Below are 55,570 nucleotides of genomic sequence, written 5' to 3'. Positions count from 1 at the left end.
TATTTGCAAGTGTCTCTAGGACAAGACGTTATCCTCCATTTGTCAGAGCATCATGGGGACGCGTCTCCAGGTGCTGCAATTAGAATCAGGGTAGATGATGTGAGTAGCTACCATGCCAGTTTAGCGAAAAAGAAATACGTTTTTGCAAATCCAAGCTTAGAAGTTGTACCATGGGGGACTCCAGAAAAAAAGGAACTGACGGTCATTGATCCATTTAGTAATCGACTTGTGTTTTATTCTGCATGATTTGAATCGAGTTGGGAAGATGAGGATGTCATGTGTCTAAGGAGGATCACGTGAACAATCGTAAGGAAATCGATAAGTTATGGAGTCGAGAAAAATACAAAGTGATGTTTTACAGCCAAAAGCATTACAATGAGATTCGTTCTGTCCTTAAAAGTGGGGTAGATGTCGAGCGAGTGAAAACACTCATAGATGAAGCTTTTACGCTACGCCCTTCTATCGGTTCAGTGTTGAATGCCTATCAGCACATGTGGGGCTATTTTAAAAAGTACGCGTCTGCTCAAGAAAGACAAACATATGTATTAAAGGCAAATGCATTCAGTACAGGTGAAGTGGAAGCGAGAGAACTGCTGATGCTTATTCGAGAGCTCGCTTTGAAATATGAAGTAGATTATTTGCTACAAAGTACAATTTTGCAATTAAATGAAACGGAAAACGGGCCTCTACCATAAGGCCCGTTTTTGTTTATTGATATTGTACAGATTGCACAAGTTCATTTTCCACTAATACATATGGATGCGTTTCAAGTAGAATTTGCAGAAGGTGATCGGGCATTTTATCTGAAGCATATGCACAAATCAACGGAAAAGCGTAGTCGTTTACCGCTCCATCCACAATCTTCTCGAAATCCTTGATAAGATAGTGTGGCTCCGTCATAGTTGCCCACTCAACATGAGCCCATGAGCGAAACTTTACACCGTTCGTGACGTAAGGTTCGACCGTCTTCGTAAAGTATTCTGCAATGGCTGGGGGATGGTAGCTCCCGCTCGAACGGTAAAAATGCAAGCTGTTAATGAGATGGACAAACTCCAATTGTTCTGCAGAAAATCGTTTGCGTAATTCGTTCATGATGCTTAGTGAAAGACGTTCGTTTTCTACAAGTAATACATATTCTTCTTGAACAATTCCCTCTTCAATAAAGCTTAGCACTTGTTTCAAATAACTTGACATAGTTCGATAAGAATAAAGAACGTGGACCTTTCGATGTTCGATGAATAATTCATTCATGTCTTGAGTCATCTGTTAAATCCCCCTTTGCATTATTCGTACGCTTGAAAGGCAAGTCTAAATGCTATATCCGTTGTTAAGAGCGATTATGCACTTTTTCACCTTGTACCCATACTTGACGGATGTTTTCTGGACGTGTCAAATAAATGATTTTCTCAAACGTATCCATTAAACTACCTTCATCTCCGTAAATCGGTAAGTGTGCAGTGGCAATTGTCGTATCAATCATTTGTGCATCCCATGCATATCCTTCTTCAATTCGACCAATTGGAAGACTTAAACTTTCTCCACCTCCTGCTGTTACAAGATAGAATGCTTCATTTATCGTAATCCGGGAATTTGGTACACCGCGCTGATCTGCTGGAAGACTTGTGTCTACGCCGTCTTCCAACATTCTTGAAGAGATGACGGCTTGTCTCGTATTGTCGTACAAGCTAGGAGAGAAGCCCCCGGAAATGTCCGAACCTAAGCCGATTTCCACGCCCATCGCCATGAAACGGGCAATCGGTATGACGCTATTGGCAAAATAAGCGTTTGAAACGGGACAGTGAGCAATTGCGCTGCCTGTTTCCGCAAATAATTGTGCATCTTCATCATTCAAGAAATTCGAATGAGCCATGACCGATTTCTCTTGCAATAAACCGAAGTCATGTAGCGCTTGAGCATCGTTTTTACTGAACCGTTCTTGTACATAACCATGCGCCCAATCGCTTTCACTACAATGTGATTGAATATGTGTATCATATTTAGCAGCCAATTCACCGAGTCCTTGTAACGCTTCATCTGTACAACTAGGGATAAAGCGAGGCGTGACAACAGGATAGACGCCTTGTTTTGTCTTCTTCGCTAATTCTTTTACGGCAACAATAAATTCCTCTGTTTCCGCAAGTGCAGTCGACGTGTCTACATCTCTGTAAAATTCAGGAGTTTGTTCAGGGTCATCCATGACGACTTTCCCGACTAATCCACGTTGCCCTTTCTCGGCACATAATTCGGCCAAGATGATACTCGCTTCTTTATGGATAGTCGCAAAGTATAAAGCTGTTGTTGTGCCGTTTGCTAGTAGTGTATCGACGACATCACTATAGACCGTCTTTGCGAACGTTGGATCAGCAAATTTCGCTTCGGTTGGGAAAGTGTACGTGTTTAGCCAATCATTTAAAGGGATATCGAGTGCAGTTCCTGCTTGAATCCATTGCGGGGCATGTACATGCAAGTCGACGAAGCCGGGAAGAATGTATGTGCCTTTCTCGAAACGGTGGAAAGCGTCTGTGTTTTTGTATTCCTGTAGGATTTCGTTATAAGCGTCGTCTTCTGGATGAACGATTTTCGCAATCATGCCCGCTTCATCAATGCAGAAGAGGCAGTCTTGTAAAACGGCCACTTCTTTAGGGGAAGCACTTGTAAATGCTGTGCCTTGAAAAACTTTTGTAAATGAATTCATCGTATGTTCTCCTCTATGGAATATTGTTATCATTGTTAGAAATCGATTTAATTTCTACAAATAAGTATGTACGGATCCTTGTATTAATAGTAACAATAAATGGACGACGGGTAAATCTTACACGGTAAAAAAATCAGTTGAACAACAAAAGGAGGTGGTGGCAGTGAAGAAGGAATGGACGATAGCGGGGATTGTTGATAAATTGAGAAATTCTTGTAATTTACTACCAATAAATGGTTGAGTGGTGATAAATCCTTGTCAAGCGGTGATAAACTACCGATAAGCGGTGATAACTTCCACTTAAGCGGTGATAAATCTCCGACAACAGGTGATAACTTTGAAGTGAGCGGTGATAAAGGATTGAATCAGTCATAAGCGACACCTATCTTGGTGGCAAACACCTCGCATTAGGGGGGATCTCTTATAGTTCCAAAGTTGAGTCTTCAGGAAACGTTAAAAGCTATCATAAAGATTGATAGGTAGGGGGGACGGTCTCAAAGGCGCTAAAAGTTATAAGGGAGAGAATATTCTAAACCCTCGTCTTGCTTTCTCTAAGTAGCTACCTCTTCGACAAAAATTGCAGTGTCGGAAGGGAAAAGCCTCGTTTTTGACGAATATAGCTAGAGAACTGGGCGTTGGGTTGGCGGAAAGGAAAATTTTCGACTTGCAAAGGGGATGGGTACATGAGTGAGACAATAGCAGTGAAAGCTTTTGAGCAATATGCAGCTGATTTTATGGAACAACAGATGATTCCAGGCGCAATGGTCGGCATCTCTGAAAATGGAAATAGGGTGTATGAGAAGGTTTTTGGTTATCGACAAGTGGCACAACAGCTGCCCATTGACGGGGATACGGTGTTTGGCATTGCATCGATGACAAAGTCCTTTACATGTGTGGGGATTATGAAACTACAAGAGGCAGGAAAGTTGTCCGTCAGTGATCCAATCGTACAGTATTTGCCGGAGTTACGGACAAATGCGCATGTCGAGAACATTACGATTCATCATTTGATGACCCATACGGCTGGGTATCCGCCGTTAGCGACGCATGTCTATGCACGGAAAAATAGTATTGAACAAGATCCTTCTGCGAAAGATTATGGATTGGATTTATTGAACAACCCTGGTCCGCATATTGAAACGTATGATGAGATGCTCGCATTTATGGCGAACGAGGACGTGGCTTGGTTAGGGGCACCGGGCGAGTATTACAGTTACTCCAATGACTCCTATGGTTTGCTTGGTGTCATTATTAGTCGAGTGAGCGGGGAGCCTTACGAGTCGTTTATGGAAGCGAATGTCTTAAAACCCGCAAGGTTGACGAGAAGCTTCTTTGAAATGGATGTCTTGGAACAGTTTGAAAATGTTACGACGTTATATATGAAAGCGAAAGATGGAACGCAAGTGTATGAAGCACCGCTTTGGTGGGATGCCCCATCCATGCGTGCAGTCGGCTATTTGAAGTCAACTGTGAATGATATCGTCCGTTATTTGGAACTTTATTGGAATGAAGGGGTCATTGAGGGGACGAGGATTTTATCCAAAGAAAGTGTCGAGCAGATGATGACGCCTCATATTGAGTATGAACCAGGGAAATGTTATGGTTATGGCTTGCGCATCATTCCGGACTACTTTGGCTCCAAGCTAATCAGCCACGGAGGCGGGCTAAAAGGGGTTTCATCCTTTATGTGTGCCATCCCTGAAAAGAAACTTGCGGGTGTCATTTTGACGAATGTAGCGGATGTCTCAGCAGGGGACGTACTCATGGCGGCAATGAATGTTGTGGAAGGACGACCATATGACGCTTCTGCTGGAACCTATGAAATCATGGAGGTAGACAGTACTGCTGTTGAACAGTTGCTTGGTGTCTATACGTCAAGTGAAGGAATGCATGTTACCGTAGAGCTCCAGGATGGTTTGTTTGGGATTGTTTCGAACGGTCAATTCAAGCAGCTTTGGTCGATTGGAGACAATCACTATGTGGACAATCAAGACAACGGGGATGTATTGCAGTTTATTGGAAATGAGAATGGAGCTATCGACCGGATTGTGTATGGTGGTCGACACATTCTAAAAAATAAATCATAATCCTTTTCAGCAACATTGGCTATATGCATTGGCCGATGTTGCTTATTTTTTGTCTCCTGAATGAACAAGGATTTGTACAAAATGAGTAGAAACGGGGTCTAGGTGTGCTGAAAATGTTGTATTGAAAATAGCGAGACAGTACACTGTGAGTAGATTCAGAATGTTGGAATGAGCACGCGATGGAGGGGTATGCACGAAACGCGCCACGATGAAGACGTGCGGAAAGTTCAAGAGGGAGGAATGCAACATGGAAGCAAACGGTAAGAACACGTTATTGATAAATGGCATGCATGTTCATATTATGCCGAGTAAAAAGTTTAAGACAAATACAGTAGAAGTGAAGTTTCAAACAAAAGTAGATCGGGAGACGATCACTCGATTAGCACTTCTGCCTACTGTGCTAAGAAGAGGATGTTCGGCTTACCCAACAAAAGCGGCTATCCAAGAACGTCTTGATGACTTGTATGGTGCGGCAATCGGTATTGGTGGATGGAAGTCCGGAACGAGTCATATTTTAAACTTCCAAATGGATATGGCGAATGAGAAATTCATTCCAAATGAAAATACATTAGCGGCAGATGTGTTCGCATTTTTAAATGAAATGATCTTCCATCCGAATGTACATAATGGAGCTTTTGATGAAGCTGTTGTAAAACAAGAAAAAGAAACGCTCCGTCGTCATTTGGAAGCGATGAAAGATAATAAGATGTCCTATGCTAATGTCCGTTTAATCGATGAGATGGCGAAAGGTGAAGTATACGCAATCCATGGACAAGGCTATGCTGAAGATTTACAAGCGATCAATGGACAGAATTTGTATGAAGCATACGAGCAGGTGGTAAATTCAGCAAGGGTTGACGTTTTCATCACAGGAGATTTCAATCCTACTGTAATGGAGGAGACAATTCGTACATCACTCGTTGGTTTATCGGAAAGAAATGCGGTAGAACTGCACGATGAAATGACGATATTTGAGGACTTTAAAAGTGTATCCGCTGTAAAGGAAGTCATTGAACACGAAGACATTCAACAAGCAAAACTACATATCGGCTACCGCACGCATACAAACCTTAGCAAAGCTGATTGTGTGCCAATGTTAGTCGGTTCGATGCTGTTAGGCGGCTATATGGGTTCTTTGTTGTTCATGAATGTGCGTGAAAAACATAGTTTAGCATATTATGTAAGTGCGAGTTTGGATGCGTTTAGTGATAAATTATTCATCTACAGTGGAATTGCTGGAGAGAATTATGAAAAGACGATGCAAATTGTTGATGAGCAAATCATTGCCTTACAAACTGGCGAATTTAGCGACAATGCATTGGAAGAGGCGAAGTCCTTGCTGATCAATGACTTGAAAGGTTCTCAAGATAGTGCAATCGGTCTGATTGATGACGTGTACAAGCAGATCTTAACAGGTACGTCGAAGTCTTCGATCGATTACATTGAAGAAGTAGCAGCAGTCGATAAGGCTGCCGTCATGCAAGCGGCAAGTAAATTGGAGAAAGATACGATCTTCTTCTTGACGAACAAGGAGGCAAACTGATGAAGGCCATTCAATTTGAGAATATAGATGAAACTGTTTACAAAGAGACGTTAGCCAATGGGTTAGAAGTGATCCTCATCCCAAAACCAGCGATGAACAATGTGTTTGCGACATTTACAACTGATTTTGGCGCTGCAGATCTCCATTTTGTGCCATTAGGTGAAAAGGATCCGATTGAAGCTCCTGACGGCGTTGCGCATTTCCTTGAACACAAGTTGTTCGACAAAGGGGAAGGACGGGACATCGTTGCAGAATTTAGCAGGCTTGGTGCGCAGTCGAATGCTTATACGAATGCAACAGAGACCGCTTATTATTTCTCAGCAACAGACCATGCGTATGACAACGTGAAGCTTTTAATCGATTTCGTACAAGATTCATTTTTTACTGATGAAACAGTGGAAAGTGAAAAAGGAATCATTGTTCAAGAGTCACAGATGTATGCCGACGAGCCCGCACAACGGATGTATTTCCTTATGTTAAAATCATTGTTTAGTCAGCACCCGGTGAAAAATGAAGTGCTTGGTTCCATCGAATCGGTTAATAGTATGACGAAAGAAGATTTGTATACGTCTTTCCGCACATTCTATCATCCCTCCAATATGAAACTATGCGTGACAGGGAACTTCGATTTGGAAAAGATGTTGGACGTGATTAAAACGGATCAAGAAAATCGTACATTCGCACAACCTGAACCAATTGTCCGTATTCATACGGAGGAGCCAGGGGAAGTTGCAAGCAAAGAAACGACAATTACCATGCCGATTGGAACACCGAAATGCAGCATCGGAATTAAAGAATATGAATCTGCAATCGCCCCAGAAGTCTTGTCCAAGCGAACGCGATTAACTGAAATGACACTCGAATACTTCTTCGGTTTGAGCGGAGAGTTTTACAAAGAATTGTATGATGCGGAACTGATTGATAGTACGTACAACTACTCTTATACACTTGATAAGGACTTCGGCTTTACAATGATTACGAGCAATACAGACAACCCTGAAGCATTTGCAAACAAGGTAAAAGCACAGCTAAATTCCTTACAAGCATACGAAGCAGATGAGGAACAGTTTGAACGATTGAAGAAACGGACAATTGGACGTACTTTGCGGAAGATGAATTCGATCGAAGCGAACGCAGAAGAATATGTATGGCATGCCAATAGAGGCATCGAATACTTCGACATCATCCCGACAATCCAATCATTAACGGTCAATGACTGGTCAACATTCCTTCAATCGTGGATCAAAGAAGAACGCATTGCAGTATGCAACATACTACCTGAAGGATAAAAAGACAGTGCCAGGCACCGACACAATTCAAAATTGTTCGGGTGCCTGGCACCTTTTTGCGTAAAAATAGCCAATAATGGCGGCGATGAACGAGGGAACTAACCAACCAATCCCTTCTTCATATAATGGTAAGTAATTTAGCACACTTGTAATGGGTCCAATTATAATGCCGAATGCCTTTAACATATCAAAAAATCCAATAACGCCTGCTGCGACGAGTGCAAATAGGTAGACTGCCCGATAACCTTTAAAGAGACGATGAAAAAAGCTAATCGTTATTAACACAATTGCCAAAGGGTAAATTCCAATAAGGATAGGCAAAGTGATCGCTATTAGTTGAGTGAGTCCAATATTTCCAATCCCAATACTGAATATGCAGATGACGAGCACAACTGCTTGATAGGAAAATCGTTTAAACGTATTGGAAAAGAAGGTGGCACATGCAGAAACGAGGCCGACAGACGTTGTAAGACATGCTAACAAAACCGCAATGCCAAGCAATAGTTGCCCCCATGTTCCCATAAGCTTGTAAGCCAGTGCAGTTAGTATGATTCCGCCATTTTCGGCATTTGGCGCAACTGTGCGGCTAGTCGTTCCGAGGTATGCAAGACCGACATAAACGAGACAAAGCCCGATGACAGCAATCATCCCTGATTTGATTGTAACTTTCGTAAGAATCTTCTGATCGGTAATGCCTTTTGCTTTAATGGCGTTAATGACGATGATGCCAAATACGAGTGCTGCGATTGCATCTAATGTCAAATACCCTTCAATAAAACCGCTCGTAAATGGATGCTGTGCGTAAGCTTCCTGTGGTTGGCCATTCTCTCCGGAAGGGTTAACGTATCCGACAATAACGATTGTCGCGACAATCAACAATAGAATCGGTGTTAACACATTGCCAAATCGATCCATAATTTTGTTAGGCTTTAACGCGAGCCAAGCAGTCACAGCGAAAAAAAGTAGTGTGAAAAGCAACAAGGCTAGTCCGTTGCTAGAAGTTGGCACAAATGGGGATGCTCCAATTTCAAATGCAACTGTTGCCGTACGCGGTACACCAAAAAACGGACCTATCGCTAAATAGACAAGTATCGTAAACACGATACCAAACACAGGATGGGCTTTTCCTGCTAAATCCCTCAACTGGTTGCCGCTCCTCGCTACAGCTACTACCCCAAGAAACGGAAGTCCGACACCTGTAATGAGAAAACCCGCTATCGTTAACCAAGTATTCGTCCCAGCTTGTTGACCAACTAACGGAGGGAAAATCATATTACCAGCACCGAAAAACAATGCAAACATTAACAAACCGAGTTTAACGGTATCTCTCCGTGAGAAATCATTCATATAGGAACCTCCAATATTTCTAAACAATTCGTGTGCGAGTCTTACCTTTTCATAGTAACAAGAGCTCGGAACGTTGTGAGTATGCGAAACTGTAAGAATTAACAGGCAGTATGCACTCTATCAACTATAACATGTTCTGTCCACCACTGTGGAGTAAGAGGGTAGATCAGGAAGGCTTTCTAATCATTATAGTTTGCTACAACCTATGAAGAGATTGTCTACTCACGCTCTTCTCTAGGGATTTGTCATGTGTGAAGCTGCGAATGGAACATAGAATAGCATCATAAAGTTCAATGGAGGTGTTAAGTGATGTCAGGAAATGTGGGGGGCAAATGTGGCCACTACGGTAACGGATTTACGTTAATCGTAGTATTATTCATTTTATTAATTATCGTTGGCGCATCTTATTTAGGTGACGGCTACTGTTAATGTTTATTAAAGTCCTGGATTAGGGGATAGCTTTAGTGATGACCACATGCAAACAAGGAAGGTCCTTGTTGTATGTGGTTTTTTATTGGTTTGATAAGCAGACTTCTTATGAACTGACTTTACATATACTGCAGACCTTTATTTACTGCTGAAATATTGTTAGAATTATTATGAAAATACTAAAGGGGTGAAGTTATTGTGGGAGCTGAACAGGAACAATTGACTGAGGTAACGGACGAGAGAACGTATATTGAAACACCAATCAAAACAATTTTTACAAAGTTTGCAAGAAATAGAGATGTGTCGCTTGCTTATGGCGAGCCCATTGAAATGGGTTTAAAGAAAGTCTTACCGGTTGCCAAAGTGAAATATGCAGTCGGAGGAGGCGGAGATGGATCTGGAGGAGAAGGAGGGGGTGGAGCGATTTCGATTGATCCAATTGGTGTCTTTGAAATAACGCCAGATGATGTCCGGTATAAATCGACGAAGCGTCCGACTATAATTCTCTTAAGTACCATTGTAGCAATGGGCTTTTTCTATTTGTTGAAAAGAAATAACAGCTAGTAAGATACGTGTTTTTATGTTTTATTTCTGAAAATTATACTTTTTTATCTTAGTTATCTATGATAAGATTCAGAATAGAAGTGCTTTTTGAAGCATGCTATTTTATACGGAAGGGGAATGGGAATGTTAAATGTCACGGAGAACAGATTTGCGAATTATCCGCAACAACCGCATGGGGGGAAATTGGTAGACAAGGTTGTAACGGGTACAGAACGCGATGAAGAAATGGTGCGGGCTAAGCAGTTACCAACAATTATGGTGGACATGGAGGCGGTCATTACACTTGAGATGATTGCGACTGGGGTATTGTCACCAAATGAAGGGTTTATGAATGAAGAGGATTATAAGTCCGTGTTGGAAAAAGGCCGTTTGGCGAACGGGACAGTTTGGCCAGTGCCGTTAAGTTTTGCACCAACAGGATCTAGAAACAGTGAAATCATTGCAACACTTTCAGTTGGGGATGAAGTGACACTTGCAAATGAAAACAACGAACCTGTCGCGATTTTGTCAATTAGCGATATTTTTGAATACGATAAAGCATACCGCGCATCACATCTATTCGGAACGACAGATCGCAATCATCCTGGGGTAGATGCGATTTATAGAAGAATGGGGAACACGGCTTTAGGGGGGCCGATTCGGTTATTGCAACGTGTCGATTGGGGACCTTTTGAGAAATTGAGGCTAGAACCGAAAGATACGTGGCATGAGTTTTACGAAGAAAAGAAGTTCCGTTCGGCTGCTGGATTCATTACGGGGGCTAATCCATTGCATCGTGGCCATGAATATATTCATAAAAATGCCTTGGAAGAAATTGATGGTTTGCTCTTACAGCCATTAGTCGAAATGGCAAAGCGGGAGTATACGCGACATGAATTTCGGATGTTGTCCTACCGCAGTGTTTTGGAAACATATTATCCAAAGGGAAGGTCAATCCTTGCACCATTGCGCGTAACGTATATTTTTGCAGGACCGCGGGAAACGGTGCTCCATGCATTGATCATGAAAAACTATGGGTGTACACATGCGCTAATTGGTCGTGATCATGCGGGCATTGGGGATTATTACGATAAATATGCGAGCCATAGCATTTTTGATCAGTTCAAGCCGGAAGAACTCGGTATTGATATTCGATTGTTCCATGAAGTGTTTTATTGTACAAGGTGTGATGCACAGGCAACTGAACAGTCCTGTCCTCATGATGCAAAATACCGCATTAACATTTCGGGGACAGGTATTCGTGAGATGTTGCGTCATGGAATTATGCCCCCGAAAGAGATTGTCCGCCCTGAATCGGCACGAATTGCAATGCAAGGTGTGCAACCAAAGGGGCTGGATGAAAGTGAAGTTGCCATTTCGCCAGTAGGTAAAACGATAAAAAGCATGTTCCCGTTCTATTTAGAAAGGACAAGACTCGGTGGTCCGAAACGACTAGAACCGCTAACGGTCGAAGAACTGACGAATCGTGATTTGGAAGCGGTTAATCTCGATGTACGAGCGAATGCAAATCGGATTTATCAAGACATTTTTAACGAGTATACAAGTGTAGGGGACACAAACCGCAACTTGCAACCTGAATGGGTCATGGATGCACGTGAATCGCTACACAACCAACAACAAATGGTCGTCCAGGACTTGAAAGAGAAAGTACAGCAAGCGCCGACAGTTGCATCGGACGAATTCATGTACCAAGACAAGGAAGAAGCTGAAAAGGAATTGAACGTCGCGACGAAAATCATTGAAGACATTCCAAAAGTGTTACGTCCTCATGATTTTGACTATCGTACTTGGAACGTCCTACCTTATAAACGCTACCGAGGCAGCGACGAAGAGTAAGGGATTGGTGTGCCGGGGGACTCGGTGCAGGAGATATATATGAAAAAAGCCGTCATTAAACTTTATTCAGTTTAATGGCGGCGTTTGTCATTCATTCAAAAAAGCATCAATTCGGTCCTGCAACTTTTTCTCGAATTGCTTCCCAGGAATTAATTCATAAATAACTACAGAATTAGCCCCTGCGGATAAATAATAAATCTTTTTATCTTCCATTCGCAGTGTATGAGATGAATAGTAAGCCGCTTGCTCATGAGGCTCTCTCACTGCACCTAATACTGTCCCATCCTTATTAATAACATACACATGAAATTCTGCCATGATTTTATGTGTATCGGCCACTTCTGTTTTTTCAAAGATAAGTTGATTAGATCGAATATCGAGCATCTTGATGCCGCCAGTAGTGTGATCGAAGGATACAGTTATTTTTTTCACACTACCGTCTTCTTGTATAGAGATTTCTTCTGTTTCCATGTTTTTATGGAGTACATCGACGATGATATCATCTTGTTCAAATGAATGAGGGAATTTTATAGTTTCTCTAGTCATGAGATTCTCCATAAGCGGTCTTGCATCCTGTACAATTATCTCTTTTTGCTCATTTACGAACAATGAAGTGGGATTTAGCATATCCGTTAAAATTGGATATTGTTCTTTTAGCTCACCATCTTTATTGTACATAATGACTTTTCTATTTGTTGAATCAAGTACATAAACATTGTTATCATCATCCACAAAAATATCTCTATACCATTCGGTTTTTTCCGTATCATTTAATTGGATGGTATAGAGGTAACCATTCACTTGTGTAACCACTATCTTACGTGCCGCGTTGTCTAATACATAAAACACGTTATCTTTAACAAAGAAACTCTCGGTTGTACGATCGCTGCCCCCTGGTCTTTTTTCTGGCATCCCAATTTCAGACCTTGCTTCTCCATACGGAATCTCCAATAGAATCCTTGCCTCTTCTTGGTCAGCAATGGGTATCTCGTCTTCGGAAAGATTCTCTTTAGATTTTGTTTTGTCCATTGTTTCAGTGTTATCGAAGACAAGGGGATTCTCACTTGAAGGTTGATTGAAAAAAAGGAAAGTCACTGCAAGAAAAGTTATCAGCGTAAAGGAAGTGATTGTAATCGGGACAAGAGCAAACCTTTTTTTACGCGTCGGTTGAATGAGTCGCCTTTGTAGTTGAGCGACGAACTCTTTGTTTGGATCCTTATCCGGTCGATTGCGAAGACTTTCTAGAAATTCCATGTCTTTTTCACTAGGATCGATCATAGCTCTCCCACCCCTCTTTGAGACGTATATCCTTTTTCAATTCTAGAAGTGCTCGGTGGAAACTCACTCGCACCTTTCCTTCACTGCATTGTAATACTTCTGCCGTTTCTTTTATACTCAATTCGTTCAATCCACGTAAAATGATGACACTACGGAAATGAGGTTTAAGTTTTATAAGCGCTCGTTGAAGGTCTTCCCAGTTTTCTTTGCCAATTACACTACGGCTATTCATATCAGCTTCATAAGATTTATTCGATAAAGCTTTTGTAAACACTCTTCTTAGGTGTTGCTTTCGTATCCAATCAACTGCTGTAAATCGTGTTATGGATAGAATCCATGTTTTCACCTTTTGAGAATCCTTCAATTGATGTAGATTCTTCATTACCTTCAAAAATGTTTCTTGCGTAATATCTTCTGCATCTTGTTGGTTATTTGTAAAATACAAAGCAAAATGATACACATCTTTATGGAACTGGTTAAACAGTTCAGAGATATGTACTGATTTCTCATTCAAGAAGTCTGGCCTCCTTTCAGAAGTATCAATAAGTCGATTGAAAACATAGTTTGTTACAAGAATTCAAGAGATTTGTATGGGGAAATTCGCACAGAACTTTCAAGTGAAGATGCGTACCAAAATGTTAAAAAAAGTTAGCAACCCGACTTTTTAAGCATACTTTTCTAATAATTATACCAGGCGGCTTGGTTAACTAATTTATAGGTTGCCCATTTCATAACAAGTTTTCTTCTACGAACCCATTGGCTTACGCTCCAACGCACGCTTTCCGCGGGGCACAGGTGAGCCGATCGAACAAACAAGTGATATACTGCAGGAATGGTAAGGATTGAAGCTAGCATCAAACACTACACTATAAAATATTAAAGATAACATCCAAATAAGAGATTTGTTTAGGTGTCTTTATACATATAGGCTGTTAATCGGACATATGCTGAAATGGTGAATGAATAATGAGGAGTGAGATAGCCATTTCAGCTTTCGTGATGCGTTCATTAGAGGAAATTCGTTTTTGGTCAAGAATAATGAAAGAGCATGCTTTCTTTTTGAGTCTCGGATTTACTGCTGATCAGACACAGCTTATTCAAGAGGCAAAACACTTCATTGCGGTTTTTGAACGAATTGAGGAGCAGATTGCTGATTATAATGAAAAAACAGATCCAGCAGTGATTAGAGAACTTAATCGCCAAGTGTATCAGGCCGCGGCGTCAATATGGGCATACAAACGAAAAGTGTTAGGTTTACAATTGCGATGTGAAATTGTAACGAACAACTTACCCTTACTTGTTGATCATACGAGTCGTGAAGCTGCATACTTTGCTAAGCGATTAAAGGAACTAAATGAAGGAAAGTTAAGACCTTTACCTGAGGCAATTATAAAAGAAAATGTTTTTTTCCTAAAAATCATGGCAGATCACTCGAAATTTATTGGGCACTTAATGGACCCATCAGAAAGAAAACTTGTTGACCAAGCGAGAGAATTTAGTCATGATTTTGATCAATTGCTATTTCAAGCACAAGATCTTGATCATATGCGACCGCAATCAGAAACGGTTCCTTTGCTAGACCAATTCCTTGATCAAAATCGCGTTTCGGTCGTTTCTTTAAGGGACTTTAAAAAGACAGCAAGAGATTTGATTGAAGCCTGTAGGATTAAAAGTAATATTCCAGCCCTCCTAGCTGATCATGTTTACCGAGAAGCGGATCATTTTTTGGAAATCATCGATGCATTTGACGAGCACCTAATGGCTGTTAAGCATGAAGAGTATAAATAAAACGTAAAAAACGGCTACTGGATAGTCGTTTTTTTATGTTGTTTCTGTTATTTTCGATACAGTAGGTGCAAGGCAGCAGAGAATTATGGAGGTGGTAACGTGTATGATCCGACGGTTTTTGATAATTTGAAAGTGGCGATTGAAAATCGAGTGTATGATTTGGATAATTTGGATCGGAAAATAAGGATTGTTAACCGAAAAGATCAGATGGATTTTGCCGTGTTGGCAAGACATTTTGCAATTCAATTTAGTCTCGTGCAGGAGTCGGAGTTGATGGCAGAAGTTGTATTGGAGGCTTCATTAGCTGAATTGGCCACTGAAATCTTGGAAACACCGGGTGGAAATCCGGGTTGTGTACTCAAGGTGCGCTTTTTAAAAACGATTGAACAGGTGGATCGACAGTGCCGAGCGATTGAAGAGACGATTCAAGCGATTTGGGAAGAGGATGTCCTGCTACATCAAACGCTAAGTTTTTCATATAAGGATGAGGCAACGACTTATGCAAATCAAATAGAATTGACGTTCAAAACGAAAATTACTGAAGAACATATGAATGCACTAGATGATTTTCTCGATCATGTATTAGGTACAATGCAAGTGCTATTGGATTAATAAAAGTATTTTCTATGATGATTGGGCTTAACACTATATAATATAGAAAAAACATGTATAGGTTTGACCTGTACTGAAGGTAAAGGTGTACCACTATGGGTTTATTAACAGTGAAAAATTTAAGTCACGGTTTTGGTGATCGTGCAATATTTGACGATGTGTCTTTTCGGTTGTTACAAGGCGAACACATTGGGTTAATTGGTGCGAACGGGGAAGGGAAGTCCACGTTCATGAATATCATTACACGGAAACTAGAGCCAGATGCCGGGACTGTTACTTGGGCAAAACGTGTGCGTGTCGGCTATTTGGACCAGCATGTCATGTTGAAGCAAGGATTGAGTATCCGTGATGTATTACGGACAGCATTCCAGTACTTGTACGATGTTGAAGCGGAAATGAACAACCTTTTTGCAAAAATGGCCGAAGTAGACGCGGACGAATTGGAAAAACTGCTTGAAGAAACAGGTCAAATGCAAGATGAGCTGACAAACAATGATTTTTATATTATCGATTCCAAAGTGGATGAAGTAGCGAACGGGCTAGGTCTAGATGAATTCGGTCTAAATCGTGACGTAAACGATTTAAGCGGTGGACAACGTACGAAAGTGTTGCTCGGTAAATTGTTACTAGAAAAGCCGGACATCCTTTTACTGGACGAGCCTACAAACTACTTGGATGTCGAGCATATCGAGTGGCTTCGTAATTATTTATTGAACTATGATAATGCGTTCATTCTGATCTCGCATGATATTCCGTTTTTAAATAGTGTCATTAACTTAATCTATCATATGGAAAATCAGCAAATTACACGTTATCCGGGTGATTATGACGAATTTTTACGTGTGCATGAGATGAAAAAGCAACAAGTGGAAGCGGCATTTAAAAAGCAACAAAAGGAAATCGCCAATTTAAAAGACTTTGTTGCGCGTAACAAGGCAAACGCTGCAACGAGTCGGATGGCGATGTCCCGTCAGAAGAAGCTTGATAAGATGGAGATTATTGAACTCGATGCGGAAAAGCCGAAACCACAATTCGATTTTAAGCAAGCGCGGACGCCAGGCAGATATTTATTCCAAACGAAAGGGCTTGTTATTGGCTACGATGAACCATTGTCCAAAGAATTGGATCTCACGATGGAACGCGGACAAAAGATTGCGTTATCTGGTGCGAATGGAATCGGAAAAACGACACTACTCAAAAGTATACTTGGCGAAATTCCATCACTGGCGGGTTCTGTCGAGCTCGGTGAGCACTTGGAAATCGGGTATTTTGAACAGGAAAGCAATGCGGACAATAACCATACATGTCTAGAGGAAGTGTGGGAGGAATTTCCGCATTACACGCAATATGAAGTACGTGCAGCGTTGGCTCGATGCGGGCTGACGACGAAACATATTGAGAGTAAAGTGAAGGTATTAAGTGGTGGAGAACGAGCGAAAGTCCGGTTATGTAAGTTAATGAACCGCGAAACAAACTTGCTCGTGTTGGACGAACCGACTAATCACCTTGACGTTGATGCGAAAACAGAATTAAAACGTGCACTAAAAGAATACAAAGGTAGTATTTTATTGATCTCACACGAACCGGATTTCTATGACGGAGTCGTCACCGACATTTGGAACGGTGAGCAGTGGACAACGAAAATGTTTTAATAATGGATCCCCTTCCTAAAACAATAAAGCTATTGTTTTAGGAAGGGATTTTTTTATTGTCGCTATTCTAGCCATCCTCTAGTATAATACCCGTATAGGTATATGGAGGTGAGGAAAATGAAGGAACAATCTTATGCGAAACATACGAAATACCAGCCTCTTCAACATTTTGTCTGGTTACCGCTAAGTGTGATGCTGTTGCTTGGGACGCTTACATACTTCATTTATAGCATGATGAAAAGTCGCTTTATGATCGAAAATTTGCTGTTGCTCGGGATTGTCGTTCTTGCGATCATTCCAGGCATGCTTGCTCGCATGTACGCAATTCGCTTACAAGACCGACTCATACGAACAGAAGAGCAATTGAGGTATTTCATGTTGACGAATAAGCGACTTGACTCGCGCATAACGATGCAACAACTCATTGCTCTTCGTTTTGCACAAGATGATCAGTTTGTAGAATTGGCGGAAAGAACAATTGCAGAAAACCTTTCACCTGCAACGATAAAAAGGGAAGTACAAACTTGGCGCGCCGACCATTTTCGTGTGTAAGTGTGCTATATTCAACATAAAGGGGGGGAATGGCGTTGAGAAAAAGAAGTTCAGTTGACCTATCCTATTATGTGAACTCTGCAGAAGCACAACGCAAGCTGTATAAGCAATCATTGTTTGTAGTTGTAATGTCGCAAATATTTGGCGGCGCAGGACTCGCAGCAGGGATTACGGTAGGGGCTCTCATTGCGAAAGACATGCTCGGATCTGCAGGTTTTGCGGGTGTTCCGTCTGCATTGTTCACGTTAGGTTCTGCTCTAGCCGCATTACTCGTCGGCCGCATATCTCAACGGTTTGGTAGAAGATACGGATTGTCACTCGGGTTTATTGCCGGAGGAGTTGGTGCAATCGGTGTCATTGTTGCCACGACAATGAATAGCATTGTGTTATTATTTCTTTCATTATTTATCTATGGAGCAGGTACAGCGACCAATCTACAAGCACGTTACGCAGGTACTGATTTGGCTAGTGAGAAACAACGCGCGACAGCAATCAGCATCGCCATGGTTTCCACTACTCTTGGTGCGGTAGCTGGTCCAAACTTAGTAACGCCACTTGGTGAGTTTGCACAAATTTTTGGGATTCCTCCATTAGCGGGACCGTTCATGCTTGCTGCAACAGCCTATTTGTTAGCAGGCTTAACATTCTTGCTTTATTTACGACCTGATCCTTTTTTAGTTGCTAAAGCAATCGCCGCAGAGCAAGAGAAACAGGCAGCACGTGTCGCGAATGAAGGGCTCAAAGCAATGCAAAACAACGTAAATCGACTCGGCGTTGTTGTAGGGGCTATCATTCTCGTTCTATCACATATGATTATGGTAGCGATTATGACAATGACGCCTATCCATATGCAGGATCATGGAAGTGGATTATCGGCAGTTGGTATGATCATTGGCATGCACATTGCAGCAATGTATTTGCCGTCACTAGGGACTGGAATGCTTGTCGATAAAGTCGGCCGAACATTCATGGCCGTTGCTTCAGCGATTACGTTATCCATTGCAGGACTTACAGCAGCATATGCCCCAGGCGATTCGTTTGTTTGGTTAGCCATTGCCCTCATTTTGCTTGGGTTAGGATGGAACTTTGGTTTGATTAGTGGAACTGCCATCATCATCGACTCAACTAATCTAAAAACACGCGCCAAGACACAAGGCTCCGTCGATGTATACGTTGCTTTAGGCGGTTCAGCGGGAAGTGTATTATCGGGTATCGTTGTCGCCTACTCCAGCTACGCAATGTTAGGATTAATCGGTATGTATCTATCAATATTACTTATTCCGCTCGTGTTATGGGCACGCTATAAGAGCCAGGTCCGGAAAAAGGTACTTGCTTCGTAAAGCATACAGTCTTAGTGAAGTTTGCAGTTTTCAACACTTGGTTTGGCAATGAATTGAATTGCTAATTCAATTATAAGAAAGAGATAAGGAAAGCTGGATTGATGGTGTTCAATTCAGCTTTCCTCTATTTTGTCGACCTAACTAATAACCTCCAAGACTTCCTCATCAACTGAAAAACGCGTAAAAACAAGTTCAACAGCGAACTCGTTTCACGCGATTTCAACAAGCATATACAATTCAGTTTAATCCCATACTCAATCTTCAAGAATTGCAGCAACCGTAGATTCAACTTCTGTCCGGTTCATCTTTTCCCGACCGCTCTGTAATGCGGTTAACGTGCTCTTTGCAAGCGCTAACGGAATCTTACAGAACACTAAAATATTCTTCGTGTTAATCGACTTAATATATTCGTCAGCTTTAGCCAAATTTGTCTCTGCGTAAGCAAACATATCATCTCGCGTCCATCCGTCAGGGATAAAACGCACACCTCGATCCGCATCTTCCTCCTGATTGCGCAACATATTGACGGCTTGTAGACCGCGCCCGTAGCCAATTGCCAACTCACGATCCGTTTTTGTTCCGTCAAACGCTTCCCATATGTCAGAAAGCATAACACCGACTAGACCTGCAACATAATATGTATAGTCGTCCAAGTCCTCTTTTGTTTTAATGTCAAATCCTTTACCGACCCACTGCGCCATGCCATCTGCCATAATTCGTGTAGACTCTTTCACTTTTTCAAGCACTTCTGCTGGACAGACTGTTAACCAATCACCGAGTCGTACTGTTACTTCAGGCAAGAGGGAACGGTAGGGTTGTAACAGTTTTTGGTAAGCTTCTTCGTTAAAAGGTCCCTCTAGCAGTTTACTCGTCGATTCAAGCAAATGTTGTTTCGCGTCAGGGTGCAGTTCCTCATGATCTTCAATTTCATCAATTGCTCGCATACAAAGATAGGCTGATCCGACGGACTTCCGTAACGTAGGATTCAATAATTTTATGGGAATGTAAAAGGTACGACTCGTTAATTTCAAAACATGCATGGCTTCTTTTTGTAATTTAGCTTCGTTCGTCAATGGAGATCCTCCTTCACTTTCTCGAAGTGCAAGTAATAAAGTACAGAACCGAGTGTTATTAGTATAATCATACACTAAACACAGAATGACGTGCCATTTTTTCGTTACAGAACAATGAAAATGCCGTTTTGTTCGCTAAACTCAAATTTGAGTGGTGGCAACTCAAGCAACGATTGATGGTAAAGTACATTTACTCATCCATCGCTAGATCCTCTAGTCTAAAAGTGTTTGCCTATGACATACAATTTGAATAACATTATATGTTGAGTTGATTTAGAAAAATAGTGAAAAAACCATTGACATGTACGATATGGTAATGGTATCCTCTAGAAGATAGATATTCTAATTGAGGAAGAGGAGGTACGGAACATGTTGAACTTCATTACAAGCAAACAAAACATCATAGATAATCCGTGCCGCAAAGCATCCTCTTTATAATATAAAGACTGCATAGAATGGCATGGTATGCCGTTCTTTTATATGAGCACACGCTTATGCAAAAGGCGTGTGCTTTTTTGTGTCTTTATTTTAATGAATATTTGATGTTCTCACGCAAATTGCGTGTAACATAAATACGATTTGAAAGGAGCGTTCAATTATGATTGAACAACAAAGGAAGATTTTGACGAAGGAGTCTCTAGAAGGCGGATAGGTGAAGGAGTTCCCTAACAATGTACGAAAAATTAATGATAAGGAGGAAGCGAAAAATGATTTTTACAATTTTGCAAGCAGTAGAGAACAGGACCACAAAAACTAATAACCAGTGGGAATCGATAACAATGATGAGGTTTGAGAGACATGCACGACAGGTGGTATTCAGGCTGTAATCACGTTCTTTGATTTCTCACAATTGAGGAGAAATTGAATATGCATACAATAGATAGAGAAGTCATTCATAGACATATTGAAGAGATGAAAACTGAAATCGAACAATATCGTTTAGAAAAACGTTCAGTTGAAAAGAAAAAGAAGGAACGAAGAAAAGTTCCTTTCTGGACACTATTTTTTAGTTTTATGAATTGAATAAAGAGCTAGAACACAACTAGCGGCAATGTTGGAAAAAGTGAAATTGAGCATGCTCAATTCACTTTTTTCTGTTTTACGCTATTCAATGTCCAAAGCAAACCAGCCAACGCCCTAATCGGAAGTCTATTTCCTTAAGCAATCACTTCCGCTAGCGAACCGTTTATGAGAATATAGAAAGACAAGGAAGTAGACAGAAAGAGGTGTACTGGATGGGGCAAACTACATTGTATTGGACGCTTTTACAACATAAGCAATGGGCGTTATATATGGCTGCCACCGATCAAGGACTTTGTTACATCGGTTCTCAAGGGGCTACGTTTGATGAATTGGCCAATTGGTCAAAACGACATTTTGAGGGCGTGAAGTGGGTTGAGGATGAAGCTGCATGTCATACGAGTGAAGTGATGGAGTATTTAGATGGTCAAAGAACAACGTTTGACCTACCGATTGACTTAAAAGGAACTTCATTTCAACAGCAAGTTTGGAAAGTTGTACAAGATGTACCGTTTGGAGAGATTGTTTCGTACTCCGACATTGCACAGCGATTAGGTCGACCGTCTGCTGTTCGAGCTGTCGGGAGAGCAATTGGAGCAAATCCTGTCCTTTTCATCGTACCTTGTCATCGAATTCTCGCGAAGAACGGAAGTTTAACAGGGTTTCGTGGCGGTTTACCAATGAAAGAGCAGTTACTTCGTCTAGAAGGAATTGTACAATACTCTTCTTACATGTGATAGTATCTTTTTGTATACTATGGCACTTTAAAGTGCGTACTTCAAAATCTAATCGACATACTCCATAATAAGAGTATACCTCTAGAGGAAGCGGAGATGCTAAGGAGAGGTACACTTAAAATTAGAGGAGAGTGTCATCATGACAATTACAGTTAAAGCAATTATCGGGAGCACAAGCTCGACATCATACAACTTGAAGTTAGTTGAATACTTACGTAAGAAATACGCGGGGGAAATGGATATCATTCCGGTTTTCATTAACGATGTGGAAATGTTTTCAGTGGATCGTGAACAAAATCCTCCATCAAATGTTAAGCAATTCATGGAGAACGTGAGAGACGCAGACGCATTATTATTTGCCGTACCTGAATACAACTTCTCTATTCCAGGTGCATTAAAAAATGCAGTAGATTGGCTTTCTCGCAGTAATTTTGCGATTAAAGACAAACCGACATTCATCATTGGTTCTTCAATGGGGGTATTAGGCAGTGTCCGCGCACAAATCCATTTGCGTGAAATTCTTTCTAATCCAATGCTTTCTCCAAATATTTTACCGAATAATGAAGTATATATTGGATCGGTTCACGAGAAAATGAACGCAGAAGGTGAATTGACAGACCAACCGACGATTGATTTCCTTGATCTTGTCGTTAACAATTTCTTGGCTTTTTATAATAAAACAACTGTTTCTGCATAATGCTATGAAACAAAAGGAAAGGCTACCTCATCGATTAAGAGGTAGCCTTTTGTTGGCTTTTCGCTAATTGTTCTTTTCGAAGTGCATGGGCAGTACCCCATTCATTCATTGTCAACAATACGGACTGTAAGCTTTTTCCGTATTCGGAAATGGAATATTCCACTTTAGGTGGTACTTGTGGATAGACGACACGTTCAATGATATCTTCCTCTTCCAGTTCCCTCAGTTGCTTCGTTAACATTTTTTGTGTAATGCCAGGCATTAATCGCTTCAGTTCACTAAAACGTAAAGTGCCTTCAGAAAACAAATGTAGAAGAATAACCGGTTTCCACTTTCCAACGAGGATGCCTAATGCTTCTTCCACTTTGCACTGTTCTGCAGACATCGTATCCCCTCCTATGTTGTAGTATCTTTTTAATCTGTACTCCTATTATAATGCGCTATATACATTTTTGCTATGGATGGAAATGGGTGAAACCGCGATTGGAGCGGATTTTTCCATCTTGAAAAATAACTGTACCAAATTAGACGATGTGTGGGACAATGTGAAAAAGGAGGCATTCAGATGATCAATTTATTAAACGCAAGATACGATGAATTATATGATGAGTTGGTTCAAATCCGCAGACATTTCCACATGCATCCGGAGTTGTCAAATGAGGAAGTGGAGACACCTAAAAAAGTGGCAGAGTTTTTACGGAACCTCGGTATGGAAGTTCGAACAGAAGTAGGTGGAAGGGGCGTCGTCGGAATCCTAAAAGGTGCAAAACCGGGAAAGACTGTAGCGCTAAGGGCAGACTTTGACGCATTGCCGATTCAAGATGAAAAAAACGTCAGCTATAAATCAACAGTACCTGGGGTCATGCATGCGTGCGGACACGATTTACATACAGCAGCGTTACTAGGAGTTGCAAAAGTGTTGTCGGAGGTAAGAGAACAACTACGAGGAACAATTGTTTTCCTACACCAATTCGCAGAAGAAACGACACCTGGTGGCGCTCAATTTATGATTGAAGATGGGTGTCTTGACGGAGTGGATGTGATTTACGGAGCGCATGTCATGTCCACAATCCCGGTTGGTAAAGTAGAAGTAATGGAAGGCTATGCTTCATCAGCACAAGATGATTTTACAATTGAGATTTTTGGTAAAGGAGGACATGGCTCTTCGCCACATGAAACAATTGATCCATTAGTAACGGGCAGTCAATTAGTCGTTAACCTTCAGCAAATTGTCAGTCGAAGGGTGAATCCTCAAAGGGCGGCAGCTGTTACAGTCGGTTCATTCCAAAGTGGACATGCAAACAATGTCATTCCTGATCGAGCGGTAATAAAAGGGACAGTTCGGACGTATGACGAGCGAGTGCGTGAAATGATTGAAGAGGCAATGAAACTTATTACGAAAACAACTTGTGAAGCTGCTGGTGCCACGTATTCCATTCACTATGAAAAAGATTGCCCTTCCATTTGGAACGATCCATCTGAAACGAAGCGTGTCGCACAAGTAGCTAAGGAATTGTTTGGTGAAGACCATGTCAGCTATGGAGAACCGATGATGGGGAGCGAAGATTTTGCTTACTACCAAAAGGTTGTAAAAGGAAGTTATTTTTTAGTTGGCGGACGGAACGCAGAGCTACACGCAACCTATCCTCACCACCATCCAATGTTTGACGTGGATGAGCGGTCAATGGCGTATATCGGAAAAGTATTCATCGGAACGGTTCTAAATTTTATGAATGACGACCTCAATGGTTGAACGATAGATTCGTGTAAATTGCGTTTTTATCCAACGTGCGGTTTTGTTTGAAGAGCATTCAGAACATATTTTGTGATTCTAAAGTCCTGAAATGTTCATTAGAATTGTGAAAGTGATTGATAGAACTCTCGAAGTGATGAATAAAAGAAACAGAATCATGAGGCTTGGAACACATCAAGTGGACATCGAATAGTATTCTTTCTCCTATATAACTAGACACATTCCAAAAAAACACAAAAAACCGCATGGATCAAGTTAGATCACTTAATCCATGCGGCTTTTTCTGTTCGATCTTTCAACCATGAAGACGAATTCGTTTACCGTCGATCGCTCTTCGGGTCGAATGCATCCCTTAATCCATCCCCGATAAAGTTAATGCTAAGAACGGTAAGAAGAATGGCTAGACCTGGAGGAATCCAAGCTTCAGGATGATAACGTAAAATTCGTAAGCCTTGTGCTTCTGAGATCATATTCCCCCATGTTGGTGTTGGTTGAGGGATTCCCATTCCGATAAAGCTTAAACCGGATTCGACGATAATCATGGCTGCCATTAACAAGGTGGCGTTTACGATGATTGGGCCGATTGCGTTTGGTAAGAAGTGACGGAAGATAATCCTAAAATCACTTGCACCAATCGCCCTCGCTCCAAGAACAAATTCCTGTTCACGTAACGAGAGGAATGTTCCTCGAATGATTCTGGATAACGTCGGCCAACTTGTAACGGCGATAATGACAACAAACAGGCCAATCGTCACTTTCTTTAGAAGGGCTATGATTGTCAAAGCCAAAACAAGAAACGGTAGTGCAAGAAACAAATCGGTAATCCGCATGATAATATTATCGATTTTGCCTCCATAGTAACCACTTAATGTACCAAAAATCATGCCAAGTAATACGGTGAACACCATTGTGCTAATGCCGATTGTCAGTGACACCCGTGCGCCGTACAATAATCTAGCGAAATTATCTCGCCCAGAGCTATCTGTCCCGAGAATATGTTCTTTACTTGGCTTTTGCTCCACCTTTAGCAAATTATGCTCTTTCGGATCATGGTCGGTTAACAGCGGCGCGAAAACAGCAGATCCAATAATAATGGTTAACACAATCATCCCGGCAATCGCCAATTTATTTTTCAAAAATCGTTGTAAGGATAATTGGAATGGACTTCGATGTTTTCGTGTATTTCCAATCGAGACATCCTGTTCATTTACTGATTGCATATTCTCTCACCACCTTAGTCATAGCGAATCCTCGGATCTACGATGCTATAAAAGATATCTGCTAACAAATTCCCGACTAATATGGCAACACCAAGCAACAATGTAATTGCCATGACGACAGGATAGTCCCGGTTAATGACAGAGCCAATGAAAAGCGTGCCAATGCCAGGGAAGTTGAAAACTTGTTCCGTTATAATGGCGCCACCAAGCAACGGACCTAGTTCCATACCAAGTAATGTAATGACCGGAATGAGTGCATTGCGAAGTGTGTGCTTATACAAAACGTTATTAGGCGACATCCCTTTCGCTTTTGCTGTCCGGATAAAATCGCTACCAAGAACGTCCATCACTTCAGAACGCATATAACGCATATAGCTCGCTGTACTTGCTAACCCAAGTGTCAATCCGGGTAAAATCATATGATGGATGCGGTCTTTGAATTCAGCAAATCCTGTTAACTTATTGGAAGAGAGTGTTCCTTGAGCAGGAAACCATCCGAGTTTAATCGAAAATAAATAAATGACGACGAGACCGAAAAAGAAGTTCGGTACAGCAAGACCAAAAAATCCAAACGTCGTCGATCCATAATCCAACAAGGAGTATGGATGGCGTGCAGAGTAAATCCCTATTGGAATTGCAACGAGTAGAGTGATGAACAGTGCGAAAAGCCCTAAGTAAACGGTATTTAAAAAGCGTTCCTGTATGAGGCTTTCCACAGAACGTCCTTTATACGCGATTGACTCACCAAAACTACCTTGCAAGATTTTACCCGCCCACATCGCATATTGTACGGGTATAGGTTTGTCCAAACCAAGCTCAGCACGTTGTTTTTCATATACTTCCATACCGACTTCAGGGTCTAAAATCTTACCAGAGAAAGGATCCCCAGGAGCAGCTTTTGCCAAGCCGAAAACGATGATGGACAATGCAAGTAACATCGGGATGAATTGTAAGAAACGTCTAATGATATATTGATACATTCGATTTCCCCCTAGGAAGGAAGAGAGTATACAATTTGCGTATACTCTCCAATTCCATTCATGTTATTCCGCGTCGTTTACCCACCATTCATGAGAATCTTGATACATGGATTGTGGAAGAACTTTAATTCCTTGAATGCGGTCATTGTAAGCCCATAGGCTGTTTTGTGCATAGAGGAGTAACGCAGGCAATTCTTCAGAGAAATGTTTTTGCCATTCAGCATATACTTCTTTTCTGAAATCTTGATCGAAAGCTTCAGGTGCTTTAACAGCTTTTTGCATAAGTTCCTCTGATGTAGGGCTGTTCCAACGAGAGAAGTTATAGCCAGCTCTTGTAGCCCATAGACCTGATGGATCTGGATCGGTACTGCTCAAGCTCCAACCAATTAGATAAAGATCCCAATCCGTATTGTCGTTTGTTAAGCCAGGAACGTATACGGACATTTCTGCTGGTTGACGCAAGTTCACTTTAATACCAGCTTTCTCTAAATCAGATTGGATAATTGGTGCAGAACGCTCACGCAATTCATTACCTGTTGGGTAGTCAAGATTTAACACCCACTCGTTGCCATCCGGATCCTCACGGAAACCGTCTCCGTTTGCATCTACATAACCTAGCTCATCCAAGATGGATTTTGCTTTTTCTACATCGTAATCATAAGACGTAGCTGCGGATTCATCGTACGCCCACATTTGTTGAGCGATTGGCGAATTGATCGGTTGACCGCGTCCGTGTAGTAAACCTTCACCATGCCCGCTTCCGACAAGACCTTGACGGTTGACAGCATGAGCGATCGCTTGACGCACTTTCGGGTCAGACAATTTTTTGTTCGGCACCCAATTGTCTGGATTAATTGTTCCAGAGTCAACGTCTGCAGTCGTTCTGTGATTCAACTTGAAGCCCATCAGTTGGTAACCAAAATCGGCTTGTTCAATGATTTTGATATTCCCGAAATCAGCAACGATATCATGGTCAGCTGGAGCGATTCCTCCTGGGCTTGCAACGAAATCGATTTCACCTTTCTCGAGCAATCCAATCATGACGGACTGTGCAATAACTTTCCAGACAATGCTATCAAGAAGAGGTGCACCTTGCCAGTAGTCATCGTTGCGATCAAGGATATATTGTTCGCGCTCTACCATATCCGTGAATTTAAATGGTCCAGTACCAATTACTTTACCAGGCTCTTTAGACTCAGCAGCTTCAGGGATATCTTTTACAGCCATTGAGCCGAAAATATGCTCAGGGATGATTGGGAAACTTGCATAGTAAAGTGGAGATACGTTTGGCTCTGCAAACTTAAATGTTACTTTATAGTCTCCATCTGCAACTACACCTTCAAAAGTATCTGTTTCCCCAGATTGGTAGGCTTCGTAGCCGAGTAATGGAGCGACATAATTGACACGTACTCCACCTGCGTTTTCGTATTCAGGATCGGACATCGCTTTGTATGTGTAGACGACATCATCAGCTGTGAAAGCCTCACCATCGTGCCATTTAACGCCTTCTTTTAAGAAGAACGTAACTTCTGTTTGGTCATCATTTAATTCCCATTTCTCTGCAAGACTTGGAATGAACTCAAGTTTATCGTTTTGTGTTACTAATCCTTCGTGTGTGAAATCTAGAATGTTTGCTTCATAAGCTTCTTCATAGAAAATTGGATTGAACATGCCCGTAGGTGCCGAGTACATAGCCCCGGTAATTGTTCCACCTTTTTTAGGACCGTCATCCGTTGCTTCATCTCCATCCTTATTCTCATCCACTTCCGTTGAATCGGGCTCATTATTATCAGTTGGTTTGGCATCACCGTCTTTGTTACATGCAGCAAGAATCATTCCTACCATCAACACTAAAATGAGTAGCGCAAATCGGTGTTTAAAATGTTTCAACAAATTAGTATCCCCCTTTGTTTTCAATAGTTGTAAAACGAATGAAACCTTGCAACTTTGTCGCGGCCATCACCCCCCTAAATTTTCAAGATGTTAATGAAATATTGCTTCTCCACAAAGACACAGATGCTTCAGTATATTTATTGCTCACTATATAAATGACAAGCGACAAAATGGTCCTTTTCCACTTCCATTAGTTCTGGCCTGTCAATGGCACATCGGTCATGCGCTTTTGGGCATCTTGTTCTGAACGTGCAGCCCGAAGGCGGGTTTGCTGGACTCGGTAAATCCCCGGATAGTTTTATTTTCTCCCGTACGGATGATGGATCTGCATGCAAGTCGATAACCGGAATGGAAGATAGTAGAGCTTGTGTGTAAGGATGCAATGCGTTTTCGTATAGTTGCTTTTTGGGCGCAATTTCAGTGAAACGCCCTAAATACATGACAGCGACCCGATCACTAATATGCTTGACTACACTCAAGTCATGGGCAATAAACAAATACGTGAGACCTAAGTCGTCTTGTAAATCTTTCATCAAGTTCAGTACTTGGGCTTGAATGGATACATCCAATGCGGATACCGGTTCGTCACAAATGACAAACTTCGGATTTAACACAAGCGCTCGAGCAATACTGATTCGTTGACGTTGTCCACCAGAAAATTCATGCGGATACTTTTGTAAATCATCTTTCCGCAATCCTACCTTCTGGATGACCTCAACAACTTTTTGTTTCCTTGCAGACTTGGCTAACTTTCCTTGTACAATCAAAGGTTCTTCAATGAGTTGTTCTACACTCATTTTGGAATTCAATGACGCAAAAGGATCTTGAAACACCATTTGCATATCTTCCCGAAACGGTCGTATTTGTCGTTGACTTAACGTAGTAATATCAGTTTGATTAAAAATAATTTGTCCCTCTGTTGGATCCAGCAACCTGATAAGAACACGACCAAGCGTAGACTTACCTGAACCAGATTCGCCAACGATCCCGAGTGTTTCACCTTTACGAATTGTGAAGGATACATCATCCACTGCCTTCAACTGACCAATGGTCTTCTTTATTACACCACCCTTGATCGGAAAATATTTTTTCACATTGTGTACTTCCACCAAATTGTCTTCAGAAAGTAATTGCTGTCCATCTCCAACCGAATGCTGTTTTGTCACCATTGTCATTTGCTGTTCACCTCTTCTTTGTACAGATGGCATCGGACATAATGATCTTTCGCATATTCCAGCAACTCTGGGTTTGTCTGCCTGCATTTATCCATTACAAATGGACATCGGGTAGAAAAACGACAGCCGACAGGAAAGTTATAGGCTGCAGGAACGGTGCCTTTTATTGTTCCTAATCGTTCAACATCTTCATCAAGCTTCGGCAAACTACTTAATAGCCCTTGTGTATATGGGTGTTTCGTCAATGACAACAATTGCTTCGTTGGTGCTTGTTCCACAATTTGTCCACCATACATGACGATGACCCGATCAGAATACTCATATACGACGCCTAAATCATGTGTGATTAAGAGAAGTGCCATATTGTACTTTTTTTGCATTTCAAACAGTAGATCTAGTATTTGCGCTTGAATGGTGACATCTAAAGCGGTCGTCGGTTCGTCTGCGATAATTAGCTCCGGTTCACATGAAATGGCCATCGCAATCATGACACGCTGTCGCATTCCACCTGACAGTTGATGTGGATATTCTTTGATGATTTCCTCGGGGCGGGGGATACCGACGATTCGTAACAACTCAATCGCCTTTTGTTGCGCGATTTGCTTAGACACTTTCTTGTGCTTTCGGATCATCTCAGTGATTTGATTGCCAATTGTAAAAACAGGATTCAACGCAGTCATCGGTTCCTGAAAAATCATGCCGATATGATTTCCACGAATTGACGTCATCTGCTTCTGTTTCAACGTGAGGAGATTCCGATCTTTTACGTGAATACTCCCGTCTACTATACGACCAGGTTTGTTAATGAGCTGCATAATGGAAAGTGCAGTAATACTCTTCCCACTGCCTGACTCACCAACAATCGCAACGGTTTCTCCAGGAAATACAGAAAAACTGACATCATCGACGGCTTTTGCAACCAAATCTTGATCTAAATAAAAATACGTTTTTAACTTCTGGACATCCAATACCGGCTCACTACTCATACAGACACTCCATTCCGTTCCTTTTAGTAATGCTCTTCAGTCTAGGAAACAAGAGATTTACAAATCTATCAATAAATTAATCAGATAATTATATACAATGCTAATGATAAGAAACAGAATTGTCAATGTTTTATTTAGTAAAATATTGTAAGGTGTAGTAAAAAGCTGTCGATTTTTGTAGTTTTAGGAATTTGTTTCGCGAGAGGTAATTTACGAGTGGCGAAATAGATTGAGTAGTTCATGGAGTTTTTTTAAAACCACATTTTTTTGAATCGCGACAGAAGGAGTGCTGCAAGCAAAAATAGTAAGCCCGCAAAATAATTAAGCGGCGACAGGCTCCTATATAGCAGGGGATATAGGAAAGGGGGAAATTATAAAACCGCATACCTCAGAAATGGTACATCTCTGATGCATGCGGTATTAATAGTGACGGAGCTTTGTTAAATTATAAGGAGTAGCCTAATTTATACAGGTTGGCTTATGTTCCGACCGCTTATACTATTGACTAACTGTATTAAGGCAAAATCGCAAAAGAGCGGACAGGGAATCCAGATGCTTTTTCTGGTTTTGGAACAATATTAAAAATGACTGCACCTTTCGCTGGTACTTTATCCAAGTTCGTCAATAATTCAATTTGGTACGTGTCTTGTTCTAATACATAATATTCACCTTCAAGACTACCTTTTTCACGGAAATCTGCTGCCGAATCCGTATCAAATGTTTCGTGTCCAATCGCTTTTACGTTCCGTTCTTCAAAAAGGAACTTCAGAGCATCGAGTCCCCAACCCGGGATGCGATTATTGCCATTAGCGTCTTTGTTGTTAAAGGCTACATGATCCGGCCAACGTTTACTCCAATCCGTACGTAACGCTACAAATGTTCCTTCTTCAATTCTTCCATATGTTGCTTCAAAATCAAGGATATCTTGAACACTGCAGGTGAAATCATGATCCGCCTCAGCGTTATTTGATTGATCGATGACGACTAGCGGCAAGACGAGTTCTTTCAATCCAAGTTCATCTAAATAGCGAGTATCGCGTACGAAGTGTATGGGTGCATCGATATGAGTCCCGTACTGCCCAGGAAATGAGAATTTTTGCGCGAAAAAGCCGTCATCATGCGTAAAGAGAGTTTCAAATTTTGCATCCTCAAACATGAAAAAATGAGGGGAGTCAGGACCGAAGGAGTGGGTTAGATCCACCCATTCTTTGCTCTTAAGAAGTTGAAGTGCAGCTTGGAGTTCATTTGTCGTTTGTACAGTCATTTCAATCACTCTCTCTCATTAGGTAGTCGAAATAGGTACTAATCGGGAAGCGGTCTTCAGTGCTTGTTTAAAATCGGCAATCAAGTCCTCTGCCTCTTCCAGTCCAACAGAAAAACGCAACAATCTCTTGTCAACGCCCCGTTTCTCCCGCTCTTCCTCAGGAATATCAGCGTGCGTCTGGGTTGTCGGATAGGTAATGAAACTCTCTACACCTCCTAAACTTTCAGCAAACGTAATTAGACGTAAGTTTTCCAAAAACGGTCCTACCCAACTACTTTCTCGTAGACGGAATGATAGCATGCCACCTTTACCTGCATACAAGACGTCAGTTACCAATGGCTCGTTTTGCAAATACGTTACAAGTGCTTTTGCATTCGCATCATGTTGCTTCATCCGGACATGTAACGTTTTTAGACCACGGACGACGAGCCAAGAATCGAATGGAGAAAGCGTTGCACCGATAGCATTATGATTCTCCCCTAACCGTTGGCAAAGAGATTCTCCTTTAGCGACAACAAGACCAGCAAGAACATCATTATGTCCACCGATATATTTTGTTGCGCTATGAATGACGATATCGGCACCCAGGTCAATCGGTTTTTGATAATAAGGCGTTAAGAATGTATTATCCACAATTAGCAATAAGTTGTGTTTTCGAGCGAGTTTTGCATAATGTTCAATGTTAATTTCTACCATCAGTGGATTTGTCGGTGTTTCAATGAACAACGCTTTTGTTTGACTGGTTACTAGTTTCTCCGTTTCTTCAACTGAGGCAAATGCCGTGTACGTCGTTTGGATTCCGTACAATTTTTCATACTGGTCAAATAGACGGTATGTGCCTCCGTATAGATCATCTGGAGCAATAATCGCATCTCCAGATTTGAATAACGAGAGGACGAGTTGAATAGCAGCCATCCCTGAACTGCATGCAAAACCTGCATCCCCGTTTTCCAGGTCAGCAATTCCTTCCTCCAGTATAGTCCGTGTAGGATTCTTTGTGCGGGTGTAGTCATAACCGGTCGACTGTCCAAGACCATCATGTTTGTAAGCAGTCGATAAATAGATCGGAGGGTTAATCGCGCCAGTCTTCTTATCACTTCCATTCCCTAATTGCACAAGTTTTGTATGTATACTTTGTTCAGTCAACATGCCCATCTCCTCTGTTTTTTTGTCTAAGTTTTGTTTTACGAGTTGAATGAAATACACTAGACTGCTAGCAATACATTGCGTACCAGCACAAGCTCGTTCATTAAAAAAAGACCTCATCCGGAATAAGAAGAGGCCTTCAACAAAGTTGAAATCAATCTTCTTATCTTTAAGACGTATACGCCTTTTGGAATTAGCACCATACCAAAATCGGGCTGGTTGCTGAGACGTCAACGGGCCAATCCCTCGGTCTCTCTTGATAAGAATAAAAAATATGGAATTGTTTTAAAAATTACATAACTAAAGTTATCATGATTTTAACGAGATTGCAAGCAGGAATATCAAAACCATAGCGACTGTTTGCTATAATGGATGGACTTAATAGAATGAAGAGGAGGCCATCCAATGGCTTGGCTATATGTATTGCTCGCTGCTGTTGTGGAGATTTTTTGGGTAATCGGACTACGCTATTCTGATTCTACACTCGAATGGATTGGAACTGTCGTTGCAATTATCATCAGCTTTTATGCGATTATTAAAGCGTGTGAGAAATTGCCTGCCGGTACAGTATATGCAGTTTTTACGGGATCAGGTGCAGCTGCAATTGTCATCATTGATTTCGTAATGTTTCATGCGGAGTTTACGATGATGAAGGTGCTTTTTATCGCGATTATCATCACCGGGGTTATTGGTATTAAAATGACGACCGGTGAAAAAGAGACGGCTGAAGGAGGCGAATGATGTGGCATGGCTTTATTTAGTTGTAGCAAGTTTGGGAGAAATACTAGGCGTATTCAGCATTAACTTGTTTCTCAAAAAAAAGAGTTGGCAACGCTTATTGCTCATTATTGTCAGCTTTTCCTTAGGTTTTCTATTCCTGTCCTTAGCAATGCGGGATATTCCGATGGGGACGGCGTATGCGATTTGGACGGGCTTGGGCGCTGCGGGAGCTGTTCTGATGGGCATCGTATTTTTCAAAGAGGCGGCAGGGTGGAAACGAATTTTTTTCCTTAGTTTAATTATTGGCGGTGCAGTCGGGTTAAAGCTGTTTAGTTGAATACATGAACGGAAGACGTGTGGTACCAAGTAGCATGATTGGTTCCACACGTCTATTTGTTGTTCGTATAATCTTACTGTTCCGGTTGATGTGTAAGATGGCCTTCTCTCATAGAACCGAGGCCTTTTCCAAGCTTAACAGTTATGAAGATTGTTAAAAGTGTACTAACTACAAGCATTATACTAATCGGGAATGCTTTGCCGGTAATATCTTCTTTTGACAAGATTAAAACACTCTCTAGCCAGTCGGTAGGTACAAAACTTAGAATGACCGCGATCGTATTGTTCAGGATGTGCATCATGATTGGGAGCAGTAAATTTCCTGTCCGTAAATAGAGTAAGCATGCAATGACGCCGAAGAAAAATGCGCCGATAATGTCACTATGCAAGATGCCGAACAGTAGACTGGAAATGAGAATTCCACCCCACATCGATGTTTTTAACATGATGCGATGTAAAATGACCCCTCTAAAAAAGAACTCCTCTACAATCGGAGCAAGAACGGAAATGACAAGAATTTCAAAAAAGAGATAGAAAGGATTTGTTGGAAAAGGCACTTCTTCCATTAATAAATCGACTAAAATGGGAAGAATCGGTTCGATTGTAAAGAGCGTCAACCAAAAAGTGCTTAAAGAAAAGCTGATTGCTACCACAACGATTGCACATATTGGGAGAACCCATTGTGCACTTCTGCTAAAAAATACTACTTGTTTAAGAGAAAATGGTTCTTTTCGATAGTAATGATAAAAGAAAATGAAAGGCACAACAATGTACATGATGATGGATAAACAAGTTGTTATGAAGCCTTCATCTGCACCATAGAAAGTGGAAAAGATAGCGATCACAACAAACCCAATGAATCCGATAATACTGAGGCCAAGTAATAGCCGAATTTTCATATGATTAAACAAAATTACACCTCCTATCGTTAATCGTATTGTAAAATGCATCCAAAATACAAGAATGTACCTTTTTAATCTAGTTGTGCGAATTGTGATACGATAGTGTGAATGACGAACGGCAAGTGTTGGAGGTGTTTCGTAGCAATGAATTTGCCTGTTAAAGAGATTTTAGCATTTCCGATACTTCGGAGCGCTACTGTCAAAACTGGTCAGCGTGCGTTAACGGATCGAGTTGTCGAATGGGTTTCGGTCATTGAAAACCCGGTTGAGAATTTTGTGCGGGAAAATGAGTTCGTTTTGACGACAGGTATTGGTTGTAACCAGGATGAAGAGCAGCTGTTACGGTTTGTTGAAGATGTCTATGAATCTGGTGCATCAGCGTTAGCAATCGCGACGGGCAGACACGTTTTTGACATACCGCCAATTGTGTCTAGGTTTGCTGAGGAACGCAATTTCATTCTCATTGAAATCCCGTGGGAAATACGATTTGCTGATATTGTGCATGAGATTATGCGGCATTTAATGGATGACCGAATTGAGCAAGACGAGCGCCCGAAAGATATACAGCAGCAATTGATTCAAATGATATTGGAAGGGCGTACGATACAAGTGATTGCAGCGTTCATAGAAGCTGAAATCGACAAACAGGTGTTAATTGTGAATGACAAAGGTGAAATGGTAGCCGGTTCAGCAAACGTGACAGCTGTCCAATCATTATGGAATGAGATGAAACAAAACGCCGTACACGTGCAAGAATCCCATCATCCACGGTATTCAGAGTTGCGTAAAGTAGGAAGAAGCGGGCAACAACTCTATCAGTTTGCCATTAAGTCAAATGGTCAGTTCAAAGGGGATTTCTTCATCTTATCGACAGATGAAAATCCGTTGAAGCGTCATGAATTGACGATTGCTGAACAGGCTGTCGTCGCTACTTCTTTATGGTTTTCAAGAAATAGTGCGGTTATGGAAGCGGAAGGGCGCATGCAAAATGAGTTTCTGTTAAGTTTGGCCATCGGAAAAAATATGACGACCGAACATATTCAAGCGCACGCGGATTTGTTTAAATATGATCTCGAACTCCCATACGTGTGCATCGTTGGGCTTCCCGAAAACTTAGGTAGCTTAATCTTCCAACAATCGACTCAATCCGTATCTCGAAAGACCGACTTGGAGTATATGAATTCGTATATTAAAGATGGGATATTCTATGCCGCTGATAGTATAAACAGAAGAGTATTATATGCATTTAAAGACGATATCATTCTCATTTTTCTAGAGACAGCCGTTGCCACAACGGCCGATACGGTCAATCAATTTTTAGACTTGGTAGAGAGACGATTCCTTCATCTATTACCTGGTGTTCAGTTTTCATGGGGCATCGGCAAACGAGTAGAAGGGACTGCAAACTTTAAAAATAGCTACCAAAAAGCAAAAGCGGCTTTAGATATGGGAAGGGGACAAGTAGGGATTGGCAAGCGAACTCATTTTGATGATACGCAGTTAAGTAGTCTCTTTGTCCATTTAATAGCAAATGAAGAAGTGAAACAAATTTTACTGTCGGTCATTTCACCATTGCTAGCATATGATGAAGGGAAAGGGATGGACTTAATTCAAACGTTTTCAGTCTATCGCAAGACGAGCGGAAATGTTAGTAAAACAGCACGTGAACTTAATTTGCATAGGCAATCACTGTTATATCGCCTACGCAAAATTGAGTCACTTACAGGCAAATCTTTAGTCAACCCTGATGACTTATTTTTACTAGAGTTCGCTGTGAAACTATGGTCAACCGGCTTGGTGGATAAAACCGAGTGACGTATCAGCTAGAGGGGGACGTGAAAGTGTTCAATCTTCCAAACTACAAAATTTTACTTGTCTCTAAGGATCAACTTGGTCATTATTTGAAAGTGCGTATTGAATTGCAAGATGGTCCAATTGATATCCGTTGGGATGTTGATGAATTGACGTACGGAGAAATCCGTTCCATTACGCGGAACAATTACTTTGATTCGTTGGCGAAAGATTATTACTTTGAGTTGTTGCCCTTTGCCTCTGCCTACAAGGATGAATTGAACAAACCTACGTACGAAGGAACGATCCGTTGTGTGCAAGGAGATCGAGCAAAGCGAATCGACTTTATCTGTTCGGAGCAGTTTGCTGGGAATTTGGAGTGGTTGCGCCAACAAGAGCGTACTGTAAATGATTTGGCGATTGTCAGATGGAATGAAGATAAATGTGTATGAGAAATTATAGACGTCAAAGGACTACATTACGATGTAAAAAATGTACCGTGAGGGCTAAGTTTACTAAACTTGGCTTCTTACGGTTTTTTTATTTAATGAAGAGGGCTGTTGCACAGTGACGCCAACTGTTATCGTTCCATCACATCAGTTTTGCAGTTTGTTTTTGGTGACTTGTACAAATCGTTCGTCGCGGGCCAAAAGTGGAGCATCCTCACTTCTTCCAAAGTTCTATCAATCACTTTCAGGTTCCTATCAATCATTTTTTCACTACTATCAATCACTTTTTCGATTCTATCGTTCACTTTCGAGCTTCTATTATTCACTTTCACAATTCTAACGACCATTTCAGGCCTTTCCACCTACTAAATCCTTATCCTAATACCGTGTATACGCAAGCCTAAAAAAGTTGTATGAAAGGAACGATCAAAACTTCATACAAAATAGCGGGTGAATTTAAAGTATTCAGTCTATATGATAGAGATATGAGGTGGATTAGCTAAACAAATAAAGTTGCTTGGATGTTGGCGATAACAAAAGGAGGTTATTATGACATGATGATTCCATTTACTGTGGAGGAATACCATGGTCGATTGACGCAGACAAAGTTACGAATGCAGCAAAAAGGATTGGATGTATTGCTCATTACAGATCCAGCAAATATGAATTATCTTTCAGGCTATGATGGTTGGTCGTTTTATGTAGATCAAATGCTGATTGTCAGTTTGGATCGGGTCCAGCCGATTTGGATAGGACGGAAGATGGATGCGAATGCAGCTAAAGTGACGACATGGTTGTATGAAGACAATATTCTTTTCTATCCTGAGGACCATATTCACTCACAGGAAAGACATCCGATGGAATTCATTGCAGGCGTCCTACAACAATTGGGATTGGCTCCATGCAGGATTGGACTTGAAATGGCTTCTTATTACTTCTCGGCTCTGGCGTATGAAAAGCTGAAGAAGAGTTTGCCGGACGCACGCTTCCAAGATGCAAGTTTACTCGTGAACCATGTCAGACTCATTAAATCCAATCAAGAAATTGACTATATCCGTCGAGCGGCAAAAATTGCAGCAATTGGCATGCAATCCGCAATTACTTCCATACAGGAAGGAGTACGTGAATGTGATGCAGCTGCTACGATCTTTAAGCATCTCATAAGTGGTACAGATGAATTCGGAGGCGATTATCCATCAATTGTGCCGTTATTGCCTGCGGGTAAAAACACGTCGACTCCGCACTTAACTTGGACAGACCGGTATTATACAGAAAATGAAATCGTCATTATTGAACTGGCAGGTTGTCATCGACGCTACCATGCTCCGATGGCTCGGACGCTATCTCTCGGAAGGCCATCAGAAGAAGTGACGGAAACATCGAAAATTCTTGTTGAAGGATTGAACACAACAATTGAGGCGGTTAAACCAGGTGCGACTTGTGAAGACGTGGAGATGGCTTGGCGAAAGGTCATCTCAAAATACGGGATTGAGAAAGATTCACGAATGGGTTATTCCGTAGGGGTCGGTTACCCTCCAGATTGGGGCGAACATACAGCGAGCATCCGAAAGGGCGATCAAACTATTCTTCAACCGAATATGACATTTCATATGATCCCAGGGCTGTGGTTTGACGATTATGGAGTTGAAATAAGCGAAACAATCCGTGTTACCGAAACTGGATGTGAAGTGTTAACTGAATTTCAGCGGGAGCTTATCATAAAAGATCAAATAGACATTGCGATATAGAAGAGAGGAGGTAGAAGGAATGCGTGTGGAAGAGCATGCTGGGCGATGCAGAATTGAACTGCAACGACAGTTGATTGAATGGCGGAGACATTTCCATCGCAATCCAGAGCTTAGTTTCCAAGAAATCGAAACCGCCCGATTTGTGGCAACTACATTAAGTGGGTTTGAAGGGATGACCGTTAAAACCGGTGTTGGAAAAACTGGTGTAGTGGCGACATTATCAAACGGACCAGGCAAGACGGTTGCAATTCGGGCGGATATGGATGCACTTCCTATTACAGAAAAGAGCAATCATGATTACGTATCGAAGAACCAAGGTGTCATGCATGCATGTGGGCACGACGTCCATACAGCAATCTTGCTTGGTGTAGCGAAAGTTTTGGCGGAAAAAGCGAAGGTTCACGCATTCACCGGGACACTCAAACTTCTATTCCAGCCGGCAGAAGAAGCAACAGATCATGAGGGTCTGTCAGGTGCACCACGTATGATGCAAGAGGGTGCTCTAGATGATGTAGACAACATCATTGCGTTGCATGTTTGTCCATGGCATGAAGTTGGTGTAATTCAAGTGAATGCAGGTTACAGTATGGCGAGTGTCGATGTGTTCCATGCGACAATTCGAGGAACTGGTGGACATGGGGGGTATCCGCATGTAGGAACAGATCCAGTGTGGATGCTAGGTTCCGTGTTGCAAGCGTTTTACAGTTTGCCGACGAGAAGACTATCTCCATTAGATACTGCTGTTGCAAGTATCGGTGAAATCAACGCAGGTTCTGCGAGTAACGTTATCCCGGCAGACGTTTCAGTGACAGGTACCCTTCGCGCCTATTGCCCCAAAGTGAGAGAGCAATTGATTGCTGAAGTGGAAAAGGCATTTAAAATTGTCGAGCCGTTAGGTGGTGCCTATACATTCTCAGTTGTCCGTGGAGAACCTGCATTATCAAATGATTCAACAGTGACGCAGGTCATTAAAGAGGTAGTTGCGGCGCACAAACAAACTTACAAAATCGTTGAGGAGCCGTTCGGTCTAGGTGGAGAAGATTTTGGCTATATGACGCAAGTGGTACCGGGAGCAATGTTCTTTCTTGGTTGTATGCTACCAGACGGTATAAGAAGGGATTTGCATACAAATCAATTTGATATTGACGAGCGATGTCTTGAAATTGGTGTCGACCTATTAGTTGACACAGCGATTGCTTTATTGCATCGCTCAGACAACTAAAGAGGGGGAGACAACGATGGAGACGAAAGTTTACGGAAAACCGATGTACGTGGCTGGAAGATGGGTAGAAAAGGAAGCGGTCATTGAAGTGAAGAATCCACAAGATGGATCCTTTATCGCGCATGTACCCGCAGCGACTGAAAATGATGTACTGATGACCATAAAAGAAGCGGAAAGCGGAGCTAAAACAGCCGCGAGTATGCCTGTTCATGTACGGATGGCCGTGTTGCACAAAGCTGCCGACTATATTGAAAAACATCGAGATACGTTCGCAACGACGATCGCTTTGGAAGGAAGTAAAACCATCCGGGAGGCAAACGGAGAAGTGACAAGGTGCATCCAGACGTTACGATTAAGTGCAGAAGAAGCAAGAAGAATTAAAGGAGAAACCATCCCTTTCGATCAGACAGAAAGTGGAGAAAATCGAATCGGCTATTATACGAAATTTCCTATTGGTCTAATTGCGGCGATTACGCCGTTCAATGATCCGCTAAATTTAGTGGCCCATAAAGTCGGACCGGCAATCGCTTCTGGCAATGCAATCATTGTAAAACCAGCAACTGCAACGCCGTTGAGTGCACTCCTGCTTGCCGAAGCGTTTGACAATGCCGGCTTGCCACCAAAAGTGTTATCGGTTATTACTGGAAATGGCCGGATCATCGGTGACCTGTTAGTTTCGCATCCTGCAATTAGAATGGTGTCTTTCACAGGAGGATTGGAAACCGGCGAGGAAATTGCGAAAAAAGCGGGGCTGAAGAAACTGAGCATGGAGCTCGGTTCGAATTCACCGGTCATTGTAATGAAAGATGCGGATATGAATGAGGCTGTAGAGTGCACTGTGGCAGGTGCGTTTAGTGCGGCTGGCCAAAACTGTCTTGGTGTCCAACGGATTTATATCGAGCAAGAAGTTTTTGAACAATTCACCACACAGTTTGTCCAACGTACTCGTCAATACAATGTAGGGGATAAATTGTCCGCATCGACGGATATGGGTCCTTTAATTAGTGAAAAGGAAGCAATAAGGGTGGAAAGTTGGGTACAGGAAGCGGTATTGGAAGGGGCTGAGCTGTTAGTAGGCGGCGTTCGAACAGGTGCGTTTTATTCACCGACCGTCTTAGTGAATGTTCCTATGCATTGTACCATTGCCCAACAGGAGATATTTGGACCGGTTGTTTTGTTATATCCAGTAAATCGTTTAGAGATGGCCATTGAGCTAGCTAATAACGTCAATTATGGCCTGCAAGCAGGTATTTTCACTGCAAACATTGAAAACGCTTTCAAAGCAATTCAAGGGTTGGAAGTCGGCGGTATCCTTATTAATGATAGTAGCGATTTTCGAATTGACGGCATGCCGTTCGGAGGAGTGAAAGGTTCTGGACTTGGCAGAGAGGGAGTGAAATTCGCCATCGAAGAAATGACCGAGACAAAAGTAGTTAGCTTCAAGTTAGGGAGCTTGAAAGGATGATATTAAAGCTCTGTGAACTTAAGTAAGCATGTCATTCACAACTAAAAAGGAGAAGCATATATGGAAAGAAATACAACACCATTGAACAGTGTATTTTGGATTTCTGCCACTGCAGTCACTTTTCTAGTCATCTGGGGAGTTGTGGATGCTGTTGGATTGTCGCAGCTGGCAAACAGAGCATACGACAAAGTGGCTGACGCTTTTGGCTGGTTCTATCTCATTTCCGTTCTCGTCATCGTGTTGTTTTGTGCGGGACTGGCAATTAGTAAATACGGGCGCATTAAGCTTGGGCGGGACGATGAAAAGCCGAAGTACTCCTACTTTGCATGGATAGGTATGCTATTCAGCTGTGGTTTTGGGGCTGGTCTGGTTTTTTGGGGCATTGCAGAGCCGATGAACCATTTTGCACAGTCTCCAATTGGAGCAGAAGGACTTACGCCCGAAGCAGGCAGACTCGCCATGCAATATTCCTTCTTCAACTGGGGCGTTCACCAATGGTCGGTCTTCACAATTGTGGGCTTATCGTTAGCGTATATGCAGTTTCGAAAAAAGGAAAAAGGGATGATCAGTGACACGCTCGATCCACTAATAGGTAAGCAGAAAAAAATGTCATTACGCAAGACAATTAATACGCTAGCCGTCATCACAACCGTGTTAGGCGTCGCGACCTCTTTAGGGATGGGCATTTTACAAATAAACGGCGGTTTAAATTATGTATTTCAAGTGCCGCAAAATACAACGATTTTACTTGTAATTGTTTTAGGATTGCTTGCGTTGTATTTACTATCGACGCTAACGGGATTAGATAAAGGTATTAAGTTTCTCAGCATATTGAACATGTGCTTGGCAATTGGCATGATTGCTGTCGTCCTCTTTTTAGGACCAACAACGTTTATTTTTGAAGCTTTTGCGCTCGGTGTCGGTGATTACGTCCAGAACTTCTTCAGTATGAGTTTAGGCATGTCACCGTATGACGGCAACAGTTGGTCGAAAGCGTGGACGGTCGGCTATTGGGCTTGGGTAATTGCATGGTCGCCGTTCGTCGGGGCATTTATCGCGAGGATTTCAAGAGGGCGGACGATAAGGGAATTTGTATTCGGAGTCCTCGTTGTTCCTCCATTCATTGCAGTCGTGTGGATAGCCGTCTTTGGAGGCACTGCCATTCATATGGATCTGTTCCAAGGTACGAATATTGCAGGTGCAGTTCAACAAGACGTGACGAGTGCGCTTTTTGCTACTTTCGGTAACTTCCCGATGAGTACAGCCCTTTCCGTCATCTTCCTCTTGTTAATTGTCACATTTTTAGTGACCTCAGCTGATTCAGCAGCATTCGTATTAGCGATGATGACTTCTGACGGCAATCAGAATCCAAGTAATTTATTAAAAGCGGTATGGGGTGTGTTAATGGCTGCGATCGTTGCTGTGCTTATTAACAGCAGTGGTTTACAAGGTCTACAAACCGCCTCACTCATTGCTGCACTGCCGTTTTCCATCATTTTACTCCTGATGGGCGTATCGTTGTTAAAAACAATAAAGGCGGACGAACGAATGGGATTCGCAGTGGAAGAAGATGGAGCGGTTTATGAAACCGAGACGATGCCGCGAAAAGAACAAAAAGAAAAAGCGTATCAACTCGTTGAGGCGCGGTCGGTCGTTGAGGCTAGACCGGTTTTACCGAAAAAATAAATTTGGAGGGATTTTCATGACGTTACAAACAACCGAAACGACAGAGACAGTAAACAAGGCATATGCACAGTTAGCGGAATTGGATAAAAAACATTTCATGCACCCGACGACTTCGTTTAAACAACAACACGAACAAGGACCCAAATTCATTTTTACAGAAGGAAAAGGGATCTACTTAAAAGATATCAGAGGAAATACAGTCATTGACGGTCTATCCTCACTTTGGAATGTCAATATCGGTCATGGTCGTGAAGAGCTTGGCAAGGCTGCGATGGAACAGATGAAAAAACTCGCTTTCAGTTCAACTTTTGCGACGAATAGCCATGAGCGAGTTATTGAGTTGGCAGAAAAAGTTGCAAACATGACGCCTGGCGACTTGAATATGACCTTCTTCACGTCGGGTGGTTCTGAAGCGAACGATACGGCATTTAAAACAGTGCGTTATTATTGGCAATTAAAAGGGCAGACTCAAAAGAAGAAAATCATTACACGAAAAAAATCATATCACGGTGTGTCGATGGGGGCTTCCAGTGCAACAGGCTTACCAGCTTTTAGAACGTTTCCATCTTTAGCGCCTGATTTCCTGTATGTCGAATCTTCAATTGAAGCACTGGAGGCATTAATCCAACAAGAAGGTGCAGAGACAATCGCGGCATTCGTGTCGGAACCAGTGCAAGGGTCAGGAGGCGTCAACCCGCCACCGGAAGGCTATTTCAAAAAGGTGCGGGCACTTTGTGATCAGCACGATATTTTGTTCATTGCAGACGAAGTCATTACAGGTTTCGGAAGAACGGGAGCCACATTTGGAATGGAGCATTATGATGCGGTTCCGGATATCCTTGTTATTGCAAAAGGGATTACGAGTGGATATGCACCGTTAGGCGGGATGGTTATTTCGGAAAAGCTGAAAAATGAATTGATTGACCTGTCAGACGGTGTTTATATGCATGGCTATACGTATAGCGGGCACCCGATGTGTTGTGCTGTTGCACTTGAAAACTTGCGAATTATTGAAGAAGAGAATTTGATTGAAAACGTACGTAAGATGGGGGCAGAGTTCCAAAAAGGGTTCCAATGGCTGGCCGATCGGCATGATGTGATTGGCGATACAAGAGGGATCGGTTTGCTTGGGGCGGTGGAAATTATGAAAGATCCAGAGACAAAGACCCGTTTCGATGAGCCTGTGTCTGTGAAAGTAATTGAAGAGGCACTGAAGCATGGATTACTAGGCAGAAGTATTATTTATGAAGGGCAAGATACGTTAGCCTTTGCACCTCCGTTTTGTATAAATAAAGAAGAGGTTGCGACGATTATATCAATCATCGACCAATCATTAACGACCGTCTTAAAGAGGGATTGTTAACAGGTATGTTGATAAAATGATTTGCACCATAGATGACTTACTAGAAGTTGTCTATGGTTTTTTACGTATTCTTTTAGCATTTAAACAAACTGAACGTAAAATAAAAACACAAGCATGATAACTAGGGATTTTTTTCAATGTTATTTCGCATTGAAGTTCGGGTAAATAGTGTATACTGGAAGCATTAATGTGGAAGAAGGGATTTAGAATGAGCTCGATTTACACAGATGATAGCTTGGCATTACATACAGATCTTTATCAAATTAATATGACTGAATCGTATTGGGCAGATGGCATGCACGAACGGAAAGCGGTGTTTGAAGTGTTTTTCCGAAACTTGCCGTTCGGGAATGGCTATGCAATTTTTGCAGGACTGGAGCGAATTCTTGCCTATTTAAAAGATTTTCACTTCAGTGAAAGTGATTTGGCATACTTGAAGAATGAGCTTGATTTTCAAGATGACTTTCTGGAGTATTTGAAAGGCATCCGATTCACTGGAGACGTCTATTCAATGGTTGAAGGAGAGCTCGTCTTTGCGAATGAACCAATTATTCGTGTCGAAACAACGTTGGCTGAAGCCCAGCTGATTGAAACGGCTCTATTAAATATCGTTAATTATCAAACGTTGATTGCTACGAAAGCTAGTCGCATTAAACAAGTCGTCAAAGATGAAGTTGTAATGGAATTCGGTAGCCGGCGCGCCCATGAAATGGATGCAGCTATTTGGGGAGCTCGTGCAGCGGTCATTGGTGGCATCGAGGCAACTAGCAACGTACGTGCCGGTAAGCTATTTGGTATCCCGGTAGCAGGAACACATGCTCATGCAATGGTCCAAGCGTATAAAAGCGAATATGAAGCATTTCATGCATATGCGAAAAGACATAAAAATTGCGTTTTCCTTGTCGATACATACAATACGTTAAAAATCGGCATTCCAACTGCGATTCAAGTGGCAAAAGAGTTAGGCGATCAAATTAATTTCGTTGGCATCCGATTGGACAGTGGGGATATTGCTTTCCTTTCAAAAGAAGCACGTAAAATGTTGGATGAAGCTGGATTCACAGATGTGAAAATTGTCGTGTCCAACGACTTGGATGAATATACAATCCTAAACTTGAAAGCCCAAGGAGCTAAAGTTGATGTGTGGGGAATTGGGACGAAGCTTATTACGGCATATGACCAGCCAGCACTCGGCGCAGTTTACAAAATCGTTTCGATTGAAAATGAACATGGTGAAATGGAAGATACGATTAAAATATCGTCTAACGTTGAGAAAGTGACAACACCAGGACAGAAAAAGCTGTATCGAATCATCGACAGGGAAAATGGACGTGCAGAGGGAGACTACATTACCATGCACGATGAAGACCCGACAACTGAAAAACGCATTAAAATGTTCCACCCTGTCCATACGTTCGTCTCCAAATTTGTAACGAATTTTGATGCGGTTAATTTGCATGTAAAAGTAGTGGAAAACGGAGAAATCATCTATAAAAATCCAACGTTGAATGAAATGCGGCAATATGCGCATGACAACTTGGACTTGTTGTGGGATGAATATAAACGCTCCCTGAATCCTGAAGAATACCCTGTAGATTTAAGCCAAAAATGCTGGGACAACAAAATGCGTAATATCCATGATATACAAGACAAAGTGGACGAGTTTTCATCAAAATAAGGAGGTACGATGATGACAATCCAAGACCAAATCATTGAAGAATTGAAAAGCAAACCAAGCATCGATCCGCGAGAGGAAATTCGAAAGTCCATTGACTTCATGAAGGAGTATGCCATTAAGAACCCATTTGTGAATGGATTTGTTCTTGGGATTTCCGGTGGACAAGATTCTACGCTTGTTGGAAAGCTAGCCCAAATGGCCGTTGATGAATTGAATGAAGAAAACGGAACGGATCAGTATCAATTTATTGCAGTCCGACTCCCTTATGGCAAGCAATTCGACGAAGAAGATTGCCAAGATGCATTGGCATTCATTCAGCCTTCAAAAATTTACACAGTCGATATTAAAGAGGCTGTCGATGCGAGTGAACGTGCATTAGCTAATGCGGGTATCCACATTTCCGATTATACGAAAGGCAATGAAAAAGCTCGGGAGCGGATGAAGGTTCAATATTCCATTGCTGCGACACATAGTTCCATCGTTCTCGGCTCGGACCACGCAGCAGAAGCGATAACAGGCTTTTATACAAAATTTGGAGACGGTGGAGCGGATTTAATGCCCCTCTATCGGTTAAATAAAAGGCAAGGCAGACAAATGCTACAAGCGCTAGGTGCTCCAGAACACTTGTACAATAAAGTACCGACAGCCGATTTGGAAGAGGAAAAACCTGCTTTACCCGACGAAGTAGCATTAGGCGTCTCATATGAAGCGATTGATGATTATTTGGAAGGGAAAGAAGTTTCCGAACAGGCACGGGAAACAATTGAAAAGCATTTCAAACGATCGGCCCATAAACGCCATATGCCTATTACACTATTCGATGACTTTTGGAAGTGAAGTATTGTTCTAACGCATAACGTCTAAATACTGATTCTTGAACCGCATTTTACTAAGGAGTTGTAACTTAGTAAGATGCGGTTCTTTACTTTTTTCCGGTAATGAATGTAAACAGGCGAGTTTAGGAGTTACCAGAAAAGATGATGATAAAGTATGAAGTTTGTATGTCTAAGGTTGTAGCGTTCAGTTAATTACGGTATTATGAAGTTAGATTTTGTAAATTTTCGGACAGGTTAGAGAGAAGTTGGGATTGGAGGAAATGAAATGATGCATGCTCAAGCAATTAATAAAGTATTGGAGAATATTGACCATGTAATGATTGGTAAGCGGAACATTTCGGAATTAAGTGTAACCGCTTTATTGGCCGGTGGACATGTTCTACTTGAAGACGTTCCAGGGGTCGGGAAAACGATGATGGTGAAAGCACTTGCAAAGTCTGTCGGTGCAAGTTTCAAACGGATTCAATTTACACCTGATTTATTGCCGTCAGATGTTTTAGGTGTTTCAATTTATAACCCGAAAGAAATGGAATTTGAGTTTCGACCTGGACCAATTGTCGGCAATATTGTATTAGCGGATGAAATCAATCGAACGTCACCAAAAACGCAAGCTGCGCTGTTAGAAAGTATGGAAGAAGCTTCGTTGACCGTGGATGGCGTAACAATTCGGATTCCACAACCATTTTTCGTTATGGCTACCCAAAATCCAATTGAATATGAAGGAACTTATCCTTTACCGGAAGCCCAATTAGATCGTTTTCTATTCAAGTTACGCATGGGGTATCCAAAGCGAGTTGAGGAAGTGGACGTGTTGGCAAGGGCTGAAAAGTCAGTACCGATCGATGCACTTGAAACGGTTCTTACGGTAGAGGAATTGCGTGCACTACAAGAAGCAGTAAAAACTGTTGAAGTGGATGCGTCTATTAAATATTACATCGTGGATTGTGTAGCAGAAACCCGCGACAATCCGTATGTCTATTTAGGCGTGAGTCCACGTGGTTCACTTGCGCTCATGAAAGCTTGCCAAGCATATGCGTTGCTAAAAGGAAGAACGTATGTAACGCCAGATGACGTAAAGTATCTAGCTCCATTTGTTTTCGATCATAGGCTAATCTTGAAACCTGAGGCTAAATATGAAGGCATCACAACAAAAGAAATTATCGAAAGGATTCTTGCGAAAGTTAGTGTTCCAATCGATAGGATCCATGCGAAATGAAGAGAAGTGGTAAATACTTATCACTGACAACTCGCCTCGTATTCATCGTCAGCCTCTTCTTTTCAATGTATGTATTTGCGATGTTTCAAGGTGGTACAGTGAGCTGGACGATTTTCTATATGGTAACTCCATTTTTACTCTATTCTATCGCTCTATTTCTGTATCCATTGTCAGTGTTAAAAGTCAAACGCAGCATACGATCCAAAACGATTGAAAAAGGTGGGAAATTGCACGTTACGCTACACATTACACGTTCTTTTCCTTTCCCCTTGCTCTATACGACAATTTCTGAAAAATGGGATGATGCGCGAGTCATTGAAAGTGTTCCCCAAACAAAGCAATTTTTCATTTTTGGTTTTAAGAAAGAGATTGAGTGGTCCTATGAAGTGGACAAACTGCCCAGAGGACAATACACGATTGAAGGCCTAGAGGTGGAAATAGCAGATTTTTTCGGTTGGATCCAAAAAAGAAGTTTTATTGAACTAAAAGACAGTATTTTAGTGTTTCCAAATACAACATCCATGCATTATGTTCCGATAGATGCGCAATATGATCGAGGATCTTTGTTGTCACCTTACTCCTTAGTAAAAGATACAACAATGGCGACAGGTGTGCGCGATTACCAGGCAGGTGACCGTGTTACTTGGATTCATTGGAAATCGTTTGCACGAACACAAAACTTGATGACAAAAGAATTTGAAGATCGTCAATCTGAAGACTTAGTTGTCTTGTTGGATGGAAGGGTATCCGATACATTTGAGGAACAAGTAGAACTGACCGCCTCGCTTATAGAGGAAGCTTCAAGTCAACAGGCATCTATTGCGTTCGTATCTACTGGTGAAGAGATAACTGTGTTCCCTTTCATTCATTCAGCGGAACAGTTAAATGAAGTGTTTGTTCATTTAGCAAAAATAAAACCTGTATCCGTTAACGATATGAAGTTGATTGCTCGGTCTACTTTTTCAGCATTGGCAGGAAGTGTTATCGTTGTGACAGGAAAACCAGACGCAGCATTCATCCAAACCGTCAATCATGTCACGACTTCCATGAAATCTGTCATTTGTTTTGTAGTGGTTGATAAGTTACAAGCAGTCTCCACAGAATTACAGCAGCAAGTTGCGTACGCCAAGTCAAAAGGGATTGCTGTGCATTTGTTAAGTAGGAAGCAATTTTCAGATGCTTTCAAGGAGGTGTCTTCGTTGTGAGTCACCGTAAAATGGATGTTCGTCTCCTTCTCATTTTGTACGTACTTGCCTTTGTTTTACTTTTAGAGTGGCTTTTACCTGTTATCGAACTGACCGACACGAATTATTTAGGCGTTTTTCTACTATTTATTGCACTATCCTTTTTGTTAGGGTTACTCCGTTTGCGTTGGTGGTTTTCCTTACCAATCAAAGGCTTATATTTGTTCATCGCTTTACACTATGTCTTCTTTAAAACTATCGTTTTTTCGAGAGAAACAATGGTCTTGTTAATGAACGACTTGTTGTCGAATTTCCCAATTATGCTAGCTGGAGACTGGGAGAATATCACAAACCCGTTTCGAACGATCCTGTTTTTCATTCTCTTGTGGATGACGATATACTTAATAAGGCATTGGATAGAAGTCAGAAAGAGCATCATGCTGTTTTATGCTATGACCGTCATCTTTATAGCTGTAATTGATACGTTTAGTCCCTATGAAGCTGATGGAGCGATATTTAGGGTTATGGTCATTGGCCTGCTATTAATCGGCCTCCTTACCATTTCAAGAATAGCGGAAAGACATAGTCAGAAAATACATGCTGGCACATTCGCCGCGTTTTCTTTACCCCTCCTGTTTGCGGTCATTGGAAGTGGGATGGTGGCAAGTTTCTTACCTGCTCAAGAGCCTGTTTGGGCAGACCCGGTTCCTTTTATCAAGTCTTTTGTAAACGGTGAAGGTTCCGGTGTTGGAGGGACAACTTCGAAAAGTGGGTACGGTCTAGATGACTCCAAACTGGGCGGTGCTTTTGTCCAAGATGACACAGTAATTTTTAAAGCAACTGTCCCTCGGAAACAATACTGGAAAATTGAAACAAAGAATACGTATACGTCTAAAGGGTGGGAACAAAACGGAGAAATTAGCACGCCTGTTAATATTTTGTCAGGAGCGTTGCTAGCCGATGCGCCTCTCCAGGATGAAGAGACGGAAAAGCTGCAAGCAGAAATTAACATGCTAGAGCCTTTGCCTTTTCTTGTTTATCCGTACGGCGCTACGGAGATGCATACAAATGTATCTGGCGTAAACTTGAAGTACCAACCAGAAACAGGTCAATATTGGGCTTTAAAAGGTACACAGGAAGTTGAGTTGGATGCTTATCGTGTTGAATTAGTGGAAATGCCCCCCTATAGCTTAAAAGCGCTACGGGAGACATCGAACGAAGATTACGATGGTAGTGGAGATGAATTAGCGCAATATCTCCAGTTACCTGAACAATTACCTGATCGGGTTCGGGAATTGGCTTTTAGCATTACTGATCAAGAAGGCAGTGTCTATGAAAAGGCAAAAGCAATTGAGCGCTACTTTTCTAGAAGTGGATTTACGTATGATCAACAAACTGTTGCAATTCCAAAAGCGAACGAAGATTACGTCGATCAGTTTTTATTCGATACAAAAAGAGGGTATTGCGATAACTTCTCGACATCAATGGTTGTCATGCTAAGAGCAATTGACATTCCGGCTAGATGGGCGAAAGGATTTGCACCTGGTGAAGGAAAAACAAATTCACTCGGTAAAACCGAATATACAATTACAAATAATGAAGCCCATTCTTGGGTGGAGGCTTATATGCCGGGATTCGGTTGGATGCCTTTTGAACCGACAATCGGTTTCTCCAATCCAACCAATATTGAATACGATATTGAAACGGATATGAGTGAACCACAAATACCTGAAATGGAAGAAAGAGAACGTCCGGAAATTGAGAAAGACGAGACGCCTGCACTAGGGAAAGATCATAAGGATGGTTCTTCTTTCGTTAGGAAGGCAATGGATTTTATTCAGAAATATGTATGGATAATAATTGGTATCTTCATCCTTATTTTACTAGTCGTTTGGATTGTTCATTCACGACGTAAAAAGTGGCTACCAAAAGTTTATATACACACATTCCGCAACCAACCAACAAATTGGACGATGTTCGCTAAGCAATACCTGCTTCTACTTAAACAGCTGGAACGTGTCGGATTCAAGAGGCGGACAGTATGACGTTATCTGAATTTGCTACAAGTGTGGATAGCTATTTTGGTGGTAAACAGATGCAAAAACTCACAGAAGTCTATGAGCAAGGTGTGTATGGAGGGTATACAATTGACCAAGAATGGGCAACCTTAAAAGAAATATGGGAAGATTTAATCATTAGGGCTTCGGGTTGATTTTTGTACATCAAAAGAGTAAGATATGAAAAATAGAACGACCGATTAGCCCTCATATATGTCTGATAATATGGTTCAGACGTTTCTACAAAGTCACCGGAAATGACTTGTCTATGGAGGTAGGGATAATAGTTTTATTCCTGGCCCATTGTAGGATGTTGAGACGCGTGGAAAGAAGTACTTTCTTACGCGTCTTTACTGATTTATGAGAGATCGGAAACTAAATGGAAGAGGTGGATCAATTGTCAAATGCTCCTTTATTGATCGAACAGGAAAAAATCGTCGTGCTGGATTTCGGAAGCACATATAACCAACTACTCACACGTTCAATTCGTGAGTTAGGCGTCTACAGTGAATTGCATCCGCATACTGTGACGGCTGAAGAAGTGAAAAACATGAACGCTGTCGGCATTGTTCTCTCAGGTGGCGACAAGTCAGCAGACGATGCGGAATTTGGCATTGACGCTGGAATTTTTGACTTAGGGATCCCTGTACTTGGCATTTCGTACGGTGCTCAGTTAATCGCCAAACAATTTGGAGGTACATTAGGCGCGCGTAATGAAGAAGCTGATGTACAAGAGATTACTGTGGAATCATCTTCTACATTATTTGCGGCACTTGATGCAAATCAGTCAGTCCTCTTAAGCAAAGGAAATGCAGTAGCTGAATTGCCAACTGGTTTTTCCGCAATTGCTACAGGCTCAAATGATGGAGCTGTCGCTTTTGCAAATGAAGAAAAACGAGTTTATGGCGTCCAGTTCCACCCGGAAGTTGAGCAAACGACAAATGGTAAAGAGATGCTCAGCAAATTTGTTTTCGATATCTGTAAAGCTGAAGCTAGCTGGACGATGAAAAGCTTCATCGACATTGAAGTAGAAAAAATCCGTTCACAAGTCGGTGACAGAAAAGTCCTTTGTGCACTTAGTGGTGGAGTTGACTCATCCGTCGTTGCGACTTTGATTCACCGTGCGATTGGTGATCAGTTAACATGTATTTTCGTTGACCACGGTTTACTTCGTAAGTATGAAGTAGAAAGTGTCGTTGAAACGTTTAGCAATAAATTTAATATGAACTTCATTAAAGTAGACGCGCGTAAACGTTTCTTGGACAAGCTAAAAGGCGTTACCGATCCGGAAGTGAAACGTAAAACAATCGGTAATGAATTCATCTATGTATTTGATGAAGAAGCGGCGAAACTTGAAGGCATCGACTTCCTTGCACAAGGAACAATCTACGCAGACATCATCGAAAGTGGAACTGCAACAAACGAAGTGATTAAATCACATCACAACGTTGGCGGTCTTCCTGAAGATATGGATTTCGAATTGATCGAGCCTTTAAAAGCACTCTTCAAAGATGAAGTTCGTGCAGTTGGAGCGGAGCTTGGTTTGCCAAGTGACATCGTCAACCGCCAACCATTCCCTGGTCCTGGCCTAGGCGTTCGTGTTCTTGGTGAAATTACGGAAGCGAAACTTGATATCGTTCGTGAAGCAGACTGGATTTTACGCGATGAAATCGCAAAAGTGGGCCTTGATCGTGAAATTTGGCAGTACTTTGCAATTTTACCTGATATCCGCAGTGTAGGTGTGCGCAATGAAAAACGTTCATATGATTACGCAGTAGGGATCCGTGCTGTTCATTCAGTAGACGGAATGACAGCGGACTGGGCAAGAATCCCTTGGGATATTCTTGAGAAAATTAGTACGCGTATCACTGCAGAAGTTGAACACGTCAACAGAGTAGTATATGATATTACTGCAAAACCACCAGGCACAATCGAGTGGGAATAATTAACTGAATAACGATATCGTATAATCTTGAGAATATGGCTCGAGAGTCTCTACCGAACACCTTAAATGTTCGACTACGATAATTAATTTAAAGGGGATCCTTTAATTGATTGTCAATGGGGAAGTATACGAGTATGACGTCGTATACTTCCTCTTTTTATTTTATAAATGATGTTGAAAGAGCTAGAGAATTACATACTAATTACGTTAAGGGCGGTTATTATGAAGAAATACTTTGAGTTCGACAAATTAGGAACGAACTATCGTCGCGAAATTATTGGTGGTCTCACGACTTTCCTTGCAATGGCCTATATACTTGCCGTCAATCCTCTTATGTTGTCACTTGACGCTGTACCGGATTTACCGGATGCAATGCGAATGGACAAAGGAGCCGTATTCGTTGCAACAGCGCTTGCTGCAGCAGTCGGTTCAATATTCATGGGACTTATCGCGAGATACCCAATCGGTCTTGCGCCAGGTATGGGATTAAATGCATTCTTCGCATTTTCTGTTGTTCTTGGTTATGGAATACCGTGGCAAACAGCACTGACTGGCGTATTGTTTTCAGGACTTATATTTATTGTTCTTTCTTTAACAGGATTACGCGAAATGATTATCAACGCCATACCGGCACAATTGAAATATGCAGTTGGGGCAGGAATTGGCTTATTCATTACATTTCTAGGTTTGCAAAATGCGAAAATTATTGTTGCCGATCCGAACACGCTTGTAACACTAGGAAACTTAGCAGCAGGACCTACACTCCTTGCGATTTTCGGTTTAGTTGTAACGGTCATTATGATGGTTCGTCAAATTAAAGGCGCAATCTTCTATGGCATGATTATGACAACAGTTCTTGGAATGGTTGTTCAATTAATTGAAGTTCCATCACAAGTTGTTTCTAAAGTACCAAGTGTTGAGTCTACTTTTGGTGTAGCATTTGATGCAATCTTTCAAGACCCTGCCTCATTGTTCACAACGCAGTTTTTAGTCATCGTCATTACATTCTTGTTTGTAGACTTTTTTGATACAGCTGGAACACTTGTGGCAGTAGCTAACCAAGCGGGGCTAATGAAAGACGATAAACTGCCTCGCGCCGGTAAAGCATTGCTAGCAGATTCATTAGCAACTGTTACGGGTTCAATTTTTGGAACGTCAACAACAACGTCCTATATTGAATCAACTGCAGGTGTGGCTGCTGGAGCAAGAACCGGTTTTGCTTCTATTGTAGTTGGTATTTTGTTTTTACTATCACTGTTCTTCTCACCATTGTTGTTCGTCATCACACCTGAAGTAACAGCGCCAGCTTTAATTATTGTTGGTGTGTTGATGGTGTCGACATTAGGCAATATCGAATGGACGAAATTTGAAATTGCTGTACCGGCATTTTTTACAATTATCGCAATGCCATTGACGTATAGTATTGCGACCGGAATAGCAATTGGTTTCGTATTTTACCCGATAACAATGTTGTTAAGCGGAAGAAGAAAAGAAATTCATCCAATTATGTACGGGTTGTTTGTGATCTTCATTCTTTACTTCATCTTTATAAAATAAAATAGACGTACGCCGTTCTGGGAGAGTGAGGATAGACTCATTTCTTTCGGAACGGTTTTTTGTATTCAAATAAGGTTGCTACAATAGTAGATGTTTGTAATAAACGTTAGGCTAAACTGTGCTGATGGGTACGATTTTCAGCTGATGATAAAAAAAGATGTTAAAAGTGTTGACAGGTTAAATGTCATTTGGTATAGTAATAAAGCAGTCGGGAGCACAACAAAAACCGACAGCGAAAGACAAACAATGAACCTTGAAAACTGAACAGCAAAACGTCAACAAATAAAGTTCTGAAGCCGACTTGTCGGTGAACGAACAACTCGAATCTTCGGATTCAAATTGACATCTTAAATGATGCCAGCAAGAAATGAGCTATTCATTTTCTTCTTTTATGGAGAGTTTGATCCTGGCTCAGGACGAACGCTGGCGGCGTGCCTAATACATGCAAGTCGAGCGGAT

Annotated in this window: 51 protein-coding genes, 1 rRNA gene and 3 riboswitches; of the genes, 36 read left to right on the top strand and 16 right to left on the bottom strand. The window is 41.7% G+C overall.

What is annotated here, in order from left to right; genetic code table 11:
• Positions 1-246, top strand: a 246-nt coding sequence (locus tag QT711_RS17000; protein ID WP_317946248.1) for a glyoxalase superfamily protein, incomplete at its 5' end; no start/stop codon positions are given.
• Between the two features lie 50 nt (positions 247-296).
• A complete protein-coding gene (locus QT711_RS16995; protein ID WP_317946246.1) occupies positions 297-695 on the top strand; it encodes a YbgA family protein in 399 nt (132 codons plus the stop codon).
• Between the two features lie 13 nt (positions 696-708).
• Here the strand turns inward: QT711_RS16995 and QT711_RS16990 are convergent, their stop codons facing one another.
• Positions 709-1,263, bottom strand: a complete 555-nt coding sequence (locus QT711_RS16990) for an MEDS domain-containing protein (RefSeq protein WP_317946244.1) — start codon at positions 1,261-1,263, stop codon at positions 709-711.
• Positions 1,264-1,327: 64 nt separating this feature from the next.
• Positions 1,328-2,695 carry a guanine deaminase gene (gene guaD, locus QT711_RS16985; RefSeq protein ID WP_317946243.1) on the bottom strand — a complete coding sequence of 456 codons (1,368 nt, stop codon included), beginning with the start codon at positions 2,693-2,695 and terminating at the stop codon, positions 1,328-1,330.
• A gap of 237 nt (positions 2,696-2,932) precedes the next feature.
• Here guaD and QT711_RS16980 point away from each other — a divergent pair, with 237 nt between their 5' ends.
• From QT711_RS16980 to yfmH, 4 genes are all read left to right on the top strand, one after another.
• On the top strand, positions 2,933-3,070 hold the full coding sequence (locus QT711_RS16980; protein ID WP_317946242.1) for a hypothetical protein: 138 nt from the start codon (positions 2,933-2,935) through the stop codon (positions 3,068-3,070).
• A 308-nt stretch (positions 3,071-3,378) separates the two neighbouring features.
• A complete protein-coding gene (locus QT711_RS16975) occupies positions 3,379-4,782 on the top strand; it encodes a serine hydrolase domain-containing protein (RefSeq protein WP_317946240.1) in 1,404 nt (467 codons plus the stop codon).
• 247 nt (positions 4,783-5,029) lie between these two features.
• The gene (yfmF, locus tag QT711_RS16970) at positions 5,030-6,325 is read left to right on the top strand and encodes an EF-P 5-aminopentanol modification-associated protein YfmF (protein WP_317946239.1); all 1,296 of its coding nucleotides are present in this window, start codon (positions 5,030-5,032) and stop codon (positions 6,323-6,325) included.
• The gene (gene yfmH / locus QT711_RS16965) at positions 6,325-7,614 is read left to right on the top strand and encodes an EF-P 5-aminopentanol modification-associated protein YfmH (RefSeq protein ID WP_317946237.1); all 1,290 of its coding nucleotides are present in this window, start codon (positions 6,325-6,327) and stop codon (positions 7,612-7,614) included. Before yfmF ends, yfmH begins: the two co-directional genes overlap by 1 nt.
• A 27-nt stretch (positions 7,615-7,641) precedes the next feature.
• Here yfmH and brnQ read toward each other — a convergent pair whose 3' ends face one another.
• A complete protein-coding gene (gene brnQ, locus QT711_RS16960) occupies positions 7,642-8,961 on the bottom strand; it encodes a branched-chain amino acid transport system II carrier protein (RefSeq protein ID WP_317946235.1) in 1,320 nt (439 codons plus the stop codon).
• Between the two features lie 309 nt (positions 8,962-9,270).
• Here brnQ and QT711_RS16955 point away from each other — a divergent pair, with 309 nt between their 5' ends.
• The 3 genes from QT711_RS16955 (at position 9,271) to QT711_RS16945 (ending at position 11,790) form a co-directional block, all read left to right on the top strand.
• The gene (locus QT711_RS16955; protein ID WP_317946233.1) at positions 9,271-9,390 is read left to right on the top strand and encodes a YjcZ family sporulation protein; all 120 of its coding nucleotides are present in this window, start codon (positions 9,271-9,273) and stop codon (positions 9,388-9,390) included.
• A 198-nt stretch (positions 9,391-9,588) separates the two neighbouring features.
• Positions 9,589-9,954 carry a hypothetical protein gene (locus QT711_RS16950; RefSeq protein ID WP_317946231.1) on the top strand — a complete coding sequence of 122 codons (366 nt, stop codon included), beginning with the start codon at positions 9,589-9,591 and terminating at the stop codon, positions 9,952-9,954.
• Positions 9,955-10,077: 123 nt separating this feature from the next.
• On the top strand, positions 10,078-11,790 hold the full coding sequence (locus QT711_RS16945; RefSeq protein WP_317946229.1) for a sulfate adenylyltransferase: 1,713 nt from the start codon (positions 10,078-10,080) through the stop codon (positions 11,788-11,790).
• Positions 11,791-11,877: 87 nt separating this feature from the next.
• On the opposite strand, the gene QT711_RS16940 is transcribed toward QT711_RS16945, so the two are convergent.
• On the bottom strand, positions 11,878-13,068 hold the full coding sequence (locus QT711_RS16940; protein ID WP_317946227.1) for an NHL repeat-containing protein: 1,191 nt from the start codon (positions 13,066-13,068) through the stop codon (positions 11,878-11,880).
• The gene (locus QT711_RS16935; protein WP_317946225.1) at positions 13,055-13,582 is read right to left on the bottom strand and encodes an RNA polymerase sigma factor; all 528 of its coding nucleotides are present in this window, start codon (positions 13,580-13,582) and stop codon (positions 13,055-13,057) included. The genes QT711_RS16940 and QT711_RS16935 overlap by 14 nt, the downstream gene beginning before the upstream one ends.
• A 452-nt stretch (positions 13,583-14,034) precedes the next feature.
• On the opposite strand from QT711_RS16935, the gene QT711_RS16930 reads away from it, so the two are divergent.
• The 5 genes from QT711_RS16930 to QT711_RS16910 all read left to right on the top strand — a co-directional run bounded on the left by QT711_RS16930 (position 14,035) and on the right by QT711_RS16910 (position 19,012).
• A complete protein-coding gene (locus QT711_RS16930) occupies positions 14,035-14,856 on the top strand; it encodes a DUF2935 domain-containing protein (RefSeq protein ID WP_317946223.1) in 822 nt (273 codons plus the stop codon).
• Positions 14,857-14,955: 99 nt separating this feature from the next.
• Entirely contained in the window at positions 14,956-15,468 is a 513-nt protein-coding gene (locus QT711_RS16925) for a hypothetical protein (protein WP_317946221.1), read from the top strand.
• A 95-nt stretch (positions 15,469-15,563) separates the two neighbouring features.
• Positions 15,564-17,120: an ABC-F family ATP-binding cassette domain-containing protein gene (locus QT711_RS16920; protein ID WP_317946219.1), complete on the top strand. Its 1,557-nt coding sequence runs from the start codon at positions 15,564-15,566 to the stop codon at positions 17,118-17,120.
• 117 nt (positions 17,121-17,237) lie between these two features.
• Positions 17,238-17,672, top strand: coding sequence for a DUF6526 family protein (locus QT711_RS16915; RefSeq protein WP_317946218.1), 435 nt, complete (start codon positions 17,238-17,240; stop codon positions 17,670-17,672).
• 35 nt (positions 17,673-17,707) lie between these two features.
• Positions 17,708-19,012, top strand: coding sequence for an MFS transporter (locus tag QT711_RS16910; RefSeq protein WP_398296302.1), 1,305 nt, complete (start codon positions 17,708-17,710; stop codon positions 19,010-19,012).
• Positions 19,013-19,266: 254 nt separating this feature from the next.
• Here QT711_RS16910 and QT711_RS16905 read toward each other — a convergent pair whose 3' ends face one another.
• Positions 19,267-20,085, bottom strand: coding sequence for a phytoene/squalene synthase family protein (locus tag QT711_RS16905; RefSeq protein WP_317946214.1), 819 nt, complete (start codon positions 20,083-20,085; stop codon positions 19,267-19,269).
• 867 nt (positions 20,086-20,952) lie between these two features.
• On the opposite strand from QT711_RS16905, the gene QT711_RS16900 reads away from it, so the two are divergent.
• The 3 genes from QT711_RS16900 (at position 20,953) to QT711_RS16890 (ending at position 22,539) form a co-directional block, all read left to right on the top strand.
• The gene (locus QT711_RS16900) at positions 20,953-21,108 is read left to right on the top strand and encodes a hypothetical protein (RefSeq protein ID WP_317946212.1); all 156 of its coding nucleotides are present in this window, start codon (positions 20,953-20,955) and stop codon (positions 21,106-21,108) included.
• Positions 21,109-21,320: 212 nt separating this feature from the next.
• A complete protein-coding gene (locus QT711_RS16895) occupies positions 21,321-21,842 on the top strand; it encodes a methylated-DNA--[protein]-cysteine S-methyltransferase (protein ID WP_317946210.1) in 522 nt (173 codons plus the stop codon).
• Positions 21,843-21,981: 139 nt separating this feature from the next.
• Complete coding sequence (locus tag QT711_RS16890; protein WP_317946208.1) at positions 21,982-22,539, top strand: NADPH-dependent FMN reductase; 558 nt, start codon at positions 21,982-21,984, stop codon at positions 22,537-22,539.
• 34 nt (positions 22,540-22,573) lie between these two features.
• Here the strand turns inward: QT711_RS16890 and QT711_RS16885 are convergent, their stop codons facing one another.
• A complete protein-coding gene (locus QT711_RS16885; RefSeq protein ID WP_317946206.1) occupies positions 22,574-22,924 on the bottom strand; it encodes a winged helix-turn-helix transcriptional regulator in 351 nt (116 codons plus the stop codon).
• Between the two features lie 180 nt (positions 22,925-23,104).
• Here QT711_RS16885 and QT711_RS16880 point away from each other — a divergent pair, with 180 nt between their 5' ends.
• Positions 23,105-24,292, top strand: coding sequence for a M20 metallopeptidase family protein (locus QT711_RS16880; RefSeq protein ID WP_317946204.1), 1,188 nt, complete (start codon positions 23,105-23,107; stop codon positions 24,290-24,292).
• Between the two features lie 317 nt (positions 24,293-24,609).
• Here QT711_RS16880 and opp4C read toward each other — a convergent pair whose 3' ends face one another.
• The 7 genes from opp4C to QT711_RS16845 all read right to left on the bottom strand — a co-directional run bounded on the left by opp4C (position 24,610) and on the right by QT711_RS16845 (position 32,959).
• Positions 24,610-25,512, bottom strand: a complete 903-nt coding sequence (gene opp4C, locus QT711_RS16875) for an oligopeptide ABC transporter permease (protein ID WP_317946202.1) — start codon at positions 25,510-25,512, stop codon at positions 24,610-24,612.
• 14 nt (positions 25,513-25,526) lie between these two features.
• Positions 25,527-26,492, bottom strand: coding sequence for an ABC transporter permease (locus QT711_RS16870; protein WP_317946200.1), 966 nt, complete (start codon positions 26,490-26,492; stop codon positions 25,527-25,529).
• Positions 26,493-26,555: 63 nt separating this feature from the next.
• A complete protein-coding gene (locus QT711_RS16865; protein ID WP_317946198.1) occupies positions 26,556-28,385 on the bottom strand; it encodes a peptide-binding protein in 1,830 nt (609 codons plus the stop codon).
• 137 nt (positions 28,386-28,522) lie between these two features.
• Positions 28,523-29,554: an ABC transporter ATP-binding protein gene (locus QT711_RS16860; protein ID WP_317946256.1), complete on the bottom strand. Its 1,032-nt coding sequence runs from the start codon at positions 29,552-29,554 to the stop codon at positions 28,523-28,525.
• A gap of 2 nt (positions 29,555-29,556) precedes the next feature.
• A complete protein-coding gene (locus QT711_RS16855) occupies positions 29,557-30,546 on the bottom strand; it encodes an ABC transporter ATP-binding protein (protein WP_317946196.1) in 990 nt (329 codons plus the stop codon).
• 514 nt (positions 30,547-31,060) lie between these two features.
• Positions 31,061-31,810: a cyclase family protein gene (locus QT711_RS16850; RefSeq protein WP_317946194.1), complete on the bottom strand. Its 750-nt coding sequence runs from the start codon at positions 31,808-31,810 to the stop codon at positions 31,061-31,063.
• 18 nt (positions 31,811-31,828) lie between these two features.
• A complete protein-coding gene (locus QT711_RS16845; RefSeq protein WP_317946254.1) occupies positions 31,829-32,959 on the bottom strand; it encodes a methionine biosynthesis PLP-dependent protein in 1,131 nt (376 codons plus the stop codon).
• A gap of 157 nt (positions 32,960-33,116) precedes the next feature.
• Positions 33,117-33,222: riboswitch (SAM riboswitch) on the bottom strand.
• A 139-nt stretch (positions 33,223-33,361) separates the two neighbouring features.
• On the opposite strand from QT711_RS16845, the gene QT711_RS16840 reads away from it, so the two are divergent.
• The gene (locus QT711_RS16840; RefSeq protein ID WP_317946192.1) at positions 33,362-33,697 is read left to right on the top strand and encodes a DMT family transporter; all 336 of its coding nucleotides are present in this window, start codon (positions 33,362-33,364) and stop codon (positions 33,695-33,697) included.
• Position 33,698: 1 nt separating this feature from the next.
• Entirely contained in the window at positions 33,699-34,013 is a 315-nt protein-coding gene (locus QT711_RS16835) for a DMT family transporter (RefSeq protein WP_317946190.1), read from the top strand.
• Between the two features lie 73 nt (positions 34,014-34,086).
• Here the strand turns inward: QT711_RS16835 and QT711_RS16830 are convergent, their stop codons facing one another.
• On the bottom strand, positions 34,087-34,923 hold the full coding sequence (locus QT711_RS16830; protein ID WP_317946188.1) for a CPBP family intramembrane glutamic endopeptidase: 837 nt from the start codon (positions 34,921-34,923) through the stop codon (positions 34,087-34,089).
• 135 nt (positions 34,924-35,058) lie between these two features.
• On the opposite strand from QT711_RS16830, the gene QT711_RS16825 reads away from it, so the two are divergent.
• Together QT711_RS16825 and QT711_RS16820 are read left to right on the top strand one after the other, a co-directional pair.
• Positions 35,059-36,729, top strand: a complete 1,671-nt coding sequence (locus tag QT711_RS16825) for a PucR family transcriptional regulator (protein ID WP_317946186.1) — start codon at positions 35,059-35,061, stop codon at positions 36,727-36,729.
• Positions 36,726-37,157, top strand: a complete 432-nt coding sequence (locus QT711_RS16820; protein ID WP_317946184.1) for a hypothetical protein — start codon at positions 36,726-36,728, stop codon at positions 37,155-37,157. Before QT711_RS16825 ends, QT711_RS16820 begins: the two co-directional genes overlap by 4 nt.
• 128 nt (positions 37,158-37,285) lie before the next feature.
• On the opposite strand, the gene QT711_RS16815 is transcribed toward QT711_RS16820, so the two are convergent.
• On the bottom strand, positions 37,286-37,501 hold the full coding sequence (locus QT711_RS16815) for a hypothetical protein (protein ID WP_317946182.1): 216 nt from the start codon (positions 37,499-37,501) through the stop codon (positions 37,286-37,288).
• 210 nt (positions 37,502-37,711) lie between these two features.
• Here QT711_RS16815 and QT711_RS16810 point away from each other — a divergent pair, with 210 nt between their 5' ends.
• The 14 genes from QT711_RS16810 to QT711_RS16745 all read left to right on the top strand — a co-directional run.
• Complete coding sequence (locus tag QT711_RS16810; RefSeq protein ID WP_317946252.1) at positions 37,712-38,902, top strand: M24 family metallopeptidase; 1,191 nt, start codon at positions 37,712-37,714, stop codon at positions 38,900-38,902.
• Positions 38,903-38,921: 19 nt separating this feature from the next.
• Positions 38,922-40,124: a M20 metallopeptidase family protein gene (locus QT711_RS16805; protein ID WP_317946180.1), complete on the top strand. Its 1,203-nt coding sequence runs from the start codon at positions 38,922-38,924 to the stop codon at positions 40,122-40,124.
• Between the two features lie 16 nt (positions 40,125-40,140).
• A complete protein-coding gene (locus QT711_RS16800) occupies positions 40,141-41,589 on the top strand; it encodes an aldehyde dehydrogenase family protein (protein WP_317946178.1) in 1,449 nt (482 codons plus the stop codon).
• A 60-nt stretch (positions 41,590-41,649) separates the two neighbouring features.
• Entirely contained in the window at positions 41,650-43,275 is a 1,626-nt protein-coding gene (locus QT711_RS16795) for a BCCT family transporter (protein WP_317946176.1), read from the top strand.
• A 16-nt stretch (positions 43,276-43,291) separates the two neighbouring features.
• Positions 43,292-44,638, top strand: coding sequence for an aminotransferase family protein (locus QT711_RS16790; RefSeq protein ID WP_317946174.1), 1,347 nt, complete (start codon positions 43,292-43,294; stop codon positions 44,636-44,638).
• A 208-nt stretch (positions 44,639-44,846) separates the two neighbouring features.
• Complete coding sequence (locus QT711_RS16785; RefSeq protein ID WP_317946172.1) at positions 44,847-46,316, top strand: nicotinate phosphoribosyltransferase; 1,470 nt, start codon at positions 44,847-44,849, stop codon at positions 46,314-46,316.
• A gap of 12 nt (positions 46,317-46,328) precedes the next feature.
• Positions 46,329-47,153, top strand: coding sequence for an ammonia-dependent NAD(+) synthetase (gene nadE, locus QT711_RS16780; protein ID WP_317946170.1), 825 nt, complete (start codon positions 46,329-46,331; stop codon positions 47,151-47,153).
• A gap of 264 nt (positions 47,154-47,417) precedes the next feature.
• Entirely contained in the window at positions 47,418-48,368 is a 951-nt protein-coding gene (locus QT711_RS16775; protein WP_398296301.1) for an AAA family ATPase, read from the top strand.
• On the top strand, positions 48,365-49,573 hold the full coding sequence (locus tag QT711_RS16770; protein ID WP_317946168.1) for a DUF58 domain-containing protein: 1,209 nt from the start codon (positions 48,365-48,367) through the stop codon (positions 49,571-49,573). Before QT711_RS16775 ends, QT711_RS16770 begins: the two co-directional genes overlap by 4 nt.
• The gene (locus QT711_RS16765; protein ID WP_317946167.1) at positions 49,570-51,597 is read left to right on the top strand and encodes a transglutaminase-like domain-containing protein; all 2,028 of its coding nucleotides are present in this window, start codon (positions 49,570-49,572) and stop codon (positions 51,595-51,597) included. The genes QT711_RS16770 and QT711_RS16765 overlap by 4 nt, the downstream gene beginning before the upstream one ends.
• On the top strand, positions 51,594-51,764 hold the full coding sequence (locus QT711_RS16760; protein WP_317946165.1) for a hypothetical protein: 171 nt from the start codon (positions 51,594-51,596) through the stop codon (positions 51,762-51,764). Before QT711_RS16765 ends, QT711_RS16760 begins: the two co-directional genes overlap by 4 nt.
• 32 nt (positions 51,765-51,796) lie before the next feature.
• Positions 51,797-51,898: riboswitch (purine riboswitch) on the top strand.
• Between the two features lie 90 nt (positions 51,899-51,988).
• A complete protein-coding gene (guaA, locus tag QT711_RS16755) occupies positions 51,989-53,554 on the top strand; it encodes a glutamine-hydrolyzing GMP synthase (protein ID WP_317946163.1) in 1,566 nt (521 codons plus the stop codon).
• Positions 53,552-53,651: riboswitch (purine riboswitch) on the top strand. (Overlaps the previous gene by 3 nt.)
• Positions 53,652-53,776: 125 nt before the next feature.
• Complete coding sequence (locus tag QT711_RS16750; protein WP_317946250.1) at positions 53,777-55,111, top strand: NCS2 family permease; 1,335 nt, start codon at positions 53,777-53,779, stop codon at positions 55,109-55,111.
• Between the two features lie 388 nt (positions 55,112-55,499).
• Positions 55,500-55,570, top strand: a 16S ribosomal RNA gene (locus QT711_RS16745); the annotation flags it as partial.

The organism is Sporosarcina saromensis (genome assembly GCF_033253735.1).
Lineage (GTDB): Bacteria > Bacillota > Bacilli > Bacillales_A > Planococcaceae > Sporosarcina > Sporosarcina saromensis.
The sequence above is the reverse complement of the archived record's forward strand: the minus strand, read 5'-3'. Positions and strand labels throughout refer to the sequence as shown.

Coding starts and splice junctions, on each gene's coding strand:
- QT711_RS16990 (WP_317946244.1), bottom strand. CDS start 1,263: ATGACTCAAGACATGAATGAATTATTCATCGAACATCGAAAGGTCCAC.
- guaD (WP_317946243.1), bottom strand. CDS start 2,695: ATGAATTCATTTACAAAAGTTTTTCAAGGCACAGCATTTACAAGTGCT.
- QT711_RS16975 (WP_317946240.1), top strand. CDS start 3,379: ATGAGTGAGACAATAGCAGTGAAAGCTTTTGAGCAATATGCAGCTGAT.
- yfmF (WP_317946239.1), top strand. CDS start 5,030: ATGGAAGCAAACGGTAAGAACACGTTATTGATAAATGGCATGCATGTT.
- yfmH (WP_317946237.1), top strand. CDS start 6,325: ATGAAGGCCATTCAATTTGAGAATATAGATGAAACTGTTTACAAAGAG.
- brnQ (WP_317946235.1), bottom strand. CDS start 8,961: ATGAATGATTTCTCACGGAGAGATACCGTTAAACTCGGTTTGTTAATG.
- QT711_RS16955 (WP_317946233.1), top strand. CDS start 9,271: ATGTCAGGAAATGTGGGGGGCAAATGTGGCCACTACGGTAACGGATTT.
- QT711_RS16945 (WP_317946229.1), top strand. CDS start 10,078: ATGTTAAATGTCACGGAGAACAGATTTGCGAATTATCCGCAACAACCG.
- QT711_RS16940 (WP_317946227.1), bottom strand. CDS start 13,068: ATGATCGATCCTAGTGAAAAAGACATGGAATTTCTAGAAAGTCTTCGC.
- QT711_RS16930 (WP_317946223.1), top strand. CDS start 14,035: ATGAGGAGTGAGATAGCCATTTCAGCTTTCGTGATGCGTTCATTAGAG.
- QT711_RS16920 (WP_317946219.1), top strand. CDS start 15,564: ATGGGTTTATTAACAGTGAAAAATTTAAGTCACGGTTTTGGTGATCGT.
- QT711_RS16915 (WP_317946218.1), top strand. CDS start 17,238: ATGAAGGAACAATCTTATGCGAAACATACGAAATACCAGCCTCTTCAA.
- QT711_RS16900 (WP_317946212.1), top strand. CDS start 20,953: ATGCATACAATAGATAGAGAAGTCATTCATAGACATATTGAAGAGATG.
- QT711_RS16895 (WP_317946210.1), top strand. CDS start 21,321: ATGGGGCAAACTACATTGTATTGGACGCTTTTACAACATAAGCAATGG.
- QT711_RS16890 (WP_317946208.1), top strand. CDS start 21,982: ATGACAATTACAGTTAAAGCAATTATCGGGAGCACAAGCTCGACATCA.
- QT711_RS16885 (WP_317946206.1), bottom strand. CDS start 22,924: ATGTCTGCAGAACAGTGCAAAGTGGAAGAAGCATTAGGCATCCTCGTT.
- QT711_RS16880 (WP_317946204.1), top strand. CDS start 23,105: ATGATCAATTTATTAAACGCAAGATACGATGAATTATATGATGAGTTG.
- opp4C (WP_317946202.1), bottom strand. CDS start 25,512: ATGCAATCAGTAAATGAACAGGATGTCTCGATTGGAAATACACGAAAA.
- QT711_RS16870 (WP_317946200.1), bottom strand. CDS start 26,492: ATGTATCAATATATCATTAGACGTTTCTTACAATTCATCCCGATGTTA.
- QT711_RS16860 (WP_317946256.1), bottom strand. CDS start 29,554: ATGGTGACAAAACAGCATTCGGTTGGAGATGGACAGCAATTACTTTCT.
- QT711_RS16855 (WP_317946196.1), bottom strand. CDS start 30,546: ATGAGTAGTGAGCCGGTATTGGATGTCCAGAAGTTAAAAACGTATTTT.
- QT711_RS16850 (WP_317946194.1), bottom strand. CDS start 31,810: ATGACTGTACAAACGACAAATGAACTCCAAGCTGCACTTCAACTTCTT.
- QT711_RS16845 (WP_317946254.1), bottom strand. CDS start 32,959: ATGTTGACTGAACAAAGTATACATACAAAACTTGTGCAATTAGGGAAT.
- QT711_RS16840 (WP_317946192.1), top strand. CDS start 33,362: ATGGCTTGGCTATATGTATTGCTCGCTGCTGTTGTGGAGATTTTTTGG.
- QT711_RS16825 (WP_317946186.1), top strand. CDS start 35,059: ATGAATTTGCCTGTTAAAGAGATTTTAGCATTTCCGATACTTCGGAGC.
- QT711_RS16815 (WP_317946182.1), bottom strand. CDS start 37,501: ATGGTCGTTAGAATTGTGAAAGTGAATAATAGAAGCTCGAAAGTGAAC.
- QT711_RS16810 (WP_317946252.1), top strand. CDS start 37,712: ATGATTCCATTTACTGTGGAGGAATACCATGGTCGATTGACGCAGACA.
- QT711_RS16805 (WP_317946180.1), top strand. CDS start 38,922: ATGCGTGTGGAAGAGCATGCTGGGCGATGCAGAATTGAACTGCAACGA.
- QT711_RS16800 (WP_317946178.1), top strand. CDS start 40,141: ATGGAGACGAAAGTTTACGGAAAACCGATGTACGTGGCTGGAAGATGG.
- QT711_RS16795 (WP_317946176.1), top strand. CDS start 41,650: ATGGAAAGAAATACAACACCATTGAACAGTGTATTTTGGATTTCTGCC.
- QT711_RS16790 (WP_317946174.1), top strand. CDS start 43,292: ATGACGTTACAAACAACCGAAACGACAGAGACAGTAAACAAGGCATAT.
- QT711_RS16785 (WP_317946172.1), top strand. CDS start 44,847: ATGAGCTCGATTTACACAGATGATAGCTTGGCATTACATACAGATCTT.
- nadE (WP_317946170.1), top strand. CDS start 46,329: ATGACAATCCAAGACCAAATCATTGAAGAATTGAAAAGCAAACCAAGC.
- QT711_RS16775 (WP_398296301.1), top strand. CDS start 47,418: ATGATGCATGCTCAAGCAATTAATAAAGTATTGGAGAATATTGACCAT.
- QT711_RS16770 (WP_317946168.1), top strand. CDS start 48,365: ATGAAGAGAAGTGGTAAATACTTATCACTGACAACTCGCCTCGTATTC.
- QT711_RS16760 (WP_317946165.1), top strand. CDS start 51,594: ATGACGTTATCTGAATTTGCTACAAGTGTGGATAGCTATTTTGGTGGT.
- guaA (WP_317946163.1), top strand. CDS start 51,989: ATGGAAGAGGTGGATCAATTGTCAAATGCTCCTTTATTGATCGAACAG.
- QT711_RS16750 (WP_317946250.1), top strand. CDS start 53,777: ATGAAGAAATACTTTGAGTTCGACAAATTAGGAACGAACTATCGTCGC.